The organism is Pseudomonas sp. SST3, assembly GCF_003325755.1.
Map to the genome: position 1 here is coordinate 1 of NZ_QORI02000014.1, position 57,671 is coordinate 57,671.

47 protein-coding genes and 2 pseudogenes (1 of these 49 running past the window's edge) are annotated in these 57,671 nt (G+C 60.5%); 18 read left to right on the plus strand and 31 right to left on the minus strand.

Annotation, left to right across the window (positions count from 1 at the left end; all coding sequences use genetic code 11):
- The 3 genes and pseudogenes from ahpF to DQ405_RS15220 form a co-directional block, all read left to right on the plus strand.
- Positions 1-1,530 (plus strand): annotated as a pseudogene (ahpF, locus tag DQ405_RS15210) (alkyl hydroperoxide reductase subunit F); the annotation flags it as partial.
- 227 nt (positions 1,531-1,757) lie between these two features.
- A complete protein-coding gene (locus DQ405_RS15215; RefSeq protein ID WP_168424993.1) occupies positions 1,758-2,882 on the plus strand; it encodes a DUF3182 family protein in 1,125 nt (374 codons plus the stop codon).
- A complete protein-coding gene (locus DQ405_RS15220; protein ID WP_168424994.1) occupies positions 2,869-3,642 on the plus strand; it encodes an alpha/beta hydrolase family protein in 774 nt (257 codons plus the stop codon). The genes DQ405_RS15215 and DQ405_RS15220 overlap by 14 nt, the downstream gene beginning before the upstream one ends.
- Here DQ405_RS15220 and DQ405_RS15225 read toward each other — a convergent pair.
- From DQ405_RS15225 to DQ405_RS15245, 5 genes are read right to left on the minus strand one after another with little or no spacing between them, the layout of a single operon-like run.
- Positions 3,639-4,667 carry an ion transporter gene (locus tag DQ405_RS15225; RefSeq protein ID WP_168424995.1) on the minus strand — a complete coding sequence of 343 codons (1,029 nt, stop codon included), beginning with the start codon at positions 4,665-4,667 and terminating at the stop codon, positions 3,639-3,641. The genes DQ405_RS15220 and DQ405_RS15225 overlap by 4 nt on opposite strands.
- Entirely contained in the window at positions 4,660-5,250 is a 591-nt protein-coding gene (locus DQ405_RS15230; RefSeq protein ID WP_168424996.1) for a cob(I)yrinic acid a,c-diamide adenosyltransferase, read from the minus strand. Before DQ405_RS15230 ends, DQ405_RS15225 begins: the two co-directional genes overlap by 8 nt.
- Positions 5,251-5,271: 21 nt before the next feature.
- Positions 5,272-7,293: a HAMP domain-containing sensor histidine kinase gene (locus DQ405_RS15235; RefSeq protein WP_168424997.1), complete on the minus strand. Its 2,022-nt coding sequence runs from the start codon at positions 7,291-7,293 to the stop codon at positions 5,272-5,274.
- 42 nt (positions 7,294-7,335) lie between these two features.
- Positions 7,336-8,253 (minus strand): putative 2-dehydropantoate 2-reductase, encoded by a 918-nt coding sequence (locus tag DQ405_RS15240; protein WP_168424998.1) that lies wholly within the window; start codon positions 8,251-8,253, stop codon positions 7,336-7,338.
- Positions 8,253-9,218 (minus strand): response regulator, encoded by a 966-nt coding sequence (locus tag DQ405_RS15245; protein ID WP_168424999.1) that lies wholly within the window; start codon positions 9,216-9,218, stop codon positions 8,253-8,255. The genes DQ405_RS15240 and DQ405_RS15245 overlap by 1 nt, the downstream gene beginning before the upstream one ends.
- Before the next feature lie 141 nt (positions 9,219-9,359).
- Here DQ405_RS15245 and DQ405_RS15250 point away from each other — a divergent pair, with 141 nt between their 5' ends.
- Together DQ405_RS15250 and DQ405_RS15255 are read left to right on the plus strand one after the other, a co-directional pair.
- Positions 9,360-9,839: a YajQ family cyclic di-GMP-binding protein gene (locus DQ405_RS15250; RefSeq protein ID WP_168425000.1), complete on the plus strand. Its 480-nt coding sequence runs from the start codon at positions 9,360-9,362 to the stop codon at positions 9,837-9,839.
- Positions 9,840-9,922: 83 nt separating this feature from the next.
- The gene (locus DQ405_RS15255; RefSeq protein ID WP_168425001.1) at positions 9,923-10,747 is read left to right on the plus strand and encodes a mechanosensitive ion channel family protein; all 825 of its coding nucleotides are present in this window, start codon (positions 9,923-9,925) and stop codon (positions 10,745-10,747) included.
- Positions 10,748-10,784: 37 nt separating this feature from the next.
- Here DQ405_RS15255 and DQ405_RS15260 read toward each other — a convergent pair whose 3' ends face one another.
- On the minus strand, positions 10,785-12,485 hold the full coding sequence (locus DQ405_RS15260) for an AmpG family muropeptide MFS transporter (protein ID WP_168425002.1): 1,701 nt from the start codon (positions 12,483-12,485) through the stop codon (positions 10,785-10,787).
- A 34-nt stretch (positions 12,486-12,519) separates the two neighbouring features.
- Positions 12,520-12,879: an MGMT family protein gene (locus DQ405_RS15265; RefSeq protein ID WP_168425003.1), complete on the minus strand. Its 360-nt coding sequence runs from the start codon at positions 12,877-12,879 to the stop codon at positions 12,520-12,522.
- A 141-nt stretch (positions 12,880-13,020) separates the two neighbouring features.
- Between DQ405_RS15265 and DQ405_RS15270 the strand changes: the two genes are divergently transcribed.
- Entirely contained in the window at positions 13,021-14,025 is a 1,005-nt protein-coding gene (locus DQ405_RS15270; protein WP_168425004.1) for a DUF481 domain-containing protein, read from the plus strand.
- Positions 14,026-14,078: 53 nt separating this feature from the next.
- Here DQ405_RS15270 and DQ405_RS15275 read toward each other — a convergent pair whose 3' ends face one another.
- Entirely contained in the window at positions 14,079-14,837 is a 759-nt protein-coding gene (locus tag DQ405_RS15275) for an SDR family oxidoreductase (protein WP_168425005.1), read from the minus strand.
- Positions 14,838-14,939: 102 nt separating this feature from the next.
- Between DQ405_RS15275 and DQ405_RS15280 the strand changes: the two genes are divergently transcribed.
- The 5 genes from DQ405_RS15280 to DQ405_RS15300 all read left to right on the plus strand — a co-directional run bounded on the left by DQ405_RS15280 (position 14,940) and on the right by DQ405_RS15300 (position 18,951).
- Positions 14,940-15,644 carry a DUF2470 domain-containing protein gene (locus DQ405_RS15280; protein ID WP_168425006.1) on the plus strand — a complete coding sequence of 235 codons (705 nt, stop codon included), beginning with the start codon at positions 14,940-14,942 and terminating at the stop codon, positions 15,642-15,644.
- 126 nt (positions 15,645-15,770) lie between these two features.
- The gene (locus tag DQ405_RS15285; RefSeq protein WP_168425007.1) at positions 15,771-16,235 is read left to right on the plus strand and encodes an FxsA family protein; all 465 of its coding nucleotides are present in this window, start codon (positions 15,771-15,773) and stop codon (positions 16,233-16,235) included.
- 250 nt (positions 16,236-16,485) lie between these two features.
- Entirely contained in the window at positions 16,486-16,779 is a 294-nt protein-coding gene (locus DQ405_RS15290) for a co-chaperone GroES (protein WP_019340746.1), read from the plus strand.
- Positions 16,780-16,836: 57 nt separating this feature from the next.
- Positions 16,837-18,486, plus strand: a complete 1,650-nt coding sequence (gene groL, locus DQ405_RS15295) for a chaperonin GroEL (protein WP_019340747.1) — start codon at positions 16,837-16,839, stop codon at positions 18,484-18,486.
- Between the two features lie 234 nt (positions 18,487-18,720).
- Positions 18,721-18,951, plus strand: a complete 231-nt coding sequence (locus DQ405_RS15300; protein WP_168425008.1) for a hypothetical protein — start codon at positions 18,721-18,723, stop codon at positions 18,949-18,951.
- A 59-nt stretch (positions 18,952-19,010) separates the two neighbouring features.
- Here the strand turns inward: DQ405_RS15300 and DQ405_RS15305 are convergent, their stop codons facing one another.
- The 7 genes from DQ405_RS15305 to DQ405_RS15335 all read right to left on the minus strand — a co-directional run bounded on the left by DQ405_RS15305 (position 19,011) and on the right by DQ405_RS15335 (position 30,479).
- The gene (locus DQ405_RS15305; protein ID WP_168425009.1) at positions 19,011-22,064 is read right to left on the minus strand and encodes a multidrug efflux RND transporter permease subunit; all 3,054 of its coding nucleotides are present in this window, start codon (positions 22,062-22,064) and stop codon (positions 19,011-19,013) included.
- A gap of 28 nt (positions 22,065-22,092) precedes the next feature.
- Positions 22,093-23,259 (minus strand): efflux RND transporter periplasmic adaptor subunit, encoded by a 1,167-nt coding sequence (locus tag DQ405_RS15310; RefSeq protein WP_168425010.1) that lies wholly within the window; start codon positions 23,257-23,259, stop codon positions 22,093-22,095.
- Positions 23,260-23,565: 306 nt separating this feature from the next.
- On the minus strand, positions 23,566-24,672 hold the full coding sequence (locus DQ405_RS15315) for a methyl-accepting chemotaxis protein (protein ID WP_446730884.1): 1,107 nt from the start codon (positions 24,670-24,672) through the stop codon (positions 23,566-23,568).
- 643 nt (positions 24,673-25,315) lie between these two features.
- A complete protein-coding gene (locus tag DQ405_RS15320; protein WP_168425012.1) occupies positions 25,316-26,410 on the minus strand; it encodes a DUF1513 domain-containing protein in 1,095 nt (364 codons plus the stop codon).
- Between the two features lie 2 nt (positions 26,411-26,412).
- Positions 26,413-27,486 carry an imelysin family protein gene (locus tag DQ405_RS15325; RefSeq protein ID WP_168425013.1) on the minus strand — a complete coding sequence of 358 codons (1,074 nt, stop codon included), beginning with the start codon at positions 27,484-27,486 and terminating at the stop codon, positions 26,413-26,415.
- Positions 27,487-27,528: 42 nt separating this feature from the next.
- On the minus strand, positions 27,529-28,944 hold the full coding sequence (locus DQ405_RS15330; RefSeq protein WP_168425014.1) for a di-heme oxidoreductase family protein: 1,416 nt from the start codon (positions 28,942-28,944) through the stop codon (positions 27,529-27,531).
- Positions 28,945-29,120: 176 nt separating this feature from the next.
- Positions 29,121-30,479 carry an imelysin family protein gene (locus DQ405_RS15335; RefSeq protein ID WP_168425015.1) on the minus strand — a complete coding sequence of 453 codons (1,359 nt, stop codon included), beginning with the start codon at positions 30,477-30,479 and terminating at the stop codon, positions 29,121-29,123.
- Positions 30,480-30,668: 189 nt separating this feature from the next.
- On the opposite strand from DQ405_RS15335, the gene DQ405_RS15340 reads away from it, so the two are divergent.
- Both DQ405_RS15340 and DQ405_RS15345 read left to right on the plus strand, forming a co-directional pair.
- The gene (locus DQ405_RS15340; protein ID WP_168425016.1) at positions 30,669-31,241 is read left to right on the plus strand and encodes a LemA family protein; all 573 of its coding nucleotides are present in this window, start codon (positions 30,669-30,671) and stop codon (positions 31,239-31,241) included.
- Between the two features lie 42 nt (positions 31,242-31,283).
- Entirely contained in the window at positions 31,284-32,129 is an 846-nt protein-coding gene (locus DQ405_RS15345) for a hypothetical protein (protein WP_168425090.1), read from the plus strand.
- A 50-nt stretch (positions 32,130-32,179) separates the two neighbouring features.
- Here the strand turns inward: DQ405_RS15345 and DQ405_RS15350 are convergent, their stop codons facing one another.
- The 4 genes from DQ405_RS15350 to DQ405_RS15365 form a co-directional block, all read right to left on the minus strand.
- The gene (locus DQ405_RS15350; RefSeq protein ID WP_168425017.1) at positions 32,180-33,580 is read right to left on the minus strand and encodes a sensor domain-containing protein; all 1,401 of its coding nucleotides are present in this window, start codon (positions 33,578-33,580) and stop codon (positions 32,180-32,182) included.
- A gap of 121 nt (positions 33,581-33,701) precedes the next feature.
- The gene (locus tag DQ405_RS15355) at positions 33,702-34,385 is read right to left on the minus strand and encodes a spermidine synthase (protein ID WP_168425018.1); all 684 of its coding nucleotides are present in this window, start codon (positions 34,383-34,385) and stop codon (positions 33,702-33,704) included.
- Between the two features lie 51 nt (positions 34,386-34,436).
- Positions 34,437-36,497: a putative bifunctional diguanylate cyclase/phosphodiesterase gene (locus DQ405_RS15360; protein WP_178114126.1), complete on the minus strand. Its 2,061-nt coding sequence runs from the start codon at positions 36,495-36,497 to the stop codon at positions 34,437-34,439.
- A gap of 194 nt (positions 36,498-36,691) precedes the next feature.
- Positions 36,692-37,315 (minus strand): TetR/AcrR family transcriptional regulator, encoded by a 624-nt coding sequence (locus DQ405_RS15365; protein WP_168425019.1) that lies wholly within the window; start codon positions 37,313-37,315, stop codon positions 36,692-36,694.
- Positions 37,316-37,584: 269 nt separating this feature from the next.
- Here DQ405_RS15365 and DQ405_RS15370 point away from each other — a divergent pair, with 269 nt between their 5' ends.
- Positions 37,585-38,403, plus strand: coding sequence for a substrate-binding periplasmic protein (locus tag DQ405_RS15370; RefSeq protein WP_168425020.1), 819 nt, complete (start codon positions 37,585-37,587; stop codon positions 38,401-38,403).
- Here DQ405_RS15370 and DQ405_RS15375 read toward each other — a convergent pair.
- Positions 38,400-39,878, minus strand: a complete 1,479-nt coding sequence (locus tag DQ405_RS15375; protein WP_168425021.1) for a sensor domain-containing diguanylate cyclase — start codon at positions 39,876-39,878, stop codon at positions 38,400-38,402. The two genes, DQ405_RS15370 and DQ405_RS15375, sit on opposite strands and share 4 nt — an antisense overlap.
- Before the next feature lie 268 nt (positions 39,879-40,146).
- On the opposite strand from DQ405_RS15375, the pseudogene DQ405_RS28575 reads away from it, so the two are divergent.
- A pseudogene (locus tag DQ405_RS28575) lies at positions 40,147-41,175 on the plus strand (HAMP domain-containing protein); the annotation flags it as partial.
- 129 nt (positions 41,176-41,304) lie between these two features.
- A complete protein-coding gene (locus DQ405_RS28580; protein WP_446730885.1) occupies positions 41,305-42,033 on the plus strand; it encodes a methyl-accepting chemotaxis protein in 729 nt (242 codons plus the stop codon).
- Positions 42,034-42,052: 19 nt separating this feature from the next.
- Here DQ405_RS28580 and DQ405_RS15385 read toward each other — a convergent pair whose 3' ends face one another.
- From DQ405_RS15385 to puuE, 9 genes are all read right to left on the minus strand, one after another.
- Entirely contained in the window at positions 42,053-43,105 is a 1,053-nt protein-coding gene (locus tag DQ405_RS15385) for an acyltransferase family protein (RefSeq protein ID WP_168425023.1), read from the minus strand.
- A gap of 249 nt (positions 43,106-43,354) precedes the next feature.
- Complete coding sequence (locus DQ405_RS15390) at positions 43,355-44,182, minus strand: outer membrane protein OmpK (protein WP_168425024.1); 828 nt, start codon at positions 44,180-44,182, stop codon at positions 43,355-43,357.
- Positions 44,183-44,260: 78 nt separating this feature from the next.
- Positions 44,261-45,760, minus strand: a complete 1,500-nt coding sequence (locus tag DQ405_RS15395; RefSeq protein ID WP_168425025.1) for a uracil-xanthine permease family protein — start codon at positions 45,758-45,760, stop codon at positions 44,261-44,263.
- Between the two features lie 226 nt (positions 45,761-45,986).
- On the minus strand, positions 45,987-47,537 hold the full coding sequence (locus DQ405_RS15400; protein WP_168425026.1) for a cation:proton antiporter family protein: 1,551 nt from the start codon (positions 47,535-47,537) through the stop codon (positions 45,987-45,989).
- 155 nt (positions 47,538-47,692) lie between these two features.
- Positions 47,693-49,042 carry a nucleobase:cation symporter-2 family protein gene (locus DQ405_RS15405; protein ID WP_168425027.1) on the minus strand — a complete coding sequence of 450 codons (1,350 nt, stop codon included), beginning with the start codon at positions 49,040-49,042 and terminating at the stop codon, positions 47,693-47,695.
- A 217-nt stretch (positions 49,043-49,259) separates the two neighbouring features.
- Positions 49,260-50,507, minus strand: coding sequence for a urate hydroxylase PuuD (locus tag DQ405_RS15410; protein ID WP_168425028.1), 1,248 nt, complete (start codon positions 50,505-50,507; stop codon positions 49,260-49,262).
- Positions 50,508-50,654: 147 nt separating this feature from the next.
- On the minus strand, positions 50,655-51,167 hold the full coding sequence (locus tag DQ405_RS15415) for an ureidoglycolate lyase (RefSeq protein WP_168425029.1): 513 nt from the start codon (positions 51,165-51,167) through the stop codon (positions 50,655-50,657).
- Positions 51,168-51,330: 163 nt separating this feature from the next.
- Positions 51,331-51,846 (minus strand): 2-oxo-4-hydroxy-4-carboxy-5-ureidoimidazoline decarboxylase, encoded by a 516-nt coding sequence (uraD, locus tag DQ405_RS15420; protein ID WP_168425030.1) that lies wholly within the window; start codon positions 51,844-51,846, stop codon positions 51,331-51,333.
- Positions 51,843-52,772, minus strand: coding sequence for an allantoinase PuuE (gene puuE, locus DQ405_RS15425; RefSeq protein ID WP_168425031.1), 930 nt, complete (start codon positions 52,770-52,772; stop codon positions 51,843-51,845). Before puuE ends, uraD begins: the two co-directional genes overlap by 4 nt.
- Positions 52,773-53,124: 352 nt before the next feature.
- Between puuE and uraH the strand changes: the two genes are divergently transcribed.
- Positions 53,125-53,478 carry a hydroxyisourate hydrolase gene (gene uraH / locus DQ405_RS15430; RefSeq protein ID WP_168425032.1) on the plus strand — a complete coding sequence of 118 codons (354 nt, stop codon included), beginning with the start codon at positions 53,125-53,127 and terminating at the stop codon, positions 53,476-53,478.
- A 462-nt stretch (positions 53,479-53,940) separates the two neighbouring features.
- Here uraH and DQ405_RS15435 read toward each other — a convergent pair whose 3' ends face one another.
- Positions 53,941-55,287: a solute carrier family 23 protein gene (locus DQ405_RS15435; RefSeq protein WP_168425033.1), complete on the minus strand. Its 1,347-nt coding sequence runs from the start codon at positions 55,285-55,287 to the stop codon at positions 53,941-53,943.
- A gap of 370 nt (positions 55,288-55,657) precedes the next feature.
- On the opposite strand from DQ405_RS15435, the gene DQ405_RS15440 reads away from it, so the two are divergent.
- The gene (locus DQ405_RS15440; protein WP_168425034.1) at positions 55,658-56,413 is read left to right on the plus strand and encodes a GntR family transcriptional regulator; all 756 of its coding nucleotides are present in this window, start codon (positions 55,658-55,660) and stop codon (positions 56,411-56,413) included.
- A 238-nt stretch (positions 56,414-56,651) separates the two neighbouring features.
- On the opposite strand, the gene guaD is transcribed toward DQ405_RS15440, so the two are convergent.
- Positions 56,652-57,671, minus strand: partial view of a guanine deaminase gene (gene guaD / locus DQ405_RS15445; RefSeq protein WP_168425035.1) — the 3' portion only. Its footprint extends 285 nt past the window's final position; only the last 1,020 of its 1,305 coding nucleotides appear in the window; the start codon falls outside the window, past its right edge; it ends in the stop codon at positions 56,652-56,654.

Below are 57,671 nucleotides of genomic sequence, written 5' to 3' on the forward strand. Positions count from 1 at the left end.
ATCTTGAAAAGGTCACCCAGCCGTTCGAGATCGTTGCGTCCCTCGATGACGGTGCCAAATCCCAGGAAATGCTCAGCCTGCTGGAAGAGATCACCAGCCTGAGCGACAAGATTACGCTGCGTACTGACGGCGATGACGTGCGTAAGCCCTCGTTCGCACTCAACCGCATCGGTGGCAACATCAGCCTGCGTTTCGCTGGCATCCCGATGGGGCACGAATTCCACCTCGCTGGTGCTCGCCCTGCTGCAGGTTGGCGGCCATCCGTCGAAGACTGCACCGGAAGTCATCGAGCAGATCCAGAACCTCGATGGTGAATACAACTTCGAAACCTACTTCTCGCTGTCCTGCCAGAACTGCCCGGACGTGGTCCAGGCACTGAACCTGATGGCGGTGCTCAACCCGAACATTCGCCATGTCGCCATCGACGGCGCGCTGTTCCAGGAAGAAGTCACGGTGCGTCAGGTCATGTCCGTACCGAGCATCTACCTTAACGGCGAGCTGTTCGGCCAGGGGCGCATGGGCGAGGAAGAGATTCTCGCCAAGCTCGACACCGGTGCTTCGGCCCGTGATGCCGAAAAGCTCAGCGCCAAGGACGCGTTCGACGTGCTGGTCGTCGGCGGTGGTCCGGCCGGCGCTGCCGCCGCCATCTATGCCGCGCGCAAGGGCATCCGCACCGGTGTCGCCGCCGAGCGCTTCGGCGGTCAGGTGCTGGACACCATGGCCATCGAGAACTTCATCTCGGTCAACGAGACCGAAGGCCCGAAGCTGGCCCGCGCACTGGAAAGCCACGTGCGAGAGTACGATGTCGACATCATGAACCTGCAGCGCGCTGCCCAGCTGATTCCGGCCTCGACCGACGGCGGACTGCATGAGATCAAATTGGAGAACGGCGGCTCGCTGAAGGCCAAGACGCTGATCCTGGCCACCGGTGCGCGTTGGCGTGAAATGAACGTGCCGGGTGAGCAGGAATACCGCGGCCGTGGCGTCGCCTACTGCCCGCACTGCGACGGCCCGCTGTTCAAGGGCAAGCGCGTGGCAGTAATCGGTGGCGGCAACTCGGGCGTGGAAGCGGCCATCGACCTGGCGGGCATCGTTGCTCAGGTCACACTGCTCGAGTTCGACAGTCAGCTGCGTGCCGATGCCGTGCTGCAGAAGAAGCTTCACAGCCTGCCCAACGTCACGGTGATCACCAGTGCGCTGACCAGCGAGGTCACCGGCGACGGGCAGAAGGTCAACGGCCTGGTCTACAAGGATCGCAACTCCAGCGAGTTCCACACGCTGGAACTGGAAGGCATCTTCGTGCAGATCGGTCTGCTGCCCAACTCCGATTGGCTGAAGGGCACCGTTGAGTTGACGTCGCGTGGCGAGATCATCGTCGATGCGCGTGGCGAGACCTCGCTGCCGGGTATCTTCGCCGCGGGTGACGTGACCACCGTGCCGTACAAGCAGATCGTCATTGCCGTCGGCGAAGGTGCCAAGGCCTCGCTGAGTGCCTTCGATCACCTGATCCGCAGCTCGGTCGACGACTGAACCTGAGCGGTAACGAGAAAGGGGGAGCAGATTTCGGTCTGCTCCCCCTTTTTCGTTCGCGCCTCACGCCGGGGTGGTGGTCGGGACATCATTGAAGGATAGATAGCGTGGATAGGGGGTCTATCTGATTACACCGGATCCGCTTTGGTCGGGTGGAAACGAGCGATGGAGCGGCGTTTTGCCGCTGCGTCGTGCATGTACCAGTAGTCCATGGAGCGAATCCACCTATGAAGACTGCGGATACCCCGCAAGACGCCCGAGGGGCTGTCGTAACCTTTGCCAATCGATCTAACGAACCCCTGCATGAAAAGGCTGTGCACGAGCAGTTGGCCAAACGCTTGGCGGCGCTCCAGGGGTTTGCTTTTCTCGGTGAATATGACCGCAGTGTCAGTTATCCGCGCCAGCTTTATTTCGTACCGTCTGGCACCGTCGTAGGTGCCGATCAAGCGCGGGAGCTGGGTTTGGAGAGCGAGCGGGATCTGTTTGGCGGTGTCGTACCCCATGCATTCATTGAAACCAAGGCAATCACTCATCCGCTGGTGCGCCCGGATGCCGACTCGCCCATCGGCTGGTCGCGGGATTTCGCTCGGCGCGTCACTGGCGGCGTTTTACCCGGCTACAGTGCGTTCTCGCTGCGCGATGCGCGTGAGGCTGGGCGGCGCCTGTTGCATGAGGGGGCGCTCAGAATCAAGCCGGTGCGAGCGACCGGCGGTCGAGGGCAGGAGCGGGTGACCTCCGACCAACAGCTCGATCGTGCGCTGGAAAATATGAACGAAGACGAGCTGGCCCAGTACGGCCTGGTCCTCGAGGCGAATCTAGAGCACGTAACCACATTCAGTGTGGGACAGGTACGTGCTGCTGGGCGAACTCTGAGCTATCACGGTACCCAGCGGCTGACCCAGGACAACGCGGGTCAAACGGTGTACGGCGGTTCGGACCTACTGGTCGTTGAAGGAGATTTCGACGCCCTGTTGAGCCAGGATCTGCCCGAAAGAACACGCCTTGCCATCTCCCAGGCGCAGGCCTACGACGAGGCTGCGTCGGCTTGCTTTCGCAATTTCTATGCGTCTCGGCGCAATTACGATATCGCTCAGGGCATCGATGACAGAGGGCGCGCCTGCTCCGGTGTGCTGGAGCAATCCTGGCGGATCGGCGGGGCCAGCACCGCCGAGGTGGCGGCGCTGGAGACATTTGCCAAAGGTGCCGGCAGACCGTTTGTTCGCGCATCTTCGATTGAGCTCTACGGCGACTCGACCGTGCCTGATGGCGCAACGGTACTGTTTCGTGGCGAGGACGCCGAAGTCGGTTTCATAACCAAGTACGCAATGGTGGAGGAGCATGGCAACCCATAGCGAAAGCGTAGACATCCTCGTAGATGATGAGCACATCGCCGGCACTTTCCTGTCGCCGCCGACGAAGCTGCCGGGCGTGCTCTTCGTGCACGGCTGGGGCGGGAGTCAGGAACGAGACCTGACGCGTGCACGCGGTATCGCCGGGCTGGGCTGTATCTGTCTATCGTTCGATCTCAGGGGGCATGCCCTGACATTGGCACAACAACAGACCGTTACCCGAGAGCAGAACCTGCGTGACCTTCTAGCCGCTTACGATCTCCTGGTGCAGCATCCGAATATCGATCCGTCAGCGATCGCCGTGGTTGGCACCAGCTATGGTGGTTACCTGGCCGCGCTGCTCACGTCCCTGCGACCGGTCAGGTGGTTGGCGATGCGTGTCCCAGCGCTTTACGGGGACGATGACTGGGCGGTGCCGAAGCGGCAGTTGGATCGCAACCTGCTGAATCAGCTGCGAGGCCGGCGGGTCGTTCCCGAGGAGAACCGAACGCTGGCGGCCTGCGCCGAATTTCTTGGCGACGTGCTGATCGTCGAGTCCGAGCATGATCATCTGGTCCCGCACAGTACGATCATGAGTTACCGCGCGGCGTTCCAGCAGACTCACTCACTGACCCACCGGATTATTCTCGGTGCCGATCATGGCCTGACCAACGAGAACTGCCAGAAGGCCTACACCGATATCCTCGTCAAATGGGCCACCGAAATGGTCGTCGGTGCGCGCATCGATCATCAGCATGATGCGACCGCAGCGATGTCGTCCTAGCCCGGCGGCGTTGGCGGCTCGATAGGACCAACGAAACGGCTCCAGCGTCGATCGAGTACCTGTTGCTTGAGCACCTCGATGATATCGACCAATAATTCCTCAAGGGCGAGATCGGTGCTCTCGTCCTGGTAAACCCAGGCTTCAAAGCATTCGTCAGCCAGATTGCGGGCCAGGCGCTGGAATTGAGCGCCCTGCAGACCCTCTACCGCGCCCTGTAGCAGTCGTGCCGCGATATCTGTCAGCGCCTCGTCCAGCGTGTTAGCGACCCGATCGCCCAGCGGAAGGCGGCGCAGGCGGCCGACTTCAGGGTTGTTCGCCAGGGCTTGATGGATCAAACCGCCAACATAGCCTTCGATGGCGCCGCGGTTGTCCCGATACCCGCTCTCCAGCATGCCGTGCAGGCGCCGGGACAGATCGTTCAGTAAGCGTTCCTTGCGCGGCCTCACCACCTCTTCCAGCAGCCTACGAGATAACTCGTCGCTGGCGCCTATCTCTTGCTGCATGCGGCTGAACAATCGAACCATGACGCGATCAGACAGCTCTTCCAGCAACAGCAGGTAATAGCGATGGATCAGCCCGTAGATCGGCCACTGGCGCACGTCGATGAGGCCCAGCCTCTGCAGGCGGAAGAGCAGGCTGCCGACCCGCAGAACACGCAGCCAGCGAAAGCCGGTCAGCGGGATGCAACCGAGCACGTCATACCAATGCGCGAAAGGGTAGTAATACCAGCGCGCGTAACGTCGTTCGAACAGTGCGACGGTCCAGCCGAGTATCACGTCGAGGATGAATATGGCGACGAAACCTAGATCGATCAGCTGGAAGTTACGGTGAATCAGCGTGTCGTAGCGCTGGTGCAGCCTCGGCAACCACTCGGCGAAGGCCTGGTTGATCGGCTGCACGATGAACAGGCTGTCGAACACGATCAGCCCCAGGTTGATGCATACCAGCAAGACGATGAACGCTTCCCAGGCTGCGTGCAGCCCATCGCGAATACGGTCCTGCCGGGCCGCGGCCTGCTCAGGCATCGGTGTTGTCAGGCGCGCTGGCGGCATGCCAGAGGATTTCGGCGCAGCCTTGGCGACGTGCGATCAGGCGAGCGACAACGAAGAACAGGTCTGACAGGCGATTGAGATACGCCAACGCGACCGGACGCAGCGGCTCGATGGCGTTGAGCTGTTGGCAGCGTCTCTCGGCGGTACGAGCCATGCTGCGGCACAGGTGGGCGAGCGCGATCAAGCGCGTGCCGCCCGGCATGATGAAATCTTCGAGTGGTCCGAGCTCGGTATTCCAGTGATCAATAGCTGCTTCCAGGCGCGCCACCTCGGCGTCCGTCAGGGCCTGATAATCAGGCATCGCTAACTCGCCGCCGAGGTCGAACAGGCGGTGTTGGCAGGGTCCCAGGACTTCGATCAGCTCAGACAGGTCCGGCCAGCGCGCTTGGGCTTCGGCGAGCTCGGCGAGCAGCAGCCCCAATTGGCTGTTGAGCGTATCGACCTCACCCATGGCTTCGATTCGCGGGTGGTCCTTGGGAACCCGGCGGCCATCGGCCAGACCGGTTTCCCCGGCGTCGCCGGTGCGGGTGTAGATCTTGGATAGTCGATTGCCCATCTGTGGTTTCCTGGTTTGGTTTCAGTTGGCGTCGGATGCCGATGTAAGCGGCAGGCGAAGGGTGAAGGTGGTGCCCTGGTCGGACCTGCTCTGCACTTCCATCTGGCCCTTGTGATTGTTGGTGATGATGAAATACGAAACGGAAAGACCCAGCCCGGTTCCCTGACCCACCTCCTTGGTGGTGAAAAAAGGCTCGAAGATTCTCTTGCGGATGTGCTCAGGGATACCGCTTCCGTTGTCTTCCACTTGGATCTCGGCCCAGGGCGGGTTCAGACGTGTCCGCAAAATGATTTGCCCACGGCCACGGCCACGGCCACGTTCCGGTTTCTGGTAGATGGCTTGCGCGGCGTTTTTTAGAAGGTTCAGCAGTACCTGTTCGAGTTCGTTGCCGATGCAGGGAACCCGGTCCACTTGCGGGTCGAAGTCGCGGATGATCTCGATGGAGCGGAAGTCGAAGCCATCCATCAGCGCGAAGTCGCTACCGGCAATTTCTAACGCCTGATCGATCAGTACGGTCAGCTGGCATTCGGCCAGTTGCCGGTTGCTCAGACGGCTGAAGCTCAGCATGTGGCTGACGATCTTGGCTGCGCGGGAGCCGGCTTGCTGGATGCCGTCGAGCAACTGAGGAATTTCCCGTCGTTGCAGATATTGATTCACCGCCTCCAGCAGTACGCCCGTTTCATCGGCGACTTCACGGTTTCGCTCAAGGTCCGGCGACAGGCGTCGGCGGATATTCTGCGCGTTGTGCAAGATAGCGCCGAGGGGGTTGTTGATCTCATGCGCCATGCCGGCGGCGAGGCTGCCGACTGACAGCATTTTCTCCGATTGCACCATGATCTCTTCCATGTTGATACGCTCGGTGATGTCGTCGATGCGGATAACCACGCCGCGGCCGCCACCCCCCATCAAGGGGTAGAGCGTCAGGGCGTAATGTCGAGGCTCGCCATTGAACGTCCAAGTAACACGCTCGATCTTCTCGACTTGGTGCCGTTCGGATGTACGACGAATCTGCGTCAGGAAGGGTCTCAGCGGCTCGAAGGCGATGAATACGGGCTGGTTCAGGGCGTCGTCGATGGAGGTGCCGGAGAGCGCGCTGGCCTGCTGGTTCCATTGGGTCACGTAGAGTTGTTCATCCAGCGCGATGAGCACCGACGGCATCGAGTCGATGATGCTGTTCAGGTAGTTCTGAAAGCCGGTGAGCTTCTTTTCGATCTTGCTGCGGACCTGAACTTCCAGCTCGAGCTTGCGGTTGGAGTGTCGGGTTTCCTCCGCGAGGCCCTGGGCGTGATCGAATGCATCCTGGGCATCGTCGCGGGCACGCTTGAGTTGCTGCTCGCGAGCTTCCATGCGCGACAGCATGGTATTGAAGGCGTCAGCCAGGTGGCCGATTTCGTCCTGGTTCCTCGGCGTCGCGCGCAGGGAATAGTTTTCTTCACGCGTGACCTGGCGGGACAGGGTTTCGAGGTCGCGGATCGGATGCGTGACCAGCCGGCGTATCTGCCGAGCGACCAGCACCCAAAGCAGCAGGCTGACCAGAAGTATGGCAAGACTGGCGGTCAGGGTGCCGGTGTAGAAGGCACCGGGCAGCTCGCTGCTGGCGATGATCAGCAAGTGGCCCGCAGGCCCCACGGTTTGCGGCAGTTCGACCAGCAGGTTGGCACGCATTTCGGTCTTCTGCCATGCCGACAGCTCGCTGACCCGCTGCGGCAGGTCCAGCGGCGCACCGCGATACAGCTGTGCCAGGCTCCGGCCGGTGCTGTCGTAAATCACGGCTGCCCGCAGCGGGGCGTAATCGTTCAGCTTCTGTAACAGCTCGTTGGCGGCCGCTTCGGATTCCAGGGCGCGGTTGCTCAACTCGGGCGTCGCGAACAGCGCGCCGAGTGTATGCATGGCTTGCGGCGCGACGCTCTGGCGAGAGATCCAGTAGGCCGCGCTGATGAATGCGAGATTGGACACTAGCAGCACTGCAGCAAGCAGCACGAGCAGGGCGATCAACAGCTTACGGCCGACCGGGAGATTTTCGAGGCGCTGGCGCAGGGTCATGGCAGGCACTGGCGAAGGGTGTTTCAGCAGGGTAGCGGTGCCTCAGTCCGTGGGCAATCCACGCTGGTGCAGGAACGCTTGGAGTTGCTCCAGCAAACCGCACAGCTCAGGTACCTGCAACCCATGATGGCGTGCGGTCCGGCAGGCCTGGCCGAGCAAAAAGCTGACTTCGGTCCGGCGACCGCTTCGCACGTCCTGATGCATTGATGAGTAATTGTTGGCTGTTGCCTCGATTACACGCAGCACTTCCGCTTCGAGCCCATCGGCGGCGTCACCCTGATCGCAAGCCTGGAGTAGTTCGACGAGTTCGTTGCAAAGCCGGTGCAGTTGCTCGGGGTGCGCCAGCAAATCACCGTTGCGACAGTCATGCAGGACGCTCAGCGGATTGATGGCGCAATTGATCGCCAGCTTGCGCCACAGCTTGACCATGATGCCGTCGGTCCATGTGTAGGGAATGCCGGCCGCGTCGAGATCGGCGAGCCATGACGGAGGGCTGCGATGGGCCGGTTCGCCCAGCCAGTTTTGCCCCTGACCGGCATGGACTATCTGGAAGCCATCCTGCCGATAGGCCCCTTCGGTGCTGGAGATGAACACGCAGCGGCTGTCCGGCCAGCGTGCGGCAATGGCTTGTTGGCTGCCCAAACCATTCTGCAGCAGGAGAATTTCCGATCCCTTGACCAATCGCGGCGCCACCTCGGCGATGGCAGCTTCCGCATCGTAGGCCTTGCAGGCGACCAACAGTCGCTCGATCAGCGTGGTGGCCTCAGGCAGCTCCGCCGGTACGGGGTAGACGTATGGCTGCCCGTTCTCGATCAGGCCCAGGCCGCCGGCGGCCTGATAGTCGGCCAGTCGCGCCGGGTTGCGCAGGATGATCCGCAGCGGGACGCCGACACGGAACAGGCGCGCCGACCAAAGCCCTCCGAGGCTACCGGCGCCCAGAACGTGCCAAATCTGGGCCATCAGGCAGGTTGCCTGTAACGTAGGGGCACGATGCGTCCCGTGGTATAGGCGTCAGGCAGCAGGGCCTCGGCGCGTTCGATTATCACCTGAGGGTCGAGCGGTAATGCACTCGCATCGAGGCTGACCAGACCGATGCCCGCCTTGATCGAGATGAAGCCCTCGCTGGTCTTGAATGCCTTGAGATTGAGCCCATCGTGCAGCCGTTTGAAACTGCTCGGTGAGCAGGCGCTCGGATCATCGACCAGGGTGAGCAGGCCGAAGTGCGCTTCATCCAGGCGGGTGAGTATGTCCAGAGGTCGCACCAGCTGCTGCAAGCGCTTCGCCACGCCTCGCAGCAATTCTTGATGAAAATGCTCGCCATAGCGCTTACGTTGGCTGGGGAGTTCCGGCAGACCTATCGTCAGGTAGCATAGCGCGCCGCCACGGCTTCCGATCTGGCGCAGGCTATCGCCGAGCCGCTGGCGAAGATACCGGGTGTTGCCGAGTCCCGTGATCGGGTCGATCAGGTTGCGCATTTCCAGGCTGGCGATGTTCTCGGTCAGTAGGCGGTTTTCCCGCATCAGCCGCTGCAACGAACCACAAAGCCGATCAGCCGCATATATCCTCGGCACCAGCTGGTCATTCATCACCGATTTGCCGATGAAGTCGTCCACGCCCTGGTCGAATGCCTTGCTCAGCACATCCTGACCGTCGCGCCCGGTCAACAGGATGATGTAGGTGTAGTGGTCAGACATTTCGTCCTGCTGGCGCACCTGGGTAGTCAGCTCCAAACCGTCCATTTCTGGCATCAACCAGTCGGCCAGCAGGACGTTGGCCGGGCGCTGCTCAATCAGCTCCAATGCAGCGATGGCGCTATTGGCGAAACGAATATCTTCGTACCCGGCCTTGGACAGGACGCGACCGATCATCACGCTTGAGAACTTGGCGTCGTCGACCACCAGGATGCTGAGTTGAGGGTTGGGCATTCATGGGCTCAGAGAAGGAGGGTGTCGTAACACTGGGTGGCCGGGCGTTATCGGCCTGAACGGTTATAATGATGGCCCATTTGAACCGTCAAACTAAGCGCGCTGGATCACACCGTTGCGCCGTTTTTTAGGAGGAAGCTCATGCCCTCGTTCGACGTGGTGTCCGAACTGGACAAACACGAAGTCACCAATGCCGTCGATAATGCTTTGAAGGAACTCGATCGGCGTTATGACCTACGCGGTAAAGGCACCTTTGAACTCAAGGAGTTGACGGTCCATCTGACCGCCGATGCCGACTTCCAGTTGGAGCAGATGCTGGAGATTCTGAAACTGAGCCTGGTCAAGCGCAAGATCGATATCCAGTGTCTCGAGCTAAAGGATCCCTATCCCTCGGGCAGATCCGTCAAGCAGGACGTCGTGCTGCGTGAAGGCATCGACAAGGAGCTGGCCAAGAAAATTGTCGCCTATATCAAGGACGCCAAGCTCAAGGTGCAGGCAGCGATCCAGGGCGAACAGGTTCGGGTGACTGGCAAAAAGCGCGACGATCTGCAGGAAGCCATTGCGCTGCTGCGAGCCAAGGATTTCGGTATGCCGCTGCAGTTCAACAATTTCCGCGATTGATTCCGGCATGCCATGCGTGCTTTTCCGCTTTCTCCGAGCCGCCATTGTTGGCGCGCTCGGTGACCCAAAGGAGACTTCTACTGATGGATTTCGGTGTTGATTATCTGGTCGAGCTATCCGAGGCATGGTTGCCGATCGTTCTACAGTACGGTGCCCAGCTTCTGCTGGCGCTAGCCACCTTTCTGGTCGGCTGGTGGCTGATCAACAAACTCACCAGCAAGGTTGGCGGTCTGCTGCAGCGCCGCCAGGTGGACCCTTCGCTGCACGGTTTCATCGAGAGCCTGTTGAGCATCATTCTGAAGGTGCTGCTGCTGGTCAGCGTGGCGTCGATGATCGGGGTGGAAACGACGTCCTTCATCGCCGTGATTGGTGCGGCCGGTCTGGCGATCGGTCTGGCGCTGCAGGGAAGCCTGGCCAATTTCGCTGGTGGGGTGTTGATCCTGTTGTTTCGTCCAATTCGCGTCGGCGAATGGATTGAGGCACAGGGCGTCTCAGGAACCGTACATGCGATCCAGATCTTCCACACGATACTCAAGTCGGCTGATAACAAAACCATCGTGGTCCCCAACGGCAGCCTGTCCAATGGGCATATCACCAACTATTCCCGCGAGCCGCGTCGTCGCGCCGATATCAACATCGGCATCGATTACAGCGCAGACATCAAACTGGCGCGCAAAATTTTGCTGGAAATCGCCGAGGACGAGCGCGTCCTGCGTGATCCCGAGCCCGTGGTGTTCGTGACCGGGCTGGGCGATAGCTCGGTCAACCTGTCGCTGCGGGTCTGGGTGGCGACCGGTGACTTCTGGCCGGTGACCTTCAATTTTACCGAGCGGGTGAAGGAGCGCTTCGACGAGGCTGGGATTGGTATTCCGTTTCCGCAGCGTGTGGTGCATCTAGTTCAGAGCTGAGCTCAGAGCTAAAAAAGCCGGCGATTGCCGGCTTTTTTTAGCTCCGCTCGGTATTCGCCAGCGGATCAGCCGTATCCAATTGCCTGCGGCTGCGTGACCATTGCCACACAATCAATATCAGGGTTGGCACGCCGAGCAACGCGGTAACCAAGAAGAAATCACTGTATCCAAGATGCTCCACCATTACACCGGAGTAGCCGCCCAGCAGGCGGGGCAATAGCAGCATCAGCGAACTTAGCAACGCGTACTGCGTCGCCGAGAACTTCAGGTTGGTGAGGCTCGACAAGTAGGCGACGAAGGCGGTGGAGGCCAGGCCTCCGCTGAAGTTGTCGCAGGAGATAGTGACGATCAGCATGTTCAGGTTGGCGCCCATATCCACCAGCAGCATGAACATGAGATTGGTCGCGGCGGAGGCAACACCGCCGACGAACAGAATCGGCAGGATGCTGAAGCGCACGATCAGCAGGCCGCCAAACGCTGCACCGAGCAAGGTCATGATCAGTCCGAACAGCTTGCTGACGCTGGCAATCTGATCCTTGCTGAAACCTTGGTCGATGTAAAAAACATTGGCCATGACCCCCATTACCGTGTCGGACATCCGGTAGGTGGCGATCAGCCCCAGCAGTAGCAACGCCTGCCAGCGATAGCGAAGAATGAAATCGGTGATGGGCGTCAGCACCGGTCCCATCAGTATCCGCCCAGGACCGGACAGGCAACCCCAGCAGATCAACAGGTACATGGTGCCGCGTGGCCAGTAGCCGCCCCAGTAAGACTGGAACATGCCGGTGGTCGACACCATAAGAATGATCAGCACGATCACCGAAACCGCCTGATGAACGAAGTCGAAGCGCGCCGGGCGCTGGCGCTGGCCAGCCTGTCGCAGCATCTGCCGGACCGGCACGAGCAGCGCACGCCCCCAGGGCGACATCGATCCGATGATGAACAAAAGGTACAAGGTTGCGCGCGGCCAGGCCTGTGCAATCAGCGCGTTGATCATCGCGGGCACCGATATCAGCAGCAGCAACAGCAAGCCGACTCCTGCCAGCTGGTGGTTGAAGCTGAACTTCGAGGGCTCGTTGGGCAGCGGTGCGGCACCCTCCGGTTCCGGGATCAGCAGGCTGGTGATCAGCCCCGGCAGAATCAGCAGCGCAAAGGCGATATAGGTGGTGGCCCAGGCTGTCTGGCTGTATTCGAGATTCGTTGAGCCCAGCCATTCGGCCAGAAACAGCGCGCCGGCGCTGGCCAGCAACATGGCGATGCGATAACCGGTCATGTAGCTTGCCGCCAGCGTCGCCTGTAGCTTGTCCTCGGCGATTTCCAGACGGTAGGCGTCGATGGCGATGTCCTGTGTCGCTGAGGCGAAGGCCACCGCGACTGCCAGGGCAATCAGCATGGTCAGGTTGTGCTGCGGGTTGCATAGCGCCATGCCGATCAGGCCGATGGCAATCACCGCTTGCGACAGCACCAGCCAGGAGCGGCGACGTCCCAGCGCGCCGATCCAGGGCAGGCGCCACTGGTCGAGCATGGGCGACCAGACCCACTTGAAGGCATAGGCCAGGCTGATCCAGCTGGCAAAGCCGATGGTTTCGCGTGAGACGCCCGCTTCACGCAGCCACACCGAAAGCGTGGAAAACACCAGGATTGCAGGCAGGCCTGCGGCGAAGCCGAGCACCAGTAGCGTCAGTGAGGCAGGGCTGGCGTAGGCAGCGAGCGCGGCGCGCCAGGTTTCACGGGACATATGACGGGACGGATATAGACATGAAGCGCGCACTCTACCCGCTGTGCTCAGCCGAATGCCAGCCGTGCCGACGTATGTCGACCCGGTCGTTGACGATGGTCACGCCCTCGGCGCGCAGCCGCATGCGCTGCTCGTGTCCGGCGGCGCTGCCTGCTGGCAGGCTGAGCCGACCGCCGGCGGCGATTACTCTGTGCCAGGGCAGGCTGGTGCCGTCGGGCAGCTGGGACATCAGCCTGCCGACCCAGCGTGCCGCACGGCCTAATCCGGCCATGGCCGCCACCTCGCCATAGCTCACCACCTTGCCTTCCGGAATCTGCGCCATGACGAGGTAGACGGCCGAGCGGCGCGACTCAGCGTCGGCACCAGGCGGTAACAGAGGCGGTTGCTCGATCATGAGGATGTTCCTGTATGCGGTCGGGCATGTAGGGCGGGCGCTGAACTCGCTTCCCGTTCAGCGGTCAGTGCTTGCTGTGACTAAACGCATAGGGATAATGCCTGCCTTTTTAACCGCTCCTGCGCAGAATTTCAGCCCTCTATGTTCTCCAGAACCCTGCTTTGCGTGTCTCTTTCCGTATTCACCCTGCCGTCGCTCGCCGACACCGTCTGGCTGAAGAACGGCGATCGCCTGACCGGCAAAATCAGCGTGCTCGACGGCGGCAAGCTGCTGATCGAAACCGACTACGGCGGTTCTATTCCGGTGAAATGGAGCCAAGTCGCGACACTGGAAAGCAACCAGCAGTTGCTGATCAAGCAGGATGACGTGACCGGCGAAATGGCCAAGTCGCTTCAGGCTTCTGATGACGGGACGGTCATCCTGAGCAATGGCGGAGTGCCGCGTACGGTCCCGCTTGCCAGCATCACTCAGATCATCCATCCCAAACCGCTGATCCATGACCTGACCTGGAAAGGCAACGTGGATGTGGCGCTGGACTACAAGCGTGCCGAAACCGATACGGACGACTACGACGTATCGTTCGATACCTCAGCGCGCCACGGCCTCTGGCGTCACAACGGCAAGGCCAATTACAACCGCGAATACCGTGACGGCGTCACCGCGACGGACAACTGGGATGCTGAGTACGCGCTCGATCGGTTCATCGATGAGCACTGGTTCTGGCAGGGGCGCTTTGAATACAAGCGCGACAAGGTCGAAGACGTTCGCCGCCAGCGCACGCTGGGTACCGGTCCGGGTTACCAGTTCTGGGACAACGAACTGGGCGCCTTCTCGCTCGCCTCGTTGGTGAACCGCAGCGACTATGAATTCGCTGATGGCAACAAGGAAAGCTTCTACTCGCTCGCCATGAAGTGGGACTACAACCGCTATCTGGTGGGCAAGACCTTCGAGCTGTTCAGTAACGGCGAAATCGGCAAGCCGCTGGAAAACGTCGCCGATTACGAATTCGACGCGGAGGTGGGGCTGCGCTACAAGGTCACCGATTGGGCCTCGCTGAACATGAAAGCTGAAAAGGACATCGTCAGCGGCGCGGAAAGCGATCTGGATGAAACCCGCTACAGCATCGGTTTTGGCGTGGGCTGGTAAGCCCGGGGCTGTCTGCAGACCGGACGCTCAGGCGCCCGGTTGCGTATCAGCGGCTACAGCCGCAGCCCGCCATCCAGCTCAAGGATGCGGCCGGTGTAATAGTCGTTCTCGAAGATATAGGCGACCGAATGGGCAATCTCCATCGGCTTGCCGAGTCGCTTGAGCGGAATGCCAGCGGTCATTTTTTCCAGCGCTTCGGGTTTCATGCTCGCAACCATCTCGGTCTCGATGAACCCGGGGGCGACACCGGCGACGCGAATGCCGTAACGCGCCAGTTCCTTGGCCCAGACGACGGTATCTGCTGCCACGCCCGCCTTGGCGGCCGAGTAGTTCGCCTGGCCCATATTGCCCGCCCGGGAGATCGAGGAGATATTGACGATCGCACCCTGACGCTTGAGCTCGATCATTTTCGACGCCACTTCGCGAGTGCAAAGGAACACGCCGGTCAGGTTGACGTCTATCACCGCCTGCCATTGCGCCAGGCTCATTTTCGACAGCTCGCCGTCCTTGAGCTTGATGGTCAGGCCATCGCGGAGAATACCGGCGTTGTTCACCAGCCCATCCAGGCCGCCGAAATCATCACTGACCTGGCTGACCATGTGACTGACCTGTTCTTCGTTGGCGACATTGCACAGATAGGCGCGGGCATCTCCACCGGCGCTTTTGCAGGCCGCCACGGCCTCGTCCAGTCGTTCCTGATTAAGATCGACCAATGCCAACCGTGCGCCCTTTCCGGCGAGGTATTCGCCCATCGCACGCCCCAGCCCCTGGCCGCCGCCCGTGATGATGATGACCTTGTCTTTTAGCTGCATGCCCATCTCCTACTTATGCATCGCACGTCGGTAAACGACGTTCGCTGATGAAACCGTTATGCTGTTGCCCCGTCGAACCGAACACGCCCTTGAGGAGCCCTAGTGAGCGCTGAAGCCGCCAAGCATGCCCGACAACTCCTACTCAAGGAATACCGTGGTGTGCTCTCAACGCACTCCGCGACCATGCCCGGCTTCCCATTCGGCTCGGCTGTGCCGTACTGCCTGGGCGAGGAGGGCTGGCCGCTGATGCTGATCAGCCGAATCGCTCAGCACACCAAGAATCTTCGGGCCGACCCCCGCTGTTCATTATTGGTAGCGGAACGTGGCGCAGAGGACGTGCAGGCCAACGGACGCCTGACCGTACTGACCGAGGCCCGGTTGCTCACCGAGACCGCCGCCATCGATGCCGCGGCACAGCGCTATTACCGCTATTTCCCCGAATCACGCGATTACCACCGCGTACACGACTTCGATTTTTGGGTGCTGCAGCCAGTGCGATGGCGCTACATCGGAGGCTTCGGCGCAATCCACTGGCTGGACGAGGTGGCGTTGGCCAACCCGTTCGCCGGGGCAGGCGGCGGCGAGGGCGAAATGCTCGAACATATGAACAATGATCACGCCGTGGCGATCGCCCATTACGTCGAGCAAGAAGGCCTGCCGACGGCGCCCGAAGCCCGCATGGTCGGGATCGACAGTGAGGGTTTTCACCTGCGCATCGGTCGGGCCATTCACTGGCTGACATTCCCAGCTACTTGTACCAACCCAGGCGCGGTGCGGCAGGCGCTGGTGGCGATGGCGCGACGCTGACCCAAATTGACGTAAGCGCAGGGGTGAATAATCCGGTTACAGCCTGTTCCCTGGATGGGTTGAATTCGGACCGACCTGCCGTCATCTACACGAGACCGGAAGCCGTTCTTCCGCCAAGGACTATCGATGCGTATTTTCTTATTGCTGTTTCTTCTGTTTCCGCTGGCCGAGCTGGCGTTGCTGATCAAGGTTGGCAGCTCGATTGGCGTGCTGCCGACCATCCTGCTGCTGATCATCAGCGGCATGGCCGGCATCCTGTTGTTGCGTCTGGCAGGTTTTGCCACCGCCTGGCGCGCGCGCGAGCGGTTGGCTCGCGGTGAGCTGCCGGAGCGGGAAATGCTGCAGGGGCTGATGATGGCCGTTGCTGGCGGTCTGCTGTTCCTGCCAGGCTTCCTCAGCGACCTCATCGCGCTGCTGGTGCTGTTTCCGCCGTCGCGCAAGCTGTTTGTCAACTTCGTCGGCCGTCGTGTCGAAGCGCAGGCCCAGCGCCGCCGCGCCTTTGCCGATGATCTGCGTCAGCAGCAGGAGCGTCACGCCGGGCCGCAGCGCCCCAACGTGATCGAGGGCGAGTGGGAGCGCCGCGACAAGTGACGCTTACCGCTCGAGCAAAAAGGCATGCGCAGGCATGCCTTTTTTCATTTCTCGATGGAAAAAATCAACGCTGTGCCCTTGAAATCATTTTTGACGCCCGCATGTAGCGGTCACCGCAAGGTCGCTGTCGTGTTCGACAGTCCGTTTTCTGCGGCTCGCGTTGCGGGCCGCAACCGGCACCGCCGGATTTGCCCAACCCGCCGATGAGAATGCATCGGCATGGAAACCACTGTACTAGGAGAGATCGACAATGAAGCTTCGTCCTCTGCATGACCGCGTCGTGATTCGTCGCAGCGAAGAAGAAACCAAGACCGCAGGCGGCATCGTGCTGCCGGGCTCCGCTGCCGAGAAGCCCAACCGTGGTGAGATCGTCGCTGTAGGCACTGGCCGCGTTCTGGACAACGGCGAAGTGCGTCAGCTGGCCGTCAAGGTGGGTGACCAGGTCGTATTCGGCCCTTACTCCGGCAGCAATACCGTCAAGGTCGACGGTGAAGACCTGCTGGTGATGAGCGAGAACGAAATCCTCGCCGTCGTAGAAGCCTGATCAGCGCTCGCTTATAGCGAACAGCGTTCCATCAACAGAATTTGAGGAAGAATCAACATGGCTGCTAAAGAAGTTAAATTCGGCGATTCCGCCCGCAAGAAAATGCTGGCAGGCGTCAACGTCCTGGCTGATGCGGTAAAAGCGACCCTCGGTCCGAAAGGCCGTAACGTGGTTCTGGAGAAGAGCTTCGGTGCTCCGACCATCACCAAGGACGGCGTTTCCGTTGCCAAGGAAATCGAGCTGAAGGATCGTTTCGAAAACATGGGCGCGCAGCTGGTCAAGGACGTCGCGTCCAAGGCCAACGACGAGGCCGGTGACGGCACTACCACCGCCACCGTTCTGGCTCAGGCCATCGTCAACGAAGGCCTGAAGGCCGTCGCTGCCGGCATGAACCCGATGGACCTGAAGCGCGGCATTGACAAGGCAACCATCGCCGTTGTTGCTGAGCTGAAGAACCTGGCCAAGCCATGCACCGACTTCAAGGCCATTGCCCAGGTCGGCACTATCTCCGCCAACTCCGACAGCTCCATCGGTGCCATCATTGCCGAAGCCATGGAAAAAGTTGGTAAAGAAGGCGTCATCACCGTTGAAGAAGGCTCGGGTCTGGAAAACGAACTGTCCGTCGTAGAGGGCATGCAGTTCGACCGTGGTTACCTGTCCCCTTACTTTATCAACAAGCCGGACACCATGGTCGCCGAGTTGGACAGCCCGCTGCTGCTGCTGGTCGACAAGAAGATCTCCAACATCCGCGAACTGCTGCCGGTTCTCGAAGCCGTCGCCAAGGCTGGTCGTCCGCTGCTGATCGTGGCTGAAGACGTTGAAGGCGAAGCGCTGGCGACTCTGGTCGTCAACAACATGCGCGGCATCGTCAAGGTCGCTGCGGTCAAGGCACCTGGCTTCGGCGACCGCCGTAAGGCGATGCTGCAGGACATCGCTATCCTGACTGGCGGCACCGTGATTTCCGAAGAAGTCGGCCTGAGCCTGGAAACCGCTACCCTGGAGCACCTGGGTAACGCCAAGCGCGTTGTGCTGAACAAGGAAAACACCACCATCATCGACGGTGCTGGCCAGCAGGTCGACATCGAAGCCCGTGTAGCGCAGATCCGCAAGCAGGTCGAAGACACCACGTCCGACTACGACAAAGAGAAGCTGCAAGAGCGTCTGGCCAAGCTGGCTGGCGGTGTTGCCGTGATCAAGGTCGGCGCCGGCACCGAAGTTGAGATGAAAGAGAAGAAGGCCCGCGTCGAAGACGCCCTGCATGCCACTCGTGCTGCCGTTGAAGAAGGCGTGGTACCTGGCGGCGGTGTCGCTCTGGTGCGTGCGCTGCAGGCTATCTCCGAGCTGAAGGGTGAGAACGAAGACCAGAACGTCGGTATCGCGCTGCTGCGTCGTGCTGTCGAAGCGCCGCTGCGTCAGATCGTTGCCAACGCTGGTGGCGAGCCGAGCGTCGTGGTCGACAAGGTCAAGCAGGGTGAAGGCAACTACGGCTTCAACGCTGCTTCGGACACCTACGGCGACATGATCGAGATGGGTATCCTCGATCCGGCCAAGGTGACCCGTTCCGCGCTGCAGGCCGCGGCCTCCATTGGTGGCCTGATGGTTACCACCGAAGCCATGGTCGCCGAGAGCATCGACGACAAGGCTGCTCCAGCCATGCCGGACATGGGTGGCATGGGCGGTATGGGTGGCATGGGCGGCATGATGTAAGCCAGCGGCCTCTAGCTGCATAAAGAGCCCCGCCTTGTGCGGGGCTTTTTTATGGCGGCCGTTCAGAGCTCTACCGGAGGTATGCGAAGTCCAGCCGAATGGTTTCATTGGACTATTCGCAGTTTTTCGGTAAGGACTGCTCAAAAAATGACCACTTGTCACGTTGTCGAGCATCTGAGGAGTTTGTCGACTATGGTGAATTTCTCGATTCACCGAATAACAAGGGCTTGCGCAATGAACCTTGAAATCGCCCGAGGATTGTTCTTGGTCGCCTCGTTGGGTGTCGCCTCCCTGTGCGCTGCCGCCTGGAGCGAGCCTGACGCCAAAGTTGTGGCACGCAGCGACGTTAGCGATCACTGCCCGATTCCGCGCATGGCCCGAGCCTCTGTTTTGGATGCGCGCCCCGATCAGGACCTGTTGCTGTTCATGTACGGCTTGTCTCAAAGCCTGGTGGGCCGAGGCTAGTCATACCTGCGCGAGCCAGCCGCCCGGCGCGAGCGGATGGGCACCCTCGAACCCTGTCGTTAGCCTGTTGTCTGCGCCATCGGTGCTACCGTGCGCTCCGGGCTCGCCAACAGCGTATAGACCGCCGGTAGTACGAACAGCGTAAACAGCGTGCCGACCGTCATGCCCGTGGCGATCACCATTCCGATATCGAATCGACTCACGGCTCCGGCGCCGCTGGCCAGGATCAGCGGAACCATGCCGAATACAGTTGCTGCGGTCGTCATCAGCACCGGCCTCAATCGGATCGCTGCCGCTTCCTCCACCGCTTCACGACGGCTCAAGCGTCGCTCTCTACGCAGTTGATTAGCGAACTCGACGATCATGATGCCGTGCTTGCTGATCAGACCGATCAGCGTCACCAGTCCAACCTGTGTGTAGATATTCATGCTCGACAGGCCGAGGAATAGGGGCACCAGTGCGCCGCAGATCGACAATGGCACGGTGACCAGTATCACCAGCGGATCGCGGAAGCTCTCGAACTGCGCCGCCAGTACGAGGAAGATGACGGCCAGTGCGAGCGCGAACGTGGTGTACAGCGCATTGCCTTCCTGAATGTACTGACGCGACGCGCCGGCGTAGTCGAAGGTGTATCCCTGCGGCGCTTCCTCGCGTGCGATGCTGCGCAGGGTGTCGATGGCCTCGCCCATGCTGACGATCGGGAAGCCCTGGATCGTCGCGGCGTTGAGCTGCTGGAACTGACTCAACTGGGTTGGCCGGGCGCGGTCATGCACCTTGATTAAAGTGGATAAGGGCAGCATCTCGCCGCGATCATTCTTCACATAGTAATTGCTCAGCCAGCCTGGATTGTCCCGGTAGGCTTGCTCCACTTGGGCAATTACCTTGTAGCTGCGGCCCTCGATGGTGAAGCGATTGATCTCGCTTTCGCCGAGCAGGGTTGCCAGCGTCACGCCGAGGTCTTCCATCGTCACGCCCATTTGCGCCGCCTTTTCGCGGTCGATGTCGACGACGATTTCCGGTTTGTCGAATGCCAGATCCACATCGAGAAAAGCAAACTTGCCGGACGCCTGGGCTTTTTCCTTGATTCGCTCAGTCACCTGCAGCAGCGACTCGTAGTCGTTAGCGGTATTGATCACGAACTGGAATGGCAGCCCTTCGCCAGTGCCCGGTAAGGAGGGCAAATTGAAGCCGAAGACTTGCAAGCCAGGGATCTGATCGATCTTCGCTTGCACCTCGGGAAGTACCTCCATCTGGGTGCGCTCACGCTCGTCCCAAGGTGTCATCAAGAACCCACCGATGCCGCTCTGCACACCGTTGAAGCCGTTGATCTGGAACCAGGAGTAATACTCGGGGAACGATTGGAAGATCTCCAGAAACTGATCGGTATAGGCGTTGAGGTAGTCGAGGTTGGCCGTCTGTGGTGCGCTGGCCATCATGAAAATGATGCCCTGGTCTTCCTCCGGCGCCAGCTCGCTTTCGGCGAACTTGAGCAGGACCGGAATCAACCCGAGCACGATCACGGCGAATACCAGCACCACCGGGCGGGTATTCAGCGTGCCGTGCAGGGCGCGCTGGTAACGCAGTTTCAGTCGATCGAACAACAAATCCAGCCGATGTGCCAGCCCCGTCGGGTTTTCTTCATGGCGCAACAGGCGCGAGCACATCATCGGCGACAGCGTCAGCGCCACCACGCCTGAGATCAGCACCGCTCCGGCCAGTGTCAGTGCGAACTCCTGAAACAGCGCACCGGTCAGGCCCTGCAGAAAGCCGATGGGTGCATAGACCGCCGCGAGGGTAATGGTCATGGTGACGACTGGCATGGCGATCTCTCGAGCGCCGTCGATCGCTGCCTGGAAGGGCGACTTGCCGTCCTCGATATGCCGATGGATGTTTTCCACCACCACGATGGCATCGTCCACCACCAGGCCGATCGCCAGCACCATGGCCAGCAACGTCAGCAAATTGATCGAGTAGCCCATGGCCTGCATGAAGAACATCACGCCGATCATTGACAGCGGAATGGTCACCACCGGAATCAGCACCGAGCGCAGTGATCCGAGGAATAGGAACACCACCACGATGACAATCACCACCGCTTCGGCAAGGGTCTTCACCACTTCGTCGATCGAGGCCTGGATGAAGCGGGTGGCATCGTAGGCGATGGTGACTTTCAGGCTCGGCGGCAGCTGCGATTCGATCTCCGGCAAGATCGCACGTACCTCGCTGATCACGTCCAGCGGGTTGGCGCTCGGGGTGCCTTTGATGCCGATATAGACCGAGGGAATGCCATCGAATGAGCTGATGGCGTTGTAGCTTTCGGCACCCATCTCGACCCGCGCCACATCGCCGAGCAGTACGCGGCTGCCGCCTTCGGTCTTCAGCGGTATGGCGGCGAATGCTTCGGGCGTATTCAGCTCGGTGTCGGCGTTGATGCTGGTGACGACATATTCCCCCTTCACCTCGCCAGCCGCGGCGAGGAAGTTGTACTTGCGCACGGCCTCGTTCACGTCCCCCGCAGACAGCCCGTAGGCCGCAAGCTTCACCGGGTCCAGCCAGAGGCGCATGGCAAACACCTGGTTGCCGAGAATTTCCGCCTCGGCCATGCCGGGCAGGGTGGCCAGTTTCGGCTGGATGACACGCGACAGATAATCGGTGATCTGGGGGTTGGTCAGCTGTTCGCTATAGAAGCTGATGTACATGAGCGCGGTGGAGTCGGCGGCCTGCTTGTTCAGCACCGGGTCCTCGGCGTTTTGCGGCAGCTGGTTCTTTACCGAGTTGGCCTGGCTCAACAGCTCCGTGTAGAGCCGGTCGGTGTCAGCCCCGATACGTGCGTAAACCGAGATGGTGGACACGTTTTGCTGGCTCACCGATGTCATGTAGTCGACCCCCTCGGCGCTAGCCAGGCTCTGTTGAAGAGGCTGGGTGATATAGCCCTGGATGGTCTCCGCGTTGGCGCCGGGATAAGCGGTGGTCACGGTAATCAGCGCGCTTTCCATCTGCGGATACTGACGAATGACCAAGCTGTTGAATGCTTGGAAGCCGAGCAGCACGATCAACAGGCTGATCACGCTGGCCAGTACCGGACGGCGAATGAATGGGTCGGTAAATGCCATAGCGATTGATGTCCCTGTGGTCGGCGCCTCAGCGGGCGCCGGATCCGTTGTCTGTCTCGAGCTTGAGCGTGCGCTTCTCGGCGATGGCGACGTGGGCGCCAGCGTCCAGCTTTAGCTGGCCGGCGATCACGACCTGCTCACCAGCTTCGAGTCCTTCGAGGATCACCACCTGACCGTCGCGACGCTCGCCGGTCTCGACGAAGCGCCGCTCAACGACCAGATAGGGTTCATTTTGCCCAGAGGCTTCGGGGGCTTGCTCGGTGCCTTCTGCGGGTTCGGGTGCTTGTCCTTCCTTCACGACGAGCACCGAATTGCCATAAAGCGTGTAGGTGATCGCAGTTTCCGGTACCACGACTCGTGGCTCCTCACTGGGCAACAGTACCTGCAGGTCGGCGAACATGCCCGGCAGCAGGCGCTCGCCGGGGTTGGCCAGTTCTGCACGGACCTGCACGTTACGGGTGGTGGTTTCCACCTTAGGGTTCAGCGCGACGATTCGGCCTTCGAAGTACTCATCGGGAAACGCAGCTACCTGGATCCGCACGGGTTGCCCGATGGCGAGCAAGGGCACCTGCTGTTCGGCCAGATAGAAGTCAACGAACAGGGTCGACAGGTCCTGCAGCGTCGCAATAGGCGTGCCGGCGGCAACGAAATCGCCGACGTCCACCTGGTTGATCCCGATGGTTCCGGAGAAGGGCGCGAGGATGCGCTTCTTTGCCAGGCTGGCCTTCAGCTGCGCGACAGTGGCAGCGGCTTTCTGCGATTCGGCATTGAGCCGATCGAACTCGCTGCGTGAGATCGCTTGGCGATCGACCAGACTACGTGCCCGCTCGAACTCGACCTTGGCGAGATGCAAGTCGGCCTGGGCCGCTGCCAGGCTCGCCTGTTCGATCTCGCTGTCGAGCAGAACGACCGGTTGGCCCTTGAGGATCTTCTCGCCCGAGCGGAACTGCACATCGCTGATGGTGCCAGCGATCTCCACGGACAGGTCGATGCCCTGGGATGCAGTGAGCGTGCCGATAGCCGGGAGCCGACTTTGCCAAGGCTGACGACTGGACTCGGTCACCTCGACACTGATCGGCGGCTTCGGTGCGTTGAATTGCTGGATCTGTGAGTAAATCGAGTTGAACTTAAGGGCGGCGAGGATCAATACCACGACGATCACCGCGCCCAGCATGAGCAGCATGCGGCGCAACATCTTCCGTATTCCTTGGATAGGGATGAGCCGGCTGGCTACTGCCATGAAATGAGGCAGCCGTTCAGGTGCACAAGCGACCGAGTACCGACCTGATGCGGCCCCGGCCTATGGTTGTTCCGACCAGAACGGTCGGGAAGCAGCGAAAGTAGCTCCGAACCTGGCGTATGTAAAGGGATAGGTAGAGGTGTCTGCGACGAGCTTGGCAGGGTGCATAGCGGCGGGGTAGAGCCGGAATGGCTGTGTCCGGCAGTACTTACCTTTCAACGGCCCCACCGTCGGAGGAGCCGTTGCGTCGGCATATCCGTATCAGCCCGCGAGGCGGTGCGTCACTTCGCTGAGCTGGGTCGACAACCCATGCAGGTTCTGGCTGGCTTTCTCGGTGCGCTCGACGTTTTCCTGATTGGTCGTGGCGATGGCGGTAATTTCGGTCAGGTTGCGCGAGATATCTTCGGCGACGGAAGTCTGTTCTTCGGCTGCGGTGGCGATCTGCCTGTTCATGTCGCGGATCGCTTCAACCTCCTGGGTGATGCGCTGCAGCATGCTGCCCGCTTCCGTCACCTGCTCCACGCCCTCGTCGCTGCGAGACTGGCCGCCCTCGATGGCGCGCACGGCATCCACCGCCCCGGTCTGCACGGTATCGATGATCTGATGAATCTCGGCAGTCGAATCCGCCGTGCGCCTGGCCAGTGTGCGCACCTCATCGGCTACGACCGCAAAGCCACGGCCAGCGTCACCGGCACGGGCGGCTTCGATGGCAGCGTTGAGCGCTAGCAGGTTGGTCTGGTCGGCAATGCCGCGAATGACTTCCAGCACCTTGCCGATGCGCCCGCTGTCTGCCTCCAGGCGGCGAATGACTTCAGCCGTGTTGCTGATCTCGCTGCGCATCTCAGTGATCGTGTGAATCGTTGAGCGCATCATGCTCTCGCCTTGCTGCGCCGAATGATCGGCCGCATCGGCGGCGCGCGCGGCGTCGGCGGCATGGCGGGCCACGTCCTGCGATGTGGCGGACATCTCGTGCATGGCGGTGGCAACTTGGTCGGTGCGCGAGAACTGTTCGCGGGCTCCCTGACCCATCAGCATGGCAATGTCGTTCAGCTCGCCGCTGGCGCTGTCCAGGTCCGAAGTGCTGCGTTGCAAGCGGGTAAAGGTATCCGCAAGGAAGTCGCGCAAGATGTTCGCGGCCACGGCGAGGTGCCCTAGCTCGTCGGCACGGGATGTATCGACGCGCTCGCTGAAATTTCCCTGACTGAGCTTGGCGATGTGATTGATCAATTGGCGGATCGGGTCGATCAGGTTGCGGTTCACCAGCCACAGACTGATCAGCCCAATCAGCGCCCCGGCAGCAAGCATGATCAGCGCGCCAGTGGTGATGGCCCTGTCGGCGGCGGAGCTGATCTCATCGGAGCTACGCAGCGCTGACTCTCGCAACTCGGCGACCAGCGCGCTGAGCTGTTCGCTGGTGGCGCGATCGATGCCCTTGACCGCAGCGTCTCCCGCGAACGGGTCATAGCCAGCGGCAATATATGCATCGCGACCGGCGCGATAGGCGATGCCGAGACTGCGGTGCTCTTTGCGCAACTCCTGGACCTGATTGGCTACGGCGGCGTCCCGCTTGCTCAACTGCTGCACCAGCGTGCCGAGCAGGTCCTGCACCTTGTTTTCCTGGGCTTCGAAGCTTCCCCAGTATTTTGCAAGGCTGTCGGGATTCTTGCCACGCAACAGGACGTTCTTCCATTCCTGCACCTGCACCTTGAATTCAAGGTTGGTTTCATCAATCAGGCGCGACGCCTCGATCGGACCTTTCAGCAATTTCTGGTAAGCGGATATGTCATCGGACAAAAAGGAAAAGCTGGCGAGCGCAATTGCCAGCATCAGTAGCAGGCTGCCGCCGATCAACGCCAACAGCTGAGCGCGCAGGGATTTTTTCAGAAACATCAGAGCGTTCTCGCATCGAATGGGAGCGCTTGCGTTCGGTCGCAAGTATGAACCGAACGCTCAGACAATTGACCGATCGGTCAGCTGTTATCGACGAACCGATTCGATACTTGAGAGATTTTCAGACCAGTCGCAAATGGTTGTCCCAGAGCCCTGCCGGCAACTGCAGCGGGGTACTGACAAAGCGCTTGCCCATGCAATCGACGAGTCTGCAGCGCCCCTGACCGGAACTCACTACGAAGCCCTGCTCGACCGCAGCGACACCGGCGCAGTCTGCCAAGTGGATCTCATCGCGCAGCTCGGCGCTGTCCAGGTCCCAGACGAAAACCTTGTTGCCGCGCGGCGCGGTTACGGCCAGCAGACGCAGGCTGTCGTGTATGGCCAGGCTCGCGGTGTATTGATTCATGGTCTGGCGTTGCGCCTCGCCCAAGGGGAATGCCTGGAACGGTTGGCCGGGACGTTTGATTGCCAGCAGCGGTACGCGGTCCATGGGGTCGCCTTCGTATTGCTGGCCGGACACTACCGTACCGTCGGCTGCTACGGCGAGATGGCGCACGCTGTTCATCTGCTCGGGCAGCTGCTCCTTGCTGATCAGCGTGCCGTCACGATGCAGTAACACCAGGCTTGGCTCCATGGCGTCAAGGTTCATCATTTCGCGACTGTCGGCTTCGGTGCGGATGCCACCGTTGGCGACTACCAGCGTCTCGCCATCCGGCATCCAGAGCAGCTGATGCGGGCCTACGCCATGGGTCGAATGTTCTTTGGCGCGGACCATCCGGCGCGCTTCGACGCGATAGACGCCAAGCACGCCGCGGCCGGCATCGGCGGTATCGTTCTCGGTGGTATAGAACCATTCGCCGCTGGCGTGAAATACGCCGTGGCCATAGAAATGTCGATTGAGGGGCGAGGCCAGCACTTGTAGCAACGTGCCGTCACGGCTGTCGATCAGATAGCTCTCACGGCTCGGCCGGCGTCCGACGAACACGGCTATCGGCAGGTGTGGGTGGGCATAGACATCATGGCAGCGCTCGCTGACAGGGGTGGCGAATACACGCGTTCCATCGAGCCGGTAGCCCACCGCGTAGTGACGACCATCAGCATCATCGCGCGCGGAAAGCAGCAAAGGGTGCTCGGTGTTTCGGGTAAGCGTCCAGCCGCCGACGGCGGTCGCTGCGACCACGGCACTACCTAGGCCGAGAAAGGCACGGCGCTTCATGATCAATCTCCGTCGTGGGCGTTGAAGCCGATCTGTACCCCCAGCGCCCGCGCCAGTTCGTTCTGGTGCAGGCGGTGCAAGACGTCGATCTCCTGGTACAGCTCATCCAGCCGTGCGCGTCCGGCTTCATCTGCGATCAGCTCGCTGAACGGCAGCATGATGTCGGCCAGGTGTTGGCGAGATGTGGCGTAGGCGACATCGATGCGCTTGATCAGCTCGGTTTGCTCACCGGGGATGAGCTGCTTGAGGCCATTATCATCGCTGCCTTGCCAGAGCTTCTGAGCACCAGCGAGGGCTGCATCGATGCTGCCAAGCGTGGCATCGCTGCGCCAGGCCTCGGCCTGGAAGGGCTGCGGGAAGCCCTTGCTCTGGCGGCCCAGCGGGGCGCCGAGCTTTTTCTTCAAGCCATCCAGCGCGGTGACCTGCACGCGCAGCAGATCGGCGATCGCTTCCTGCGAATCGGCGTAGCGCTCATTGGGAAACTCGCTCAGTTGCGCGGCCATGCCGTCTTCGCCTTCCCACTCCTGCAGGATGTTCGCGGCGAGCTTCTGCTGGTGCTCTCCGATTGCTTCCAGCAGCTGGCAGTAACGCGCCTTGACCTGGCTGTCGCCGAGGTCGACTGCTTTGTCGTAGAGCACATACTCATATGCCGAAAGGCCCTGCAGAACGACACTACCGTCCTCCAGGTCGGCCTGGGTCAGCTCGGGCTTGTTCTTCAGCAGGGCAGTGACCTGACGCCCCACCAGGTTTTTCTTGTCCGGCCAGAACTGCACCTGCCAGGCCCGGTTGCCTTCGCCCATCGGGCCGATCAGCAATGGCTGCAAGCCCGCCCAGGCAAACTGCGCCTGCAGGAAGGCTTCACGCGCAACATCGAGCTCTTCGTTTCCGGCGCAGAAAGCGATGCTGCTGGCGGCCATGCGTCGGTTGGTTTCGGCCCATTGGGTATAGGTCGGAAGCAGGACTTCATCGGCCAGCGTCTTGCTGGTTTCCGCGAGTGGATCGGATGGCGCGCAGGCACCGAGCAGCAGGCCCAGTGCGGTGGCGGTGACGGCTGAAAGATAACGATCGGTGTACATATTGTTCCTCGGCAAGGCCGGACCGCGCTGGCTGGTCCGATGCTAGAGTGATTCGAGAAAGGCCAGCAGGGCGCTGCGCTCGTTGCTGTCGAAGCCGAGCACTGACTGCTTGGCCTGTTCCGCTTCGCCGCCGTGCCAAAGTATGGCTTCGAGCAGATTGCGGGCACGTCCGTCATGCAGGAATTGGGTATGGCCGCTCACCGTTTCGGTCATGCCGATGCCCCACAGTGGTGGCGTGCGCCACTCACTGCCGCTGGCCTCGAATTCGGGGCGATGGTCGGCAAGCCCTTCTCCCATGTCATGCAGCAGCAGATCGGAGTAGGGGCGAATGATCTGATTGGCCTGTTCCGGTTCTGCGGCCTCGCCCGTGGTGAATGCCGGCACATGGCAGCTCTGGCATCCGGCTTGGTGGAATAGGGTCTTGCCTGCAAGTACTTGCGGATCGTCGACGTTGCGCCGCGCCGGTACGCCAAGGTTGCGGGTATAGAACAGTACCAATCCTAGAATGTTGTCGCTGACTTCAGGGTCGCCGCCGTGAGGCATGGCACGACAGTCCTGCTGTCTTTCGGTGCAGCTGCTGCCTGTGAAAATGCTGGTGGTAAGTCCCATGTCGTTAAAGAAAGCGTCGGCGTTCTGCTGGTTCAGATTCGGTTGTCCGGCCTTCCAGCCAAAGCGGCCGATCGCTTTTTCACGTGTGCTTTGGTCGAAAACTCTGTTGGGGCGCCCGGAAATCCCATTGCCATCGCGGTCGTCCGGATCGGCGTTGGCCAGCAGCGCGGATTCTGGAATCGCCTCCAGCAACCCGAGGCCAATCATGGCCGGCGCCACCCTGACGGAGAACTGAGTATCCGGATGCATCGGGCCGTAGCCCAACTCGGTTATGTCCAGCTGCGGGACTCGCAGCTCGACTTCAAAACCGTCGGCGAAGCGCTCGGTCCGCGTACCATAGCTGAGCCGGACCTTACCTTCGGGTGCCACGCCGGGAATCGCCATATCCTGCAACTGGCCACCGTATGTGGGCTCCGGCGCGATGCCTCGCTGCCTGACGACTTCAGCGTGCTCGGCGCCAGCAGGAATCGATAGCCGCACCAGCATCGACACGGCATTGCCGCGCTCGTCTTGTGCCGGACGACCACGCCCATCCTTGATGTGACAGCTCTGGCAGGCGTTGGTGTTGAGCAGCGGCCCGAGCCCATCGCGAGCGGTGGTAGAGGCGGGGGCGATGACCCAGGGATTACGAAAAAAGCTGTTGCCGACACTGAAGTCCAGTCGGCGCACCGGCGACAGATTGGCTGATGGCATCGAAAAGGCGTTCTGATCGAATTTCATCACCGTGGCGTCGCCCGCGGACAATGCCTCTCCTGGCTCGGCCTGTGTGAAGAGCGGCGTCTGCTCTCCGCAGCCGGCCAGGCCAAAGGCCAGGAGCAAGACAGTAGCGGAGCGAAAAAGCGGGTGCATCGAGTAATACCAGTGCCGTAACAGGGCGGCAATCTTAGCAGGCTAATGGAGCCTGAATAAGAGGGATTTGCATTTAACAGTATGCTTGCTGGTCGAACGAGCGCCAAACGCAGTCGTTGAGCCGTAAATAGAGAGGGCGGCATTGCGCCGCCCTCTCTCGTCGTCGCGAACGCGGCTCAGAACTGATGATCGGCCGTGTCCGGGTTCAGATCGCTGATGCCCAACGCGGCAGCGGCTTTCTCGATGGCTGCGGTCTGTTGTACCAGCGCGGCGATCGCAGCACGGACCTTTTCCTGGCCCTCGCTATTATCGGGACCGATCAACTGATCGAAGGCTTCGCCGTCTTCTGCGCTAGTGACCAGCACTTGTAGCTTGGCTTCGGTGGTTTCCAGGTCGGTTTTCAGCGTGCTGTTGAGTTGCGGGTCGGTGCCTTCGACCAGCGATGCCAGGCTCGGGCCGCTGAGCGTGCTGCCGTCCACGCGCTGATACTCGCCGAGGTAGACGTTACGGATGCCTTTGGCGTTATAGAAGTGCGAGTTATGCGTGTTGTCGCTGAAGCAATCGTGCTCGTCTTCTGGAGAGTTGGCTTCCAGAGCGACCTTCATGCGTTCGCCGGCTAGCTCGCCGAGCGACAGGCTGCCCATGCCGAAGAACATCTTGCGCAGGCCGTTCTCGGCGGACTCGCTTTCGAGGCTGGCGCGGTAGTTGTCAGCGACGCCGGCTTTCCACTCGCCGACCATCTCTTCCAGGTCACTGACCAGCAGTTCGGTGGCGGCTTTCAGATAGGTACGGCGACGGTCGCAATTATCGCCGGTGCAGCCTTCGCCTTCGATGAAGTCACTGACGGGGCGCTCGCCGGCGCCGGCGTTGGTACCGTTGAGGTCCTGACCCCAGAGCAGGAACTCGATGGCGTGGTAGCCGGTGGCGACGTTCGCCTCCGAACCGGCCAACTCGTTCAGGCTGGCCAGCTTCTCGCCGGTGATTTCGCTGACGTCGACCTTGTCCTCACCAATCTGCAGTTCCTTGTTGGCGATGATATTAGCGGTAGCGCCAGGGTTGCCGAGTGCATGCTGATAATCACCCTTGACGTAGTCGATCATGCCTTCGTCCAGTGGCCAGGCGTTGAGCTGACCTTCCCAGTCGTCGACCACCGGGTTGCCGAAGCGGAACACTTCGCTCTGCATGTAGGGAACACGCGCGGCCAGCCAGGCGTCCTTGGCCGCCTGCAGGGTTTCCTCGGTCGGATTGGCGAGCAGGGCATCGACTGCTTTCTGAAGTTCCAGTGCGGTGCTGTGCGCATCGCTGAAGATGGCGTGAGCCATGTCCGCGTAATGCTTGACCACAGCCTGCGCGGCTTCATTGTTAACGGCATCGGCCGCGGTTTCTGTCGCTGGCGCGCTCGCTGCCGGCTCGCTTTGGGTGGTGGTTTGAGGCGCGGCAGCCTGGCTGGCTGGCTCTTTGTCTTCGCCGCAACCAGCGAGTGAAATGGCAACAGCCAAGAGGCTGGCGGTGGCCCAGACGGGAGTGCGTAGCATGGCGGGTTCCTTTGCTTGCAGGGTGGTATGAGCTGTTCAGCAGCGAAGCTGCGACAAACTGATGCAGACCATAATGCGAAAGATTTGCATTTTGTGCAAAGAAATTGCGTGGAACAGGTCGCGTATCCCGTTGGCAGCAGCCGCTAGAATGCCGTCTTTGAAGCCCGGACATCTTACGAGGATGCCTTGATGAGCCTGAGCGCGGTTTTTGCGTGTGTACTGCTGTTTCTTGCCGCGGCTTATGCCGTGATCCTCTATAACGGGCTGGTACGCCTCAAGCACGGCGTGAGCAAGGCCTGGTCGAATATCGACGTGCTGCTGCGTCAGCGCCACGAGGAATTGCCCAAGCTGGTGGAGACCTGCAAGCAGTACATGCAGCATGAGCGCAGTACGTTGGAACAGGTCGTCCTGGCGCGTAATGCGGTAGCTGCAGCACGTGACAAGGGCGATGTCGGTGCGCTGGGGAAAGCCGAAACCGGCCTTCGTGCCGGTCTGGGCCAATTGTTCGCGCTGGCGGAAAACTATCCGCAGCTGCGCGCGAACGAGAGCTTCCGCCACCTGCAGCAGCGCATCAGCGGTCTGGAGAGCGGTATCGCGGATCGGCGCGAGTTGTACAACGAATCGGTCAATCTGAATAACGTGCGCATCGAGCAATTCCCCGATGTGCTGTTGGCGCGCGCGTTCGGGTTTCGTGATGCGCCGTTGCTGCAGTTCAGCGAGGCGGAAAAGGCGGATATCGACCTCAAGCCATTGTTCGGTTGAGCGGGGAACCGATCGGTGTTTCTAACCGCCGCGGGCGTGGCTATGTGCCTGGTGGGCGGCTGGTTGTGGATCAGCCGCTGGTCGAAGATGCGCCATTTGCTGGACACGCCTACTTCGAGAATCCGCTCGGCGGCGCAAGGTTACGTCGAACTGGCTGGTGTGCTGCGCAGCCTTCCAGACGTGCCGCCAGTGTTGGCGCCGCTGACGGCCAAACCTTGTCTATGGTGGCGCTACCGCATCGAGGAGTATCGATCTGGCGGTAAGCGCAGCAATTGGCGAGTGATCGAGCAGGGCTGCAGTGAGGGGCTGCTACGGCTATCGGATGCGACCGGCGACTGCCTGATCGATCCTCGCGGCGCCGAAGTGCTGCCGGCCCGGCGCGATTGTTGGACCGGCGACCTGCGCCACCCCCGAGGCATGCCATCCGGCGGCGCCATGGCATGGCTAACGGGGCATCGCCAATATCGCTATAGAGAAGAACGTTTGCACGCCGACGAGCCGCTGTATGCCATTGGTGATTTTCGGACGACAGGAAGCGATCGGCAGGGCCGCGATCTGCCGGCTGCCCTGGGTCAGGTCGTACGGGAATGGAAGGAAGATTATGCTAGGCAGCTGCGGCGTTTCGACAAAAATGGTGATGGCCAGCTCGATCAGGCGGAGTGGAGTCGTGTGCGTCTTGCAGCGGGACTTGAAGCGGAACAGCGCCATCGTCTCGCCGGTACGCTCCCTGCGCAGCACCGACTGATGCGCCCCGGCGAGGGTTTGCCGTTTGTGTTGTCCAGTCACGGCGAGGAGGTTCTCGCGCGACGCTATCGCTGGCACGCCGCTGGCGGCGCTGCGCTATGTCTTCTCGGCGCGACCTTGATGACGTCTCTGTGGGTGGGATAGAGGCATGATGCCCTCGGCGTGCGATGGGGCGCTCGGCGATAAACGTCGTTTCAAACGGTTTTTTCGCTAATGGCTGGGTCGATCGGTGCATGGTCATGCGTAGCTGGCCGCGGCGTTCGCCCGGCCATGGCTTGACCTGGCTTCGCTTGGTACATCGCCTCATCGGCATGCTTGAGCAAGGACGTTTCGTCAGTGCCGTTCTCAGGAAAATGCGCGACTCCGATACTCGGCTGAATCACCAGACTCATTTCCGCCAGCTCGACCGGAGCTTGCATTGCCGCGCGAATGTTGCTGATCACGACCGCCGTATCGGCTTCTGACGGGCTGCTTTCCAGTAGCACGACGAACTCGTCGCCGCCCATCCGTGCAACCGTATCCGCCTCCCGGGTGTTATGTGCGAGCCTGCCGGCGAAGGCTTGCAGCAGCAGATCGCCGACGCTGTGACCGTGACAATCATTTACCTGTTTGAAGTTGTTCAGGTCCAGGTAGAGCAGCGACAGGCGCTCACCGTTGCGCCGCGCACGCGCCAATGCTGTTTTCAGCCGGGCAAAGAGGAAGGCTCGATTGGGCAGACCGGTAAGTTCGTCATACTGCGCCATCCGCTCGAGACGTGCCTGCAGCTGCTTGCGTTCGATAGCCGTGGCGACCTGGTTGGCGACGAACTGCAGCAGGTCCCTGTCCTGCTCGCGATACGTCGTCTTCCGCGCGGCATCGTTGAGCAGCAACGCGCCGAGGCTGCCTTGACGGGTGTATAGCGGCGCAGCCAGCCAGCAGTACCGGTGGGTATCAACGATCGCTCCGGGCACGGCGCAGCCTTCGTCACTGTTGGCCATCCACAGCAGCGCCTGCCCGGTATCAGTGACCTCCGCGCAAAGCGCTGCCGCTGATTCGAGAGCCAGCCCGGTACCGTCATCGGTTTTGTAGTAGGGGAAACTTGGCCTGTCCTGGTCGGGGGCATTCAAGGCCACGAAAAAGCTGGACGCCGGGATCAGCTTGCCGACGATCAGATGAATCTGTTCGAACAGCGAGGCCAGGTCGGCCGTGCTGTGGGCCGCCTCGGATATCGCATAGACCGCCGCTTGCCGAGATTCGGCATGCTTGCGCTGGGTGATGTCGCGCGCGACGCCTATGCGCAGTTGGTCGTTTTCGGACCAGCGGGCCGACCACATGATTTCGACCGGCAGGCCATCCTTGCGGATGTAGCGGTTCTCGAAATGCAGGCTGAGCTGGCCCGCCATCACCAACTTCGCTGCCTGCAGTGTGCGCTCGCGATCTTCCGGCGCGACCATGTCCATCATCGCCCGGCCAATCATTTCGTCCGGGGTGTACCCGAAAATCCGTTCGCATGCAGCGCTGACATAGACAAAGCGGCCAGCGGCGTCGACAACACAGACCGCATCAAGCATGAGGTCCAGAACGGTAGCCAAGGAAGGGCGATTCTCTGTTTTCATCGTGCGTACCAGTGAGAGCTGCACGGACAACAATCGGAGCGGACACTGATTCGAGTGTAGCGGAGGCAGTCCAGCGTCGCTCAGAATAGTGGCTTTATGGCATCGATTAGCTGAAGCGTGATCAGGAGCGCTTTTCGGCGATCCAGATGGTATGGCGTGTCCCTCGATTACCATGAGCGAAGACCTGAACTTCCTCGGCCTTGAAGCCCGACTTGTTCAGTCGCTGGGAGAATGCGCGGTCGGCGCTGGCCGACCATACTGCAAGCAGGCCGTTGGGGCGCAGTGCACGGGCGCAGGTGTCGAGTCCGGTTGACGAATACAGCCAGCTGTTGCTCTTGCGGGTCAGCCCTTCAGGGCCGTTGTCGACATCGAGCATGATGGCATCGAAGCCTTGCGGTTCGTTCTTCAGCACGTCGGCAACATCGCTGCGAAGCACCCGAGTACGTGGGTCGGTAATGGGCATGCCGGCCTTCTCGCCCAGTGGGCCGCGGTTCCAGTCGATTACGCCGGGTACCAGCTCAGCGACTTGAACCTCGGCGTCATCTCCTAGCTGTTTGAGTGCCGATGCGAGGGTAAACCCCATTCCCAATCCACCGATCAGTACACGTGCCTTTGGACGATGGGCGATGCTTTTGCAGGGGATCTCCCCCAGGGCATCCTCGGAACCGTGGGTGCGGGTGTTCATGAGCTGATTGCCACTGCCTCCCTGAATCTTGATGACAAAGTCGTCACCATAGGTAAACAAGCAGAGGGCGCCGCCGTCGTCTGGGATTTGGGCGGTGTCGATCAGTTCAAAACGCTTCATGCGTATCGCTCGTGGCAGGCGGTAGGTGAGGGCGGCGCGATGGCTGCCGCGTTATAGCGTTTCCGAATTGAGTCTGTGCTCGAAACGTAGCGATTGCTGTAGCAGGACGGCCAGTTCATTGGCCGGCAAGGGCTTGCTGTAGTAGTAGCCCTGGCCTTCATTGCAGCCTTCTTCGATGAGATAGCGTTCCTGTTCGGCCGTTTCCACGCCCTCGGCGATTACCAGCATGCCGAGGCTTCTGCCCAGTTGGATGATGGCGCGGACGATGGTGGTATCGCCCTCATCCGACGACATATCGCGGACGAAGCTCTTGTCGATCTTGATCTTGTCCAGCGGCAGGCTTTTCAGATAGCTGAGCGAGGAATAGCCTGTGCCGAAATCGTCGATCGCGATCAGCGCGCCGGAGCGGCGCAAGCTGTGCAGGTTATGCGTGGCGGCTCCGATGTCTTCCATCAACCCTGTTTCGGTCACTTCGAGCTCAAGCGTTTCTGGCGGCAGGTGGTGAGTACTGAGCAGCGTGCTGATCATCTCTGGCAGTTCGGCGTGATGCAGTTGCACCGTGGACAGGTTGACGGCCATGCGCAAGTCACTGAACCCTTGCTGATGCCATTCGCGCAGCTGCCGGCAGGCCTGATCCAAAACCCACTTGCCGATGGCGATGATGCTGCCGTTCTGCTCGGCCAACGGGATGAAAATGTCTGGCGGAACCATCTTCCCGCTTGGGTGGGACCAGCGCAACAGCGCCTCGACGCCGGTGATGCGTTTCAATCGATAGTCGATCTGCGGCTGGTAAACCAGATGGAACTCGTTTCGTTTGATTGCTTCGGCCAGATCGTTCTGCAATTCCCGGCGCGTTCGCATCTCGCTGTCGATACTTGCCACATAAAACTGGTAGCGGTTACGCGAGCGGTTCTTCGCCAGGGTCATGGTCTGTTCGGCTTTCTGCAGCAGCTTCTCGGTGTTGCCGCCATCTTCCGGATACAATGTGATACCGATGGTGGCGCGCAGACGTATGTTCTGCTGATCGAGGATCACCGGCCGCTCCAGATCGTCGAGTACTTTTTGCGCCAGCTCGGCCGCCTCGTAAGGTTGTTCGAAGCCGAACAGCACCAGCACGAACTGATCCCCACCCAGACGAGCAAGAGCTCCGACACGACCGCTCAAGCTGCGTAGGCGATCGGCCAGCGCGACGAGCAAGCGATCGCCGTTCTGGTAGCTGAACTGCTCATTCACGCCCTTGAAATCATCCAGCCCGAGACAGAGCACGGCCACTCGGCGCTGCAGGCGGGCAGCCTCGCCGAGAATGTTATCCAGCTGCTGTTGGAGTTGTAGACGGTTGGGCAAGCCGGTGAGCGAATCGTACTGGGTCATGCGTTGCAGGTTGCTTTCCGCTGCATGACGCAACTGCATGTTGTGTTCGATGGAGGCGAGCAGGCGATTGGCGGTTTGGACCCAGAGCCCCAGCTCATTTCGCTCGTGCCCCCTTGGCATCGGCAATGAATGCTCGCCGGGGCGGCCAGGATTAATACGCGAAAGATGGTCGATCAGCTTGGTCAGCGGCCGCGTCAGCAGCCACTCGTAGATCAGGTAGAGCAACAGGCCCAGCACCAGGGCGCGGAGAATGCCAACGATGAAGATCACCACGGAGTCGTTGACGAATTCCTGTCCGTACGGCGCGGTATCGAGTGTGATGCGAAGGTCACCGTAATACTCGTTGTACGGTGGGCGACCGATCAACGGGATCGAAAATTCCTGATCGCGCCCGAGTATAGGGTCGGTCAACCAGCGTGACGGTAGTGACATGAGCGGGCGGGACTTGTGAGCAAGCGGCTCGTCGCCTGGATGGCCTATCGACGCCTTGCGAATCGACTCGTGCTGAAACAGACCTTCCATGACCTGAGCACCCATCTCCCGGTCCAGGCTATAGATCGCCTGGGTGGAGGGATCGCGCGTCATACGCAGGATTCGTTGCGCCTCGGCATTAATTAGCTGACGTGTCTTGTACGCGTCGAACACGATCTGAGCACAGCTTAGTACCAGTCCAACGGCAAGCGCTGACAGCAGAACGATGCGGAGCAGCTTTCGTGACAGGCTGTTGCGCAATGCGGTCAAAAGAATTTCCTTTTTCCGAGCGGATGCCCAGCGCAAGTATTAGTCGTCATAGATCGGGCGTCAAAGGCGCGGTGACGCTTATAGGCAAAACGTTATCAGAACGATGGCTTGCATGGAGCACCTTCCGTCGAGCCTTCCTGCCGTGCGAAGCATGCTCCAAAGTACGATGCTAGACGGGCTGAAGCCATGTCGGCTCAGGTGGCCGCCGATGCTTCCTTGACTTCGCAGCCCTTGATGACCATACGAATGATCGTTTCGGCGGCCGCTTCGTAATCGGCATCATTCAGTGTGGCCTTGCCCGTCACGGTGGAAATCTGCCAGTCGAAATCGGCGTAGGTCTGGGTCGCAGCCCAGATGCTGAACATCAGATGATTGGGGTCGACCTTCGCCATTAACCCTTGATCGATCCAGTGCTGGATGCGAGCCACGTTGTGACTGGCCTGCGCGTTCAGCTGCGCAGCCCGCTCGGCGGGTAAATGTGGCGCGCCATGCATGATCTCGCTGGCAAATACCTTGGAGGCACAGGCGTGCTCCCGCGAGATGCGGATCTTGGTGCGGATGTAGGCCCGTAGCACATCGGCCGGCTCGCCAGGTTGATTGAACGGCTCGGAGGCGTGCAGCAGCGGCTCGACGATGCTGTCGAGCACCTCGCGGTAGAGGTTTTCCTTGCTCTTGAAATAGTAATAGACGTTGGGCTTGGGTAGCCCGGCGCGGTGAGCGATATCGCTGGTCTTGCTGGCGGCGAAGCCCTTCTCGGCGAACTCTTCGCTGGCAGCACGCAGGATCAGTTCTTTGTTGCGCTCGCGGATACTGGACATAGGGCCTGTTCGATTCACGACCACCTAGCCTGGTGGCCCGCCGCGGCATGCTAGCACCGGCATCTCGTCTCTCTCAAGGCGTCGTGGTGTGCGTGGCATGTATCGCAATTGCGGATATTTTGTATACAAAAAGTGAAGGCATTCTGATACTGTTTTTTAACTGCGCAGTTGCTTCGTTGCCCGAAGAGGCAAGGTCGGATTGCTGAAGCATGTCATTGACACAGCTGCGCGTGCGTGGCGGCAACCAACAAAAACTACAAGGGGTTCCCATGAAGCGAGTTCTCGCTAGCGTATTGTTCATGTGTCCATTCCACGCCTTCGCCCAGCAGACCTATATTGTGGGCGTCGAGGCCGCCTCCTTCCTGCCCCATTACAGTGTGGATGCCGAGGGCAACTACAAGGGTTTCGCGCGGGACTTGCTCGATATGTTCGCCGAGCAGATTGGCGTGCGGCTCGCCTACAAACCTCTGCCTGCAGACGGTTTGTTACCGGCGCTGCTCGAAGGCGAAGTGGATTTCAAATATCCCGACAATCCCAACTGGGCTGCTCCTGCGAAGGCGGGCTACCAGCTGTATTACAGCCAGCCGGCGGTCGATATCGTCGACGGGGTGATGGTTGCGCCGCGACGGGTAGGGCTTGGGCTCGAGCAGCTCAGGCGTCTGGCGGTGGTGGATGGCTGGACGCCCTGGGGCTACGAGGCGCGCATCAAGACCAACCAGATGCTGTTGGTAAGCAGCGATGATCTGCCACACATGATGCGTCAGGCTCTGCTCAAAGATGCTGACGGTGCCTATTACAACATCGTGGTGGCGACGTATTATTTGGACAACATACGCGCAAAGCCCGGAGCGCTGGTATTCGATCCGGATCTTCCGCATACCCGCAGTACTTACAATCTCTCGAGTATCAAACATCCTGAGCTGATGCAGCGCTTTGACCAGTTTCTCAGTGCACGTCAAACGGACATCGCCGCCCTCAAGGCCAAGTATCGGGTGGAGGGAAACCTGTCGTCAGAGTACGTCGGCCTGGAGCAATGGAAGATCGACTTCCTCGAGCGTCAGAAGGCCAAGAAGGCTGCAGGGGGCTAGTGTGGCAAGTCCTGCGGGGCAGACACCGCGGCCAGGCAAACGCGGTTGCGCCCTTCGCTCTTGGCGCGATACAGCGCCAAGTCTGCATTGTGCAGAAGGCTGTCCAGGCTGCCCTCTGGCTGTAGCTGGGCGACGCCGATACTGACCGTGACGTGTAGCGCCGTTCCGTTGAGATCGAAGGTTTCGGCTTCGGTGTGCTTGCGAATCTTTTCCGCCAAGGCCAGCGCGACGTCGAGGCCTGTGTCCTTGAACATAACGACGAATTCCTCGCCGCCCCAGCGCGACACGACATCCGCCTGGCGAAGCTGCCGAGCCAATAGCCCGGCGAAACTGCGCAGCAGGAAATCACCGCCTAGGTGACCGTGGGTGTCGTTGAAGGTCTTGAAGTGATCCAGATCCATGATCAACACACATAAACTGCTGTGCTGGCGACGAGCTTCGACCAAGGCCTGTTCGGCGACCAGGCCGAAGCCGCGGCGGTTGAGCAGTTCGGTCAGAGCGTCGTGAGTTGCCATGGCTTCGATGCGCTGCAGATAGCGCCGACTGATCAGGCCCACCACACCGAGTACCGTCGCGGTGACGCTGAAGCAGATCAGCAAGTTGACCCAGAGCGTGCGCCGCACCGGGGCCATGACACCGCTTTCCTGTTTGTCGACCATCAGGTACCAGTTCAGCTCGGGGAGGTAGCGAATATTGATGAAGTGCTGTTCGCCCTCGCTCTGATACTGGAACGCGCCGGGTCGCAGCTTCGGCAGTTTTGCGTTGAGGTCAGCTAACGCTGCGATGTCGTCCAGGTGAGCTCCACGAGCCGCGCCGGCTGGCCCGCCCTGACTGCCCGTTGCGGCTATGCGGCGTTGACTGTCGACAAAGTAAATGTTGCGTTGGTAACGCCGCTGATAGTTATCCACCAGTTCGAGGACCCGCGTTAGCGTCAGGCCGACCCCGGCCACGCCGAGGAAGCGACCATCGGCTGCGGTCATCCGATAATTGATGAACATGGTCATCCGCCGGACATCCACCACGACCTCCCATTGCGTGCCGCTTTCTTCGAAGCGGTAGAACCAGCCATGCGCAGGATTGTCCGGCTGCATCTGCTGGGTTTCATTGTCGGCGTAGTAAGTCTGCGAACGATCAGAAACGAAAAACACTGTAGACGCGTTGTAGCGCTGCTTGATGGCCTGCAAATAGCGGGTGATTAGTGATTCATTGCGTTCGCCCTGTTCGACCCAATCGAGGACGAAGGGGTCTTCAGCCATAGCCGATGAAACCTGGACAAGGCGTACCAGATCTTTCTGGATTTCAGAGGAAATGACGTCCGCGGTCAGGGGTAGCTCGGTGTTGATGATGCTGTTGCGGATCGTCTCGCGCGAGGCGTAGTAGCTGCCGAATGTGGTCAGGATAAAGCCCAGCCCGATGATCAGGCCCAGCAGTGCGAGCAGAGTTGATTGCTGGAGCTTCAAAGTCGGCAAAGGCATCGGTTACTCCGGCCAGGGTCAATTGGCTCACACCAGGCAGTTTGCCCTCGTGCCTCAGCATAAAGCTTAACCCGCCAATCGCCCACCCGTCGGGCAGTAGCTCAAGATCGAGTGCGCTTGGCCGCTACGTTGATGAAACGTGCAGCCTCATAAATGTATGCACAATGCCATCGCTATTGTGTACGGTAGTGATGCGAAGATTAATACAAAAAAGGATCGCAGCATGTCTTTCTTACGGCGTAGTATTCAGTGGCAACTGATTGTGAGTATGGGAGCAGCTCTCCTAACTAGCGTCTTGATCGTAATTCTTGTTTATTCCGCTGCGGTCAACCGGCTCGCGGAGCGCTACCTTGTAGGCGAGGCCCTGCCGGCGAATATCAGCACGATTCGCAACGACATCGAACGCACCTTGGCGGCGCCGATTACCGCTGCCGCCGGTATCGCAGGTAACACGCTGGTGCAGGAGTGGCTGAGCAACGGCGAAAGTCCGGAACTGGGCGCGGCGATGGGGCGCTATCTCGACGGCGTGAAAACCCAGCAGAATGCGCTGACCACCTCCATTGCCGTGCTCGATAGTGGCAACTATTACTCCGAGACAGGTCTGTCTCGCACCCTGCAGCGCAGTGCGCCGGGTGAGAGCTGGTTCTACAGCTTGATCGACAGCGGTATCGATCGCCGTTTCGAGATCGATATCGACAAGACTTCCCGGCTGCCGACATTGTTCATCAATCAGCGCATCACGGCCGGTGGCAAGACCCTTGGGGTTGCCGGACTGGGTTACAGCCTGAAAAGCATGTCCGAGCTGATCAGCAACTTCCGTTTTGGCGAACGAGGCGAGGTGTACCTGATCGATGGTGGTGGCCGGGTCAAGGTTCATCCGCGTACCGAGCACAACGATCGCACCGATTTGAGCGCGCTGATTGGCGAAGACGCCGCGAGACGGCTGCTGGCCGGAGAACAGGAAACCGTAAGGTTCGAGCGCGATGGCGAAGCCTTCCTGGCATTGGCGCAACCGCTGGCCAGCCTGAACTGGGTACTGGTCAGTACGGTTCCGGAAGCTGAGATTTTCGCTGAAGCACGAAGAACGCTCTGGACCATCAGCCTGATCGCGGCCTGTATCGCTCTGTTCTGTCTGGGGCTGGTAGTGCTGCTGGCGCGTGGGCTGGTGAAGCCGATCCGCCAGGTGACTGCAGCGCTGGTGGAGATTGGCGGTGGTGGCGGTGACCTGACTCGCCGTCTGGACGAGAGCCGTGCCGATGAGTTGGGTGATCTTGCGCGTGGTTTCAACCGCTTTATTGGCAGCCTGCGGGGTCTTATTGGCGACGTGCTGAATACCAGTCAGCAGTTGCGTGCCGCGGTAGGGCAGGTGGCCGAAGTGGTTGATAACACAGCGACCCGTGCCGGGCGCCAGCATGAAATGACCGATATGGTTGCCACTGCGGTTCACGAAATGGGATTAACCGTGCAGGAGATCGCCCGTAACGCCAGTAGCGCCGCTCAGGCTTCCCAGGGCGCGCGTGACGAGGCGACGCAGGCAAGCAAGGTGGTAGGTGATTCGATCACGCATATCGAAAAGATGTCCGGTGACATCGGTCACGCTGCCGAATCGGTTACCGATCTCGCACAGCAGGTCGCGTCGATTGACAAGGTGCTAGCCGTGATCCGCAGCATCTCCGAGCAAACCAATCTGCTTGCTTTGAACGCCGCTATCGAAGCGGCACGTGCCGGAGAAATGGGCCGGGGCTTCGCGGTTGTCGCCGATGAGGTGAGAACCCTTGCCAGCCGTACGCAGGGCTCTACCGACGAAATCCAGCAGATGATCCAGGGACTCAAGAGCGGCGCGGAAAGCGCCGTGAGCTCGATGCGTGCAGGGCAGGCAGCGACCGGCACAGGTGTGCAGGCCAGCCAGCGTACCGGCGAGTCGCTCAGCGCCATCACCCAGCGGGTCGAAGCGATCAGCGACATGAATGCTCAGGTTGCCACCGCGACCGAAGAGCAGAGCAGCGTAACCGAGGAGATCACTCACAACGTCCAGGGCATCGCCGACCTCGCTCAGGCGACGGCCAGCGAGGTGCAAAGCTGCCGTGAGGATTGCCAGGCGCTGAGCCGGCTGGCTGATGACCTGAGCCGGCAGATGGGCAGTTTCAAGTTGTGAATGATGTCGCGCGCCCCGCTCAACGAGCGTCGGCGCGCAGAGTCTTCATGCTGGTGTAGCGCTTCAGGCGTAATGCGGGCGCTTCCACCAGCCGCCACGACAGCACGGCAAAGCACAGGGTGACGACCATGCTCGACAGGGCGAATACCGCCAGGTTTATATCGGCGCCGAACCAGTGGATGATCAGTTGCTGGACCGGAAAACCGAAGATGTACATGCCATAGGAGAAATCCCCGTGCTTGCCGAAATGCGCCACCTTCGGTAGCCGGGCATAGGCGAGGTAGATCACCAGATAGGGCAGGGTGAGCATGTGCACGACGAACCAGGCCGAGCTGCCCAATGCGAACACCGAGGCGGCCAGCAGCAGCAGGGCGATACGCCCATCCCAGAGAACCTGGTCCTGATAGAAATAGAGCGCTGCGCCGAAGTAGAAGAACAGGCCCAGTCGGAACAGCTTGAGGATGGTCACGCTTTCAATGCCTAGCGCCGGTAGCAAAAAGAAGTGCCCGACCATCAATACGCCTAGCCCAAGCAGCACCATCTGGCGCTTGAGCAGCTTCAGCGCACCGAGCAGCAGCACGCTGCCGTACATCAGGCCCTCCAGGGGCAGCGTCCAGAACGACCCATTGACCACTTCCGGAAACGGATTGCTGGCAAATACGCCGGGCAACTCGTAGCGTGTCATTAGAAAAGTGTTGGTCAGGAAGGCCGCCGTTTTGCTGTCGCTGAAGTACTCACTCAGCGGCAGCGGTGTGGTCAGCGGTCCTATCACCAGCAGCGCGAATATCACGGCGAAGGCCAGCCCTGGGAAGATGCGTAGCGCGCGCTTGAGGATGAAGCTGATATTGCTGTTGCCGTGCAGGTAAGAGGCTGTAATCAGGAAGCCGCTGATGACGAAGAAGGCATCGACCGCGAGGTCCGCCATATCGGTGCCGCCGGTCAAAGGGCGCAGCGGCTCTTCTGGCAGACGCCCGCTCAGCCAATAGCAATGGCCCATTAGAACCAGCGTCGCGGCCACGAAGCGCAAAAAATCGAAGTTATTGTCCCGAACGCCCAATGACAGCTTTTGCATGGGTACTTCCTTGTTGTGGTTGTTTCTTTCCGGTCAGCAGTGCCGTAGCTGCCTAAGCTGCGGACTGAAACTGTTCGAGGGTGATACCCGCTAGGGAGTTCCGTTAAAAACAATATCTTTTGGCCATAGGCCTTTAGGCCGTGTGGGTATCGGAAAGCGCCAATACACGGCTGGGTTGTAAGCAGAACAGCCTGAGCGAAAAAAGGCAGCCCGAGGGCTGCCTTTCGTTCATTCGCATTCGAATTAGAGTTAGAAGTGGGCTTTGACCAGCAGGCTGGCGGTGTTCTGGTCCGTGGCGCCGACGAAGTTGCGGCTGACGAAACCGCCATCCTCGATGCCGTACTTATCGGACCAATAATCGTATTCGATACCCACATAGAGCTTGCCGGGCTCCCCGTCCAGGGCCTTGCCCAGGTCGTATTTGATCTGCGGGTTGATGTGCAGGTTTTTCGAGATGAAGTCACCGCGGCGCTCGGAGCCGGCGTCGTTGACCACCCAGTCGATGAAGCCGTCGAAGAGGATGTCGGACTTGCCGACGGGGAAAGTCATGGCCCACGTTGGCGTGACCTGCCACTGGCCGCTGGGCTTGCCGGTGGTGCCGTCGGGTTTGCGGTAATAGACGTTGATCGCCAGACGGTCGAAGCCGGGCACATCGAGATCTACGGCCGGTCCGAGCAGGTAGTTCTGGTTGGGGGTGCCGTCGGCCAGGCTCTCGCCGCGCTCGTAGGTCGCTGCGAGTAGCACGTCCTTTACCGGGCCGAATGACATGTCGCGTCCACTGATCTTGCCCAGCGACAACCGCGGGCTGAACTCGCCGTAGTAGGTATGGCCTTCGCCGCCGGAGAGGCCGTTGTACCACTTGTTGTCGACGAACAGGAACATGTCGCCCCAGCTCCAGCCGCTGGCGTGCTCGAAGGTGATGGTCTGCTGAACCTTGCCATCATCGACTTTGAAATTCTTGCCGTATAGATAGCTGAGGCTGTTGTTCTGCCAGTGCATCATGCCGTCGGCGAAGGCTGGCGCAGCGAGCATGCAGCCGGCCAGCGCCAGCGAAAGAGGAGCGAGTCTAAAAGTCATGTGGGTGCCCTTTGGTTTTGTTGTTGTGATGAAGCAGTGTTGCGCCTGGCACCGTGGCAACCAGGCGCTGGTGGCGGATCAGCCCGTGGGGGTGAGGTGCTGCGAAGGGTCGTTGGTGGTCGCCTTCGAGCCCGGCTGGGAGTAGTTCGGGATGTTGACCGCCAGGGTGTTGGTGCCGACCGAGTCCTCGATCAGGTTGTCCGGATCGTAGTCATCCAGTTCTTCCGGTTCGCGCGGCAGGAAGAAGTTGAGCAGGATCGCGCTGAAAGCACCGATGGTGATTGGCGAACCGAAGATGTTCTTCATCACCTCGGGCAGATGGTTCAGCACATCCGGCACGGCGGCCACACCCAGCCCAAGGCCCAGCGAGATGGCGACGATGAGCATGTTGCGGCGATTCAGGCCCGCTTCGGCGAGAATCTTGATTCCCGCGATCGCGACGGTACCGAACATAATCAACGTGGCGCCACCGAGGACCGGCTTGGGCATCAGCTGCAGCACGCCGCCCACTACCGGGAACAGCGCCAGCAGAATCAGAATGCCGGCGATGTACAGGCCGACATGGCGGCTGGCGACGCCGGTCAGCTGGATCACACCGTTGTTCTGGCTGAAGGTCGTCATCGGCAGGCTGTTGAAGGTCGCCGCCAGCAGAGAACTGCAGCCGTCACCGAGGATGCCGCCCTTGATCCGCTGCATATAGAGTGGGCCCTTGACTGGCTGCCGCGAGATCATCGAGTTGGCCGTCAGGTCGCCAGCGGTTTCCAACGGGGTGATCAGGAAGATCACCGCGATCGGGATGAAGGCCATCCAATCGAAGGCGAAGCCGAACTTGAACGGCTGTGGCACGCTGACCGCCGGGAGTGCGGCGAGGCTGGAAAAATCCACCATACCCATCGTCCAGGCGGCAAAGTAGCCAACCATCAGCGCGACGATCACCGCGGACAGCCGCAGCAGCGGGATGCCGAAACGGTTGAGCACGATGATGGTACCGAGCACCAGTCCGGCCAGCGCCAGGTTGGGCAACGCGCCGGGATCCTCGGCCCCGTAGCCGCCGGCGATATCCGTCATCGAGACTTTGATCAGCGACAGCCCCATCAGGCAGATGATGGTGCCGGTGACGACCGGTGTGATGACCCTGCGCAGCCGGTTGATGTAGCGGCTGACTGCGATTTCCACGAAGGCGGCACAGAAACCGACCCCGAACAGGGTGGCGAGAATTTCTTCCGGGCTGCCGCCGCGATTCTTGACGATGAAGCCAGCCGCCAGAATTACGCTGAGAAAACCGAAACTGGTGCCCTGCAGGCAGAGCATGCCGGCGCCGATGGGCCCGACGCGTTTGGCCTGGATAAAAGTGCCGAGACCGGAGACGAACAGCGCCATGCTCACCAGATAAGGCACGTACTGACCCAATCCGAGCACGCTGCCGATAATCAGGGTGGGGGTGATGACGCCAACGAAACTGGCCAGCACGTGCTGTATCGCGGCAAAGGTAGCGGGAAGCGGACCCGGGCGATCCTCGAGTTGATAGATCAGGTCCTGGTTGGGAGCGTCACCGCTCCTGGATTCGGTTGCGGTCATGGTCAAGCCTGCCATTAGTTATTGTTCGGTCATGGGCTTTCGAGGCTGCACGGGCCTCTTTCGCTGATCGCCGAAAGTTGTTCGATCGGTCAGGATGTAACCGACTATAACAATCTGTGGACAGGCTTTAAAACAATTAATTTACTAATTGTGCACAATTCTGATGGGCGACGCGGTGCCGATGGTAAAGCTGTAACGACAAGCAGGGCCGGTGCATCGCGCTCGATCAGCGCTTGCTTAGTAGTTCCTGAGCCACGTTCTCGGCGAGACCGGCTCCGGCTTCGGACATGGTGAGGTAGGTCCGGTCGGCGCCGGCCTCCTCGATCTTCTGGGCGATATCTTCGTACATGGCATGGGAGACGATCAGGCCAGCGAAGCCCTTGCTGCGCAGCTGGCGGGTGGAGATGACCTTGGCCTCTGCGTCGTTCATCGCCAGAATCACCGCCTCAACCTTGTTCATTTCCAGGCTCTCCCAGAAGATCTGATCCTCGGCGTCGGCGAAAAGGACATGGCGACCGTTCTCGCTGCTCTTTTCCACGGTGACCGGGTCGGAGTCGAGGCTGACCAGGCGCCAGCCCTTACCCTGCAGATGGTCATAGGCGGCTCGCCCGGTGCGGCCCATGCCCATGATCAGGATCTGCGCATCCCCCAGCGAGACCGGTTGTTCGTCCGGGTGGCGGGTGTTGCGTTCGAGCGGAATCAGGCGCCTGGCCAGCCGATCATAGAGCGGATGGGAGATGCGGTTGAGCTGCGCGGATACGACGAATGACAGCGCTACGGTGATGGCCAGCGGTGTGAGCCATTGCGGCAGTACCACGCTGGCGACGATGAGGCCGAATTCGCTGTAGTTCGTCAGGCTAGAGGCACTGAGAAAGGCGCTCCGCGCGCGCAGGCGGAATCGCAGGAAGAGGAAAAAGAACAGCATGCCCTTGAGCGGCAACAGCACGGCCATGGCCGCGGCGAAAAGCATGGCGTCCATGTCCGGTAGGCCGCCAATGCCGATCTGCAGGAAAAATCCGACGAGGAAGATCTCCTTGATCGACCACAGCGAGTTGGACAGCTCGGTGGCGCGCTTGTGTTTGGCCAGCATGGCGCCGAACGCCAGCGCACCCAGTTCAGAGCTGAGCCCCAGATGTTCGAAGCCGAGACCGCCAACCACCAGTGCCAGCGCCAGGCCCAGCAGGACCATCAGCTCTTCGTGACCACTGTGGTCGAGCAGGCGGAACAACAACGGACGCAGCAGTGGCAGGCCTAACACCAAAAGGGCCCAGGCTGACGGCACCTTGCCGCTGGCGACACTCATCACCACCAGCGCGATCAGGTCCTGGATGATCAACACGCCAATGGCGACCCGCCCATGAAAGGCGCGCAGCTCGCGCTTACCCTCCAAGACCTTGGCGGCCAACACGGTACTGGAGAATGACAACGCGATCGCCAACAGCAGGCTCTCGCGCCAGTCCGTATCCAGAGCAAGCAGGAGGATAGGCACCACCAGAAGGCTGGAGATCAGGAAGTGCAGCAAGCCGCCGCCGATGACTTCGCGGCGCAGCAGGTTGCTCAGTTTGAGCTTGAGGCCCACGGTAAACAGCAGTAGCAACACGCCGAGATGAGCGAGGTGCGCGAGGATTTCGCTGTCCTGCGGGCCGACGCCGAAATGACTGCCAAAACCGGCCAGAGCGAAGCCGGCGCACAGATAGCCGATCAGTGGCGGCAAACCGACGGTACGGGCGAGGAGACCGAGAACGAAGGCGAAGGCTATCCAGCTGGCTTCAATCATTGGGAGGTTCTTGGGGCGGGAGGGCCTGCATTTTAGCGGGGGCGAGAGGCTTGTCGAGTTTCACCTGAGCTGTATACGACGAAACCCGCACAAGGCGGGTCTCGTCGAGGGGCAGCGGTCGCGGGTACCGGTTCGGTGCGGGGTTTTGCTACCGATCAGTGCTGAGCCGCACCGGTCAGCGCATTGCGCTCCGGCCCGCCGAGTACGTTGAACAGCAAGTTCAAGGTCACCGCGCTGATGGTTGCCACCGCAATGCCGCTATGGGTGATGGGCTCCATCCAGTGCGGAAGATGCGCGAAGAACTCCGGGCGTACTACCGGCACCATCCCCAGGCCAATGCTCACCGCGACCAGCAGCTGGTTGCGGCGGTCGCCAATATCGGCTTCCTGCAGGATCTTGATGCCTGTCGCGGCAACCATGCCGAACATGGCGATGCCGGCACCACCCAATACCGCGGCGGGAATCGAGGCGACCATGAAGGCGGCTTTCGGCAATAAGCTTAGGCTGATCAGCAAAATTCCGGCAACGGCCGTCACGTAACGGCTACGTACGCCGGTCATCTGTACCAGTCCGATGTTCTGAGCAAACGAGGAATGGGTGAAGGTATTCATGAAACCGGCAAAGAAGGTCGCGCCCGCGTCACAGAGCAGGCCGCGACGTAGTTGCTGGGGATCGACTTCCTGCCCGGTGATCTTGCCCAGCGCGAGGAACATGCCGGCGGACTCGACGAAAATGATGACCACCACCAGGCACATCGAAAGGATTGGCGCGAGCAGGAACTGCGGTGCACCGAAGTGATTCGGTGTGACAACCTGGAAGGCCGGCGCGGAATTGATGCCGGACAGGTCGACCATGCCCAGGCTGCCGGCCAGCACATAGCCGAGCGCCATGCCGATGAGCACCGAGACGTTGACCCAGAAACCGCGCATGAACTGGTTGATCAGCAGGATCACGGCGAGCACTGCGGCAGCGACGCCAAGGTAGGGCAGGGCGCCGAACTGGCCGGTACCGGTGCCGCCGCCTGCCCAGTTCACTGCAACCGGGAACAGCGAGAGGCCAATTGCGGTAATTACCGTGCCGGTCACCAGAGGTGGGAACAGACGCACGATCTTGCAGACGAAGGGTGCGATCAGCAGGCCGAAGAAGCCAGCGGCGATGGTCGCACCGAAGATGCCGGGCATACCGACGCCTGGCATGCCGGCCATCACCACCATGCTGCTGACTGCGGCAAAACTGGCGCCCATCATGACCGGCATCCGGATGCCGACCGGGCCGATGCCCATGGATTGAACAACCGTAGCGATGCCGGCCACCAGCAGATCGGCATTGATCAGGAAAGCGATCTCCTCACGTGAAAGCCCGGCGGCCTGGCCGACAATCAGCGGCACAGCCACCGCTCCGCCATACATCAGCAACACGTGCTGCAGACTCACCAGCAGCATCTGCAGCAAGGGCAGTCGCTTTTCCGTAGCGGGCGCGGCTTCCCGCTTGGTCACATCGTTCATGCAAAACACCTCGGACGCTTTTGTTATTGAATGGTCGCGGTAGCCCCACTGAACGTGCGGGGCTGATATTCGTGGTGTGGTTCCGGCCTGGGCTGAACCCTGTCACGGTGTTATCGCTGGTGGTTTCTCCGGATTTGTTGGGCGGGCTCGATTGGCTTAAGCCATATCGAATGGGCGAAAAAAAGCCGCGCCCGAAAGCGCGGCCTCCGGGCAGCGATCACTCGATCGGCGCGCCCTTGTCGATCCAGGCACCGAGCAGATCGCGCTCTTCCTGGGTCATGTTGGTCATGTTGCCCAGCGGCATGATCTGGCTGGCGACGGCCTGCGCATGGATCTTCGCGGCCTGCTGCTGGATCTGCTGGGGCGTATCGAACATCACGCCAGCCGGTGGGGCGCTGAACAGCGGGCTGCTTGGCTGCGCGGCGTGGCAGACGGTGCAACGCTCGTCGATCACACTGCGAACCTTGGCGAACTCGCTGTTGGTACCTTGCTCGGCGGACGCAGCATCCTGTTGGGCTTCGATGCTCTGCTCGCGAGGACTGGTCGGAACGGCGTTGGGTACGCCGCCCTGGCGGTTCGGCGCGGTGACGAAAGCCAGGCAGATCATGCCGACCGCGGCGGCGGGCAAGGCCCAGGCGAAACGGTTGCTGTCATGGCGGGTGTTGAAGTAGTGCCGCACCAATACTGCCAGCACGGAGATACCTGCCAGGATCAGCCAGTTGTACTGACTGCCATAGGTGCTCGGGAAGTGGTTGCTGATCATGATGAACAGCACGGGCAGCGTGAAATAGTTGTTATGGCGCGAACGCAGCAGGCCCTTGGCCGGTAGGACCGGGTCTGGAGTGCGGTTCTGCTCGATGGCCGCGACCAGTGCACGCTGTGCCGGCATGATGATGCGGAACACGTTGCCGACCATGATGGTGCCGATCAGTGCACCGGTATGGATGTACGCTGCGCGCCCGCTGAAGACCTGCGAATAGGCCCAGGCGGCAAAGATCACCAGTACGAACAGCACCAGGCCGAGCAGTGCCGGTTTCTTGCCCAAAGGCGAGTCGCAGAGCAGGTCATAGACGAACCAGCCGACGATCAGCGAGCCAAAGCCGATGGCGATCGCCATGGCTGGCGCCATTTCGCTACCCGGTGCAATCAGATACAGCGAAGGGTTGAGGTAGTAGACCACCATCAGCAGGGCGACGCCTGACAGCCAGGTGGTGTAGGCCTCCCACTTGAACCAGTGCAGGTTATCCGGCATCTGCGGCGGGGCCAGCTTGTATTTTTCCAGGTGGTATATGCCGCCACCGTGAATTGCCCAGAGATCACCCGACAGGCCATCGCGGGGGTTGGCGCGGTTAAGGTTGTTTTCCAGCCAGACGAAGTAGAACGACGCACCGATCCAGGCGATGCCGACGATCATGTGAATCCAGCGAATAGTAAGGTTCAGCCATTCGGTCAGATGTGCTTCCACGATAATTACCTCTTGCACGGCTGGCGTACCAACCGCTGTTTCTTCTTATTCGACTCGTTGCAGGTGTCTCGTTTGCGCTGAGAACGCATGTCTGGTGTCGGCTGCACGTCAGCCGCACCGGAATGGCCCTCGGTGACAATCGGACGCTTACTCGGAGTCCCGGTGGGGGTCGAGGACAACCAGCTCTTCCTCGGTGAAAAAATGCTCGTCGCAGTTGTTGCCAGAACCGCTGCGATCGACCACCAGGAATTCATCCCGCTTTTCGATCGTCAGCACCGGGTGGTGCCAGACGCCGCGGTGGTAATTGACGCCCTGCCTGCCGTTGCTGCGGAAGGCGCGGACGTTACCCGGTACAGGTGCATCGCCAAGTGGCGCGACCACGACCAGAAAGGGGTTGCCGAGCAGCGGAATGAAAGCCTGGCTGCCCTGCGGATGTCGTTCGAGCATGCGAATGACCAGCGGCATGTCCAGCGCGTCGGCGGCGAAGATGCTGATGATGGCCTGATCGTCCGGCTGCGCGGTCTCGACCGTCGCCAGCTTGTGATAGCGGCGGGTGGAACCGTTATTGATCATGAAGTACTCGCTGCCTTCGGTTTCGATCACATCACCGAACGGGGCGAAGGCTTCCTTGGTCAACGGTTCGATCTTGAGTGTGCGCATGCTGTGCTCGTTATTTGAGTTTGTAAGTTTGTAGGGTGGGCTTCAGCCCGCCGTAGCAAGGGCCTGCCATGTTCCCTGGTGGGCTAAAGCGGAACGCCGCCCGGCCCACCCTACAGCTGCTCTGTTGCTGTTCGTCTCGACGTGTCGTCTGCTGGGGCTCTGCTTACATCGCCTGCAGACGGAACAGCGCGATTTTGTTGATCTCGGCCAGGGCCCGGGCGAACTCCTGCTCCGGCGTGTTGTTCAGACGCTCTTCGAATGCGGCGAGGATCTGGTGCCGGTTGCTGCCTTTGACCGCCATGATGAAGATGAAGCCGAACCTGTCCTTGTACGCCTCGTTGAGTTCGGTGAAACGGGCGAACTCTTCTGCTGTGCATTCATGAATGCCGGCGCCGGCCTGTTCCGAAGTACTGGAGGCAGTCAGCTCGCCGCGCACCGCAGCCTTGCCAGCCAGATCCGGGTGAGCGTTGATCAGTGCCAGCTGGGTCTCGCGAGGAGCGCTCAGCAGAATGTCGGCCATGCGCTGGTGAAGCACTTCGATGGTATCGATGCTTTCGTCGACACCCATGTCGTAGGCCTGCTCGGCGACCCAGGGTGAGTGCTCGTAGATGTCGGCGAACGTCGCGACAAAGGCTTCGCGGTCGAGGCTGGATGGCTTGATCGTCTGGAAGCTGCTCATTTGGCGCTCTCCTGGGTCAACGGGTGGGTGGCGTGCCAGTGACGGGCGATATCGACGCGGCGGGCGAACCAGACCTGCTCATGGCCTTGCACGTATTCGATGAAACGCTGCAGTGCAGCCATGCGCGCAGGGCGGCCCAGCAGCCGGCAGTGCATGCCGATGGTGAGCATCTTCGGCGCTTCGGCGCCCTCGGCGTAGAGCACGTCGAAGGCGTCCTTGAGGTAGTTGTAGAAGTCGTCGCCGCTGTTGAAGCCCTGCACCTGGGTGAAGCGCATGTCGTTGGTGTCCAGGGTGTACGGGATCACCAGGTGCGGCTGTTCCGGAGTGCTTTCCGGGTCCCAGTAGGGCAGGTCGTCGTCGTAGGTATCGGAGTCATACAAGAAGCCGCCTTCCTCGCGAACCAGCCGGCGGGTGTTCGGGCCTGTACGCCCGGTGTACCAGCCCAGTGGGCGCTCGCCGGTGAGGTCGGTGAGGATACGTATGGCTTCGAGCATATGCTCGCGTTCCTGCGCCTCGTCCATGTACTGGTAGTCGATCCAGCGATAGCCGTGGCTGCAGATCTCGTGACCGTCGGCAACCATCGCCTTGATCACGTCCGGGTGACGCTGCGCGGCCATGGCCACGGCGAAGATCGTCAGCGGAATGTTGTGCTTCTTGAACAGCTTGAGCAGGCGCCAGACGCCGGCGCGGCTGCCATATTCGTAGAGCGACTCCATGCTCATGTGACGCACGCCTTGCAACGGCTGGGCGGAAACCATCTCGGAGAGAAAGGCTTCGGATTCCTTGTCCCCGTGCAGCACGCAACGCTCGCCGCCTTCTTCGTAATTGAGCACGAAGGACAATGCGATGCGGGCGTTACCTGGCCACTGCGGATGGGGAGGGTTTTCGGCATAGCCGATGAGGTCACGAGGGTAGTCGGCGCTCACTTTTCTTATTCCTTTCTGTTCGCTGGTCGCTGCCTGATGGCAGTGCAACCGCCATGGTGTAATTGTATACAAAACGTTTTACGCTTTGTAAATCGCAATTCGCTGATTTCTTTCAATAGCGACTGACGGCTGCCCTCATTACGTATCTTTTTCCAAGCTGCTACGATCCGGTCAGGCGCATCTCTATGATGGCCGCGAGCGGGGGAACGGTTCAGCCTGCGCTGAATCTATTGTGTACAATTTCTTTTAAAATTGTCTTTTAAGTAAGATCGCGCATGCTATGCTCGAACCCAGTCCACACCAATCACAAGAGGAGGCGGGCATCGGCAGGAATCTGCGGGTGCCGGAATCTATGGGACGTTTAACTACTCATGTACTTGATGCTGCCCACGGTTGCCCAGGCAGCGACATCCGCGTCGAGCTCTATCGGGTCGAAGGCGAGCACCTCGAGCGGATCACGACGCGTCAGACCAACGCCGATGGCCGATGCGATTCACCGCTGCTGGAAGGCGATGACTACCGCTCCGGTGTTTACCAGCTTCAGTTCAGCGCGGGTGACTATTACCGTAGCCGCGGCGTTCAGCTGCCCGAGCCGGCATTCCTGGATGTGGTCGTACTGCGTTTCGGCATTAGCGCCGAGCAGGATCATTACCACGTACCGCTATTGATTTCGCCTTACAGCTACTCCACCTATCGGGGTAGCTGACCGGTACCTGCCGCGGCCACTGCGTCGCGGCAGCCTCTCTCCCATGCGTAAACCTTGACTCCCCTGAGTCGTCGGCCCGCCTTTATGGCGGGTTTTTTTTGCTGTAGGCAGGGCAGAACACGGCTTAGATCCGAGGCAGCGACGTCGTTGCGACGAAATGCGCCTGGCTCCAACGAAAGGCGTGGTGTTTGGCAAGGTGGCGCTAGCGGACAAATTTGGCGCCCACCCAATGCACGCGGTTAAATAACTCGCGCGCAGGTAACGCGCCGCACCATGGGCACCGAGCCCTTAGGCGAGCTTGCAGGACAGGTCCAGCACCGCTCACGTCAGAATCATCCACCAACAGCTACGACATGAAGGACCGATCGCTGTCCGCGCGATCGCTGGAATGCAGGCCATGACGTTTCAGAAATAAAACGGGCCCCACCGCTGATGCGATGGGGCCCGATCATTCGCCCTGCTTTAAAGGAAGGCGAACTTGGCGATGAAGACTACGCACAGCACATAAAGGCTGATCGACACCTTGTCGCGCTGCCCCGTCAGTACCTTCAGCGTCGCGTAGGTGAGAAACCCGAGTGCGATGCCGTTGGCGATGGAGAAGGTCAGCGGCATCATCACCACGGTGACGATCGCTGGAATGGTGTCGGTATGGTCCTTCCAATCGATATGCGCCAGGCCGCTCATCATCAGCATGGCGACATAGATCAGTGCGCCGGCCGTCGCATACGCAGGGATCATGCCGGCCAACGGCGCGAAGAACATGGCGATCAGGAACAGAACCCCCACGGTCACCGCAGTCAGGCCGGTACGACCACCGGCGGCGACGCCCGAAGCGCTTTCGACATAGCTGGTCACCGGAGGACAGCCGACGAAGGCGCCGGCGACGCTGGAGGTGCTGTCGGCTTTCAGGGCGCGGGACAGGTTCTGGATCTTGCCGTCCTCATCCACCAGATTGGCTCGGTGCGCAACGCCCATGAGCGTACCGGCGGTGTCGAACATGTTCACGAAGAGGAATGCCAGGATCACACTGACCATCGCCACGTTCAGGGCGCCGGCAATATCCATGGCAAGCCAGGTCGGCGCCAGGCTCGGCGGCATCGAAACCAGACCGTTGTACTCGACCAGGCCCATACCCCAGCCGATACCGGTCACCACCAGCATGCTTAGCAGGATCGCGCCGAACACGTTGCGATGGCTCAGTACTGCGATCATCAGAAAGCAGATCGCGGCCAGCAGTGCAGTGGGTTCGCTGAACGAGCCCATGGTCAGCAGGGTCGCCGGGCTGTCGACGACGATGCCGGCGGTCTTCAGGCCGATCAGCCCGAGGAACAGCCCGACCCCGGCTCCCATCGCGAAACGCAGGCTCATCGGGATGCTGTTCAGCAGCCATTCGCGCAGGCGCGACAGGCTCATGATCATGAACAGAATGCCAGAGAGGAACACTGCACCCAGCGCGATCTGCCAGCTGTAGCCCATCTCGCCGACCACCGTATAGGTGAAGAACGCGTTAAGGCCCATGCCAGGGGCCAGGCCTACTGGCCAGTTGGCATACAGGCCCATCAGCAGACAGCCCAGCGCCGCACCGATGCAGGTCGCGACGAATGCCGCGCCGTGGTCGATGCCGGCATCGGCCATGATGTTCGGGTTGACGAAGATGATGTAGGCCATGGTGACGAACGTCGTCAGGCCCGCGAGCAACTCGGTCTTGACGCTGGTGCGGTGGATGCTGAGTTTGAATATCCGGTCGAGCAACCCGGCGTTCTTCGGTTGCAGCCCGAGGGTCTGCTGTTCCTGCTTTGTGGTTTCCACAAGGTGTTCCTCATCGTTCTTGTTGTCTATCACCCAGAGCGGCGCTCTCGAGGGCAGGTGATGGTGAAGGCTCTTTCTGCTCGGCTTTGTTGACCGAAAGGTCAGGAAGGCTTGACGCGATTATGCTTTTGTATACAAGAATTGCAACTCGGATTTGCAGCTATTCGCGCTTTTATGGGAATACAGGGAGGGTGACGCCGTACCGGTGTGTTTCGCCTTAATGAGGCGACGTATCGGCAGATGCCGGTTGCCCGCTTGATTGTGCACAATAAATTAACGATTTATTTCGATGTTTTAGCTTTGGCTACTGCCAGCAGGATGCCGAAAGGCAGTAAAGTTCGGTCTGCCGATACTTCCGACGCGAGTCACCATGAACGAACAGTTGCAGCCTTTAAAAAAGCCGACACGAAACGGCAAGGTCCGGAGCGGGACCCAGGACGACATCGTTTACGCCCATATTTTCGACGCCATCCTTGAACAGCGCCTGGCGCCGGGCACCAAGCTCAGCGAGGAAGCGCTGGGTGAAATTTTCGGCGTGAGTCGGACCATCATCCGCCGCGCGCTGTCGCGATTGGCTCATGAAGGTGTGGTGCTGTTGCGGCCGAACCGCGGGGCCGTGGTCGCAAGTCCCAGCGTCGAGGAAGCCCGACAAATATTTTTCGCACGAAGAATGGTCGAGCGGGCCATCACCGAGCTGGCGGTTCAGCACGCCAGTGCCGAACAGCTGGCTGAGCTGCGGCAGATGGTAATCGACGAGCAGGATTGCTTCGCTCGCGGTGATCGCGGTGCGGGTATTCGCCTTTCCGGGGAGTTTCACCTCAAGCTGGCCGAGGCGGCAAAAAATGCTCCGCTGGTGAGCTTTCAGCGCAGCCTGGTTTCCCAGACTTCACTGATCATCGCCCAGTACGAGAGCGGCAACCGCTCGCATTGCTCATTCGATGAACATAACCAGTTGATCGATGCCATCGCCGCACGCAACAGCGAGAAAGCGGTGAGCCTGATGATGCATCACATGGATCATATCGACAGCAAACTCAATCTCGACGAAGACAGTGCCTCGGATGACCTGCACGCGGTGTTTTCGCATTTGGTGCTCGGCAAGAGGAAGCCGCGTACCGCTCGGTAAGGGTTCTATCAATCGGCGCTGGCGCGTTCTGCACCGGCGCCGTCGGCATCGCTCGCTCATCGGCCCTGGCAACGATCAACCCCACAAACCAAACTTCGCCAGTTGGCCTCAAAAGCCGGGGCGCACTGACGCTTGTGGTGCGCATAAGCTTTTCGCAGCCGTAGCGCGACACGTCTTGTGTAAGCTGTCGCGGTAGGGTGGGCTTTAGCCCACCGTGATCAGGCCCATGCGGTCGTCTTTATGCTTTCTTGTGCACCGAACGGCCTGCCGCGTAGGTTTCTTTCACCGCACGGTCGTCGCCAAGCATCATCAGCGCGAACAGTCGCTCTTCCAGCGTCTTGGCCTGCTGCAGGCGATAGTCGATCAACGGCGTGGCTTTATAGTCGAGCACCACGAAATCGGCATCCTTGCCCGGCTGCAGGTTGCCGATTCGATCATCCAAATAGAGCGCTCGGGCACCGCCCAGGGTGGCGAGGTAGAGGGACTTAAACGGGTCCAGCTTCTTGCCCTGCAACTGCATCACTTTGTAGGCCTCGTTTAGTGACTGCAATTGGGAAAAGCTTGTGCCAGCGCCGACATCGGTACCCAGGCCGACGCGCACGCCATGGCCCTCTACCTTCTCCAGGTCGAACAGACCGCTACCCAGGAACAGGTTAGAGGTAGGGCAGAAGGCGACCGCCGAGCCGGTCTCACCCAGGCGTTGGCACTCGTCGTCGCACAGATGTACGCCGTGGGCGAATACCGATCGCGCACCAATTAGACCGTGGTGGTCGTAGACGTCCAGGTAGCCGCGTTGCTCAGGGAACAGCTCGCGCACCCATTCGATCTCCTTGCGGTTTTCGGACAGGTGGGTGTGCATATAGAGGTCCGGATATTCCTTGTACAGCTTGCCGGCCAACGCCAGCTGCTCCGGCGTGCTGGTAGGGGCGAAGCGAGGTGTGACTGCGTAATGCAGGCGACCCTTGCCGTGCCAGCGTTCGATCAGCGCCTTGCTGTCGGCATAGCCGGATTCGGCGGTGTCGGTGAGATAGTCCGGCGCGTTGCGGTCCATCAGGACCTTGCCAGCGATCATTCGCAGGTTCAGTTTTTCGGCCTGCTCGAAGAATGCGTCCACCGATTCCTTGTGCACGCTCCCAAAGACCAGCGCCGTGGTGGTGCCGTTGCGCAGCAGTTCGCCCAGGAAGACCTCGGCCACTTCGCTCGCGTGGACCTTGTCGGCGAACCCACGCTCGGTGGGGAACGTGTAGGTGTTTAGCCA

Bases quoted from the DNA above. Each gene is read 5' to 3' on its own strand.
- DQ405_RS15235 (WP_168424997.1), bottom strand. From the start codon at position 7,293: ATGACCCTGCGCCAGCGCCTCGAAAATCTCCCGGTCGGCCGTAAGCTG.
- DQ405_RS15350 (WP_168425017.1), bottom strand. From the start codon at position 33,580: ATGAAAACAGAGAATCGCCCTTCCTTGGCTACCGTTCTGGACCTCATG.
- DQ405_RS15335 (WP_168425015.1), bottom strand. From the start codon at position 30,479: ATGCTACGCACTCCCGTCTGGGCCACCGCCAGCCTCTTGGCTGTTGCC.
- DQ405_RS15385 (WP_168425023.1), bottom strand. From the start codon at position 43,105: ATGCAAAAGCTGTCATTGGGCGTTCGGGACAATAACTTCGATTTTTTG.
- DQ405_RS15255 (WP_168425001.1), top strand. From the start codon at position 9,923: ATGGATTTCGGTGTTGATTATCTGGTCGAGCTATCCGAGGCATGGTTG.
- DQ405_RS15290 (WP_019340746.1), top strand. From the start codon at position 16,486: ATGAAGCTTCGTCCTCTGCATGACCGCGTCGTGATTCGTCGCAGCGAA.
- DQ405_RS15250 (WP_168425000.1), top strand. From the start codon at position 9,360: ATGCCCTCGTTCGACGTGGTGTCCGAACTGGACAAACACGAAGTCACC.
- DQ405_RS15305 (WP_168425009.1), bottom strand. From the start codon at position 22,064: ATGGCATTTACCGACCCATTCATTCGCCGTCCGGTACTGGCCAGCGTG.
- DQ405_RS15345 (WP_168425090.1), top strand. From the start codon at position 31,284: ATGTGCCTGGTGGGCGGCTGGTTGTGGATCAGCCGCTGGTCGAAGATG.
- DQ405_RS15285 (WP_168425007.1), top strand. From the start codon at position 15,771: ATGCGTATTTTCTTATTGCTGTTTCTTCTGTTTCCGCTGGCCGAGCTG.
- DQ405_RS15340 (WP_168425016.1), top strand. From the start codon at position 30,669: ATGAGCCTGAGCGCGGTTTTTGCGTGTGTACTGCTGTTTCTTGCCGCG.
- DQ405_RS15230 (WP_168424996.1), bottom strand. From the start codon at position 5,250: ATGGGCAATCGACTATCCAAGATCTACACCCGCACCGGCGACGCCGGG.
- DQ405_RS15395 (WP_168425025.1), bottom strand. From the start codon at position 45,760: ATGACCGCAACCGAATCCAGGAGCGGTGACGCTCCCAACCAGGACCTG.
- uraH (WP_168425032.1), top strand. From the start codon at position 53,125: ATGGGACGTTTAACTACTCATGTACTTGATGCTGCCCACGGTTGCCCA.
- DQ405_RS15440 (WP_168425034.1), top strand. From the start codon at position 55,658: ATGAACGAACAGTTGCAGCCTTTAAAAAAGCCGACACGAAACGGCAAG.
- uraD (WP_168425030.1), bottom strand. From the start codon at position 51,846: ATGAGCAGCTTCCAGACGATCAAGCCATCCAGCCTCGACCGCGAAGCC.
- DQ405_RS15365 (WP_168425019.1), bottom strand. From the start codon at position 37,315: ATGTCCAGTATCCGCGAGCGCAACAAAGAACTGATCCTGCGTGCTGCC.
- DQ405_RS28580 (WP_446730885.1), top strand. From the start codon at position 41,305: ATGGTTGCCACTGCGGTTCACGAAATGGGATTAACCGTGCAGGAGATC.
- DQ405_RS15300 (WP_168425008.1), top strand. From the start codon at position 18,721: ATGAACCTTGAAATCGCCCGAGGATTGTTCTTGGTCGCCTCGTTGGGT.
- DQ405_RS15330 (WP_168425014.1), bottom strand. From the start codon at position 28,944: ATGCACCCGCTTTTTCGCTCCGCTACTGTCTTGCTCCTGGCCTTTGGC.
- DQ405_RS15265 (WP_168425003.1), bottom strand. From the start codon at position 12,879: ATGATCGAGCAACCGCCTCTGTTACCGCCTGGTGCCGACGCTGAGTCG.
- DQ405_RS15320 (WP_168425012.1), bottom strand. From the start codon at position 26,410: ATGAAGCGCCGTGCCTTTCTCGGCCTAGGTAGTGCCGTGGTCGCAGCG.
- DQ405_RS15245 (WP_168424999.1), bottom strand. From the start codon at position 9,218: ATGCCCAACCCTCAACTCAGCATCCTGGTGGTCGACGACGCCAAGTTC.
- DQ405_RS15240 (WP_168424998.1), bottom strand. From the start codon at position 8,253: ATGGCCCAGATTTGGCACGTTCTGGGCGCCGGTAGCCTCGGAGGGCTT.
- DQ405_RS15390 (WP_168425024.1), bottom strand. From the start codon at position 44,182: ATGACTTTTAGACTCGCTCCTCTTTCGCTGGCGCTGGCCGGCTGCATG.
- DQ405_RS15215 (WP_168424993.1), top strand. From the start codon at position 1,758: ATGAAGACTGCGGATACCCCGCAAGACGCCCGAGGGGCTGTCGTAACC.
- DQ405_RS15275 (WP_168425005.1), bottom strand. From the start codon at position 14,837: ATGCAGCTAAAAGACAAGGTCATCATCATCACGGGCGGCGGCCAGGGG.
- DQ405_RS15310 (WP_168425010.1), bottom strand. From the start codon at position 23,259: ATGTTGCGCCGCATGCTGCTCATGCTGGGCGCGGTGATCGTCGTGGTA.
- DQ405_RS15225 (WP_168424995.1), bottom strand. From the start codon at position 4,667: ATGCCTGAGCAGGCCGCGGCCCGGCAGGACCGTATTCGCGATGGGCTG.
- DQ405_RS15415 (WP_168425029.1), bottom strand. From the start codon at position 51,167: ATGCGCACACTCAAGATCGAACCGTTGACCAAGGAAGCCTTCGCCCCG.
- DQ405_RS15355 (WP_168425018.1), bottom strand. From the start codon at position 34,385: ATGAAGCGTTTTGAACTGATCGACACCGCCCAAATCCCAGACGACGGC.
- DQ405_RS15370 (WP_168425020.1), top strand. From the start codon at position 37,585: ATGAAGCGAGTTCTCGCTAGCGTATTGTTCATGTGTCCATTCCACGCC.
- DQ405_RS15260 (WP_168425002.1), bottom strand. From the start codon at position 12,485: ATGTCCCGTGAAACCTGGCGCGCCGCGCTCGCTGCCTACGCCAGCCCT.
- groL (WP_019340747.1), top strand. From the start codon at position 16,837: ATGGCTGCTAAAGAAGTTAAATTCGGCGATTCCGCCCGCAAGAAAATG.
- DQ405_RS15400 (WP_168425026.1), bottom strand. From the start codon at position 47,537: ATGATTGAAGCCAGCTGGATAGCCTTCGCCTTCGTTCTCGGTCTCCTC.
- DQ405_RS15375 (WP_168425021.1), bottom strand. From the start codon at position 39,878: ATGCCTTTGCCGACTTTGAAGCTCCAGCAATCAACTCTGCTCGCACTG.
- DQ405_RS15270 (WP_168425004.1), top strand. From the start codon at position 13,021: ATGTTCTCCAGAACCCTGCTTTGCGTGTCTCTTTCCGTATTCACCCTG.
- DQ405_RS15220 (WP_168424994.1), top strand. From the start codon at position 2,869: ATGGCAACCCATAGCGAAAGCGTAGACATCCTCGTAGATGATGAGCAC.
- DQ405_RS15405 (WP_168425027.1), bottom strand. From the start codon at position 49,042: ATGAACGATGTGACCAAGCGGGAAGCCGCGCCCGCTACGGAAAAGCGA.
- DQ405_RS15325 (WP_168425013.1), bottom strand. From the start codon at position 27,486: ATGTACACCGATCGTTATCTTTCAGCCGTCACCGCCACCGCACTGGGC.